Source organism: Clostridium sp. KLE 1755 (assembly GCF_000466465.2).
In the GTDB taxonomy this organism is placed as follows: Bacteria; Bacillota; Clostridia; order Lachnospirales; family Lachnospiraceae; genus Eisenbergiella; species Eisenbergiella porci.
On the sequence record NZ_KE992746.1, the window covers coordinates 1 to 57,671 of the forward strand.

Annotated in this window: 48 protein-coding genes; 5 read left to right on the forward strand and 43 right to left on the reverse strand. The window is 48.5% G+C overall.

From position 1 onward, the window contains the following. The 3 genes from HMPREF1548_RS30280 to HMPREF1548_RS21560 form a co-directional block, all read left to right on the forward strand. A partial coding sequence (locus HMPREF1548_RS30280; protein WP_207644065.1) for a hypothetical protein occupies window positions 1-182 on the forward strand: 182 nt, incomplete at its 5' end. Window positions 183-278: 96 nt separating this feature from the next. Next, a complete protein-coding gene (locus HMPREF1548_RS21555; protein WP_162162442.1) occupies window positions 279-1,115 on the forward strand; it encodes a helix-turn-helix transcriptional regulator in 837 nt (278 codons plus the stop codon). A gap of 97 nt (window positions 1,116-1,212) precedes the next feature. Further along, a complete protein-coding gene (locus tag HMPREF1548_RS21560; RefSeq protein ID WP_035323358.1) occupies window positions 1,213-3,135 on the forward strand; it encodes a DUF6020 family protein in 1,923 nt (640 codons plus the stop codon). Between the two features lie 89 nt (window positions 3,136-3,224). Here the strand turns inward: HMPREF1548_RS21560 and rfbD are convergent, their stop codons facing one another. The 3 genes from rfbD to HMPREF1548_RS30670 form a co-directional block, all read right to left on the reverse strand. Further along, window positions 3,225-4,124, reverse strand: coding sequence for a dTDP-4-dehydrorhamnose reductase (rfbD, locus tag HMPREF1548_RS21565; protein WP_502690642.1), 900 nt, complete (start codon window positions 4,122-4,124; stop codon window positions 3,225-3,227). 216 nt (window positions 4,125-4,340) lie between these two features. Beyond that, window positions 4,341-5,789 (reverse strand): alpha-L-fucosidase, encoded by a 1,449-nt coding sequence (locus tag HMPREF1548_RS21570; protein WP_021638714.1) that lies wholly within the window; start codon window positions 5,787-5,789, stop codon window positions 4,341-4,343. 19 nt (window positions 5,790-5,808) lie between these two features. Continuing rightward, window positions 5,809-5,988 carry a response regulator gene (locus tag HMPREF1548_RS30670; protein WP_021638715.1) on the reverse strand — a complete coding sequence of 60 codons (180 nt, stop codon included), beginning with the start codon at window positions 5,986-5,988 and terminating at the stop codon, window positions 5,809-5,811. A 302-nt stretch (window positions 5,989-6,290) separates the two neighbouring features. Here HMPREF1548_RS30670 and HMPREF1548_RS21580 point away from each other — a divergent pair, with 302 nt between their 5' ends. Further along, window positions 6,291-7,457 carry a DUF3048 domain-containing protein gene (locus HMPREF1548_RS21580; protein ID WP_021638717.1) on the forward strand — a complete coding sequence of 389 codons (1,167 nt, stop codon included), beginning with the start codon at window positions 6,291-6,293 and terminating at the stop codon, window positions 7,455-7,457. 337 nt (window positions 7,458-7,794) lie between these two features. On the opposite strand, the gene HMPREF1548_RS21585 is transcribed toward HMPREF1548_RS21580, so the two are convergent. The 38 genes from HMPREF1548_RS21585 to HMPREF1548_RS21775 form a co-directional block, all read right to left on the reverse strand. Next, window positions 7,795-9,489, reverse strand: a complete 1,695-nt coding sequence (locus tag HMPREF1548_RS21585) for an extracellular solute-binding protein (protein ID WP_021638718.1) — start codon at window positions 9,487-9,489, stop codon at window positions 7,795-7,797. 77 nt (window positions 9,490-9,566) lie between these two features. Beyond that, a complete protein-coding gene (locus HMPREF1548_RS21590) occupies window positions 9,567-10,487 on the reverse strand; it encodes a carbohydrate ABC transporter permease (RefSeq protein WP_021638719.1) in 921 nt (306 codons plus the stop codon). Between the two features lie 15 nt (window positions 10,488-10,502). Next, complete coding sequence (locus HMPREF1548_RS21595) at window positions 10,503-11,474, reverse strand: ABC transporter permease (RefSeq protein WP_025488423.1); 972 nt, start codon at window positions 11,472-11,474, stop codon at window positions 10,503-10,505. A gap of 346 nt (window positions 11,475-11,820) precedes the next feature. Further along, the gene (locus HMPREF1548_RS21600) at window positions 11,821-14,169 is read right to left on the reverse strand and encodes an AraC family transcriptional regulator (RefSeq protein WP_021638722.1); all 2,349 of its coding nucleotides are present in this window, start codon (window positions 14,167-14,169) and stop codon (window positions 11,821-11,823) included. A 331-nt stretch (window positions 14,170-14,500) separates the two neighbouring features. After that, complete coding sequence (gene leuA, locus HMPREF1548_RS21610) at window positions 14,501-16,177, reverse strand: 2-isopropylmalate synthase (protein WP_021638724.1); 1,677 nt, start codon at window positions 16,175-16,177, stop codon at window positions 14,501-14,503. A gap of 173 nt (window positions 16,178-16,350) precedes the next feature. Further along, on the reverse strand, window positions 16,351-16,698 hold the full coding sequence (locus HMPREF1548_RS21615; protein WP_021638725.1) for an HPr family phosphocarrier protein: 348 nt from the start codon (window positions 16,696-16,698) through the stop codon (window positions 16,351-16,353). A gap of 42 nt (window positions 16,699-16,740) precedes the next feature. Next, a complete protein-coding gene (gene glmM / locus HMPREF1548_RS21620) occupies window positions 16,741-18,090 on the reverse strand; it encodes a phosphoglucosamine mutase (protein WP_021638726.1) in 1,350 nt (449 codons plus the stop codon). 111 nt (window positions 18,091-18,201) lie between these two features. Further along, window positions 18,202-19,518, reverse strand: coding sequence for a CdaR family protein (locus tag HMPREF1548_RS21625; protein ID WP_021638727.1), 1,317 nt, complete (start codon window positions 19,516-19,518; stop codon window positions 18,202-18,204). Further along, entirely contained in the window at window positions 19,502-20,371 is an 870-nt protein-coding gene (gene cdaA / locus HMPREF1548_RS21630) for a diadenylate cyclase CdaA (RefSeq protein ID WP_021638728.1), read from the reverse strand. The genes HMPREF1548_RS21625 and cdaA overlap by 17 nt, the downstream gene beginning before the upstream one ends. A gap of 15 nt (window positions 20,372-20,386) precedes the next feature. Next, window positions 20,387-21,367 carry a hypothetical protein gene (locus HMPREF1548_RS21635; protein ID WP_021638729.1) on the reverse strand — a complete coding sequence of 327 codons (981 nt, stop codon included), beginning with the start codon at window positions 21,365-21,367 and terminating at the stop codon, window positions 20,387-20,389. A 56-nt stretch (window positions 21,368-21,423) separates the two neighbouring features. After that, on the reverse strand, window positions 21,424-21,828 hold the full coding sequence (locus HMPREF1548_RS21640; RefSeq protein WP_021638730.1) for a hypothetical protein: 405 nt from the start codon (window positions 21,826-21,828) through the stop codon (window positions 21,424-21,426). A gap of 2 nt (window positions 21,829-21,830) precedes the next feature. Beyond that, window positions 21,831-22,559, reverse strand: coding sequence for a ComF family protein (locus HMPREF1548_RS21645; protein ID WP_021638731.1), 729 nt, complete (start codon window positions 22,557-22,559; stop codon window positions 21,831-21,833). A 9-nt stretch (window positions 22,560-22,568) separates the two neighbouring features. After that, window positions 22,569-24,818, reverse strand: coding sequence for an SF1B family DNA helicase RecD2 (gene recD2 / locus HMPREF1548_RS21650; RefSeq protein ID WP_021638732.1), 2,250 nt, complete (start codon window positions 24,816-24,818; stop codon window positions 22,569-22,571). A 95-nt stretch (window positions 24,819-24,913) separates the two neighbouring features. After that, entirely contained in the window at window positions 24,914-25,909 is a 996-nt protein-coding gene (locus HMPREF1548_RS21655) for a rod shape-determining protein (protein ID WP_025488416.1), read from the reverse strand. 433 nt (window positions 25,910-26,342) lie between these two features. Continuing rightward, the gene (gene uvrA, locus HMPREF1548_RS21660; RefSeq protein WP_276945414.1) at window positions 26,343-29,195 is read right to left on the reverse strand and encodes an excinuclease ABC subunit UvrA; all 2,853 of its coding nucleotides are present in this window, start codon (window positions 29,193-29,195) and stop codon (window positions 26,343-26,345) included. A gap of 110 nt (window positions 29,196-29,305) precedes the next feature. Then, the gene (gene uvrB, locus HMPREF1548_RS21665) at window positions 29,306-31,294 is read right to left on the reverse strand and encodes an excinuclease ABC subunit UvrB (RefSeq protein WP_025488414.1); all 1,989 of its coding nucleotides are present in this window, start codon (window positions 31,292-31,294) and stop codon (window positions 29,306-29,308) included. A 92-nt stretch (window positions 31,295-31,386) separates the two neighbouring features. After that, window positions 31,387-32,889, reverse strand: a complete 1,503-nt coding sequence (locus tag HMPREF1548_RS21670; protein WP_021638737.1) for a DUF8451 domain-containing protein — start codon at window positions 32,887-32,889, stop codon at window positions 31,387-31,389. 154 nt (window positions 32,890-33,043) lie between these two features. Next, a complete protein-coding gene (locus HMPREF1548_RS21675; RefSeq protein WP_021638738.1) occupies window positions 33,044-33,307 on the reverse strand; it encodes a hypothetical protein in 264 nt (87 codons plus the stop codon). A gap of 173 nt (window positions 33,308-33,480) precedes the next feature. Further along, entirely contained in the window at window positions 33,481-33,693 is a 213-nt protein-coding gene (locus HMPREF1548_RS21680; protein WP_021638739.1) for a hypothetical protein, read from the reverse strand. 338 nt (window positions 33,694-34,031) lie between these two features. Continuing rightward, entirely contained in the window at window positions 34,032-35,093 is a 1,062-nt protein-coding gene (locus HMPREF1548_RS21685) for a Fic family protein (protein ID WP_021638740.1), read from the reverse strand. A gap of 309 nt (window positions 35,094-35,402) precedes the next feature. Beyond that, complete coding sequence (locus tag HMPREF1548_RS21690; protein ID WP_021638741.1) at window positions 35,403-36,413, reverse strand: serine hydrolase domain-containing protein; 1,011 nt, start codon at window positions 36,411-36,413, stop codon at window positions 35,403-35,405. 159 nt (window positions 36,414-36,572) lie between these two features. Continuing rightward, window positions 36,573-37,820, reverse strand: a complete 1,248-nt coding sequence (locus HMPREF1548_RS21695; protein WP_021638742.1) for a S41 family peptidase — start codon at window positions 37,818-37,820, stop codon at window positions 36,573-36,575. Window positions 37,821-37,966: 146 nt separating this feature from the next. Then, a complete protein-coding gene (locus HMPREF1548_RS21700; protein WP_021638743.1) occupies window positions 37,967-39,193 on the reverse strand; it encodes a murein hydrolase activator EnvC family protein in 1,227 nt (408 codons plus the stop codon). Between the two features lie 39 nt (window positions 39,194-39,232). Continuing rightward, the gene (gene ftsX / locus HMPREF1548_RS21705; RefSeq protein ID WP_021638744.1) at window positions 39,233-40,132 is read right to left on the reverse strand and encodes a permease-like cell division protein FtsX; all 900 of its coding nucleotides are present in this window, start codon (window positions 40,130-40,132) and stop codon (window positions 39,233-39,235) included. Next, window positions 40,122-40,862 (reverse strand): cell division ATP-binding protein FtsE, encoded by a 741-nt coding sequence (ftsE, locus tag HMPREF1548_RS21710; protein WP_021638745.1) that lies wholly within the window; start codon window positions 40,860-40,862, stop codon window positions 40,122-40,124. The genes ftsX and ftsE overlap by 11 nt, the downstream gene beginning before the upstream one ends. A gap of 41 nt (window positions 40,863-40,903) precedes the next feature. After that, window positions 40,904-41,992 (reverse strand): PucR family transcriptional regulator, encoded by a 1,089-nt coding sequence (locus HMPREF1548_RS21715; protein ID WP_025488408.1) that lies wholly within the window; start codon window positions 41,990-41,992, stop codon window positions 40,904-40,906. 207 nt (window positions 41,993-42,199) lie between these two features. Continuing rightward, entirely contained in the window at window positions 42,200-42,877 is a 678-nt protein-coding gene (locus HMPREF1548_RS21720) for a WecB/TagA/CpsF family glycosyltransferase (RefSeq protein WP_157065725.1), read from the reverse strand. A 326-nt stretch (window positions 42,878-43,203) separates the two neighbouring features. Further along, the gene (locus HMPREF1548_RS21725; RefSeq protein WP_021638749.1) at window positions 43,204-44,130 is read right to left on the reverse strand and encodes a type II CAAX endopeptidase family protein; all 927 of its coding nucleotides are present in this window, start codon (window positions 44,128-44,130) and stop codon (window positions 43,204-43,206) included. A gap of 9 nt (window positions 44,131-44,139) precedes the next feature. After that, complete coding sequence (locus tag HMPREF1548_RS21730; RefSeq protein ID WP_035323362.1) at window positions 44,140-44,979, reverse strand: CvfB family protein; 840 nt, start codon at window positions 44,977-44,979, stop codon at window positions 44,140-44,142. An 8-nt stretch (window positions 44,980-44,987) separates the two neighbouring features. Then, on the reverse strand, window positions 44,988-45,701 hold the full coding sequence (locus HMPREF1548_RS21735) for an acyl-[acyl-carrier-protein] thioesterase (protein WP_021638751.1): 714 nt from the start codon (window positions 45,699-45,701) through the stop codon (window positions 44,988-44,990). A gap of 116 nt (window positions 45,702-45,817) precedes the next feature. Continuing rightward, window positions 45,818-46,546 carry a phosphotransferase family protein gene (locus tag HMPREF1548_RS21740; protein ID WP_035323365.1) on the reverse strand — a complete coding sequence of 243 codons (729 nt, stop codon included), beginning with the start codon at window positions 46,544-46,546 and terminating at the stop codon, window positions 45,818-45,820. Between the two features lie 407 nt (window positions 46,547-46,953). Beyond that, window positions 46,954-47,763 (reverse strand): MBL fold metallo-hydrolase, encoded by an 810-nt coding sequence (locus tag HMPREF1548_RS21745; protein ID WP_021638755.1) that lies wholly within the window; start codon window positions 47,761-47,763, stop codon window positions 46,954-46,956. Between the two features lie 5 nt (window positions 47,764-47,768). After that, complete coding sequence (locus HMPREF1548_RS21750) at window positions 47,769-48,653, reverse strand: carbohydrate ABC transporter permease (RefSeq protein WP_021638756.1); 885 nt, start codon at window positions 48,651-48,653, stop codon at window positions 47,769-47,771. Window positions 48,654-48,663: 10 nt separating this feature from the next. Continuing rightward, a complete protein-coding gene (locus tag HMPREF1548_RS21755; protein WP_021638757.1) occupies window positions 48,664-49,581 on the reverse strand; it encodes an ABC transporter permease in 918 nt (305 codons plus the stop codon). A gap of 15 nt (window positions 49,582-49,596) precedes the next feature. After that, window positions 49,597-51,327 (reverse strand): extracellular solute-binding protein, encoded by a 1,731-nt coding sequence (locus HMPREF1548_RS21760; RefSeq protein ID WP_021638758.1) that lies wholly within the window; start codon window positions 51,325-51,327, stop codon window positions 49,597-49,599. Window positions 51,328-51,486: 159 nt separating this feature from the next. Beyond that, a complete protein-coding gene (locus HMPREF1548_RS21765; RefSeq protein WP_021638759.1) occupies window positions 51,487-52,959 on the reverse strand; it encodes a response regulator transcription factor in 1,473 nt (490 codons plus the stop codon). Beyond that, the gene (locus tag HMPREF1548_RS21770) at window positions 52,956-54,314 is read right to left on the reverse strand and encodes a sensor histidine kinase (protein ID WP_021638760.1); all 1,359 of its coding nucleotides are present in this window, start codon (window positions 54,312-54,314) and stop codon (window positions 52,956-52,958) included. The genes HMPREF1548_RS21765 and HMPREF1548_RS21770 overlap by 4 nt, the downstream gene beginning before the upstream one ends. Further along, window positions 54,311-55,183 carry a histidinol-phosphatase gene (locus HMPREF1548_RS21775; protein ID WP_021638761.1) on the reverse strand — a complete coding sequence of 291 codons (873 nt, stop codon included), beginning with the start codon at window positions 55,181-55,183 and terminating at the stop codon, window positions 54,311-54,313. The genes HMPREF1548_RS21770 and HMPREF1548_RS21775 overlap by 4 nt, the downstream gene beginning before the upstream one ends. 177 nt (window positions 55,184-55,360) lie before the next feature. Here HMPREF1548_RS21775 and HMPREF1548_RS21780 point away from each other — a divergent pair, with 177 nt between their 5' ends. Further along, on the forward strand, window positions 55,361-55,708 hold the full coding sequence (locus tag HMPREF1548_RS21780) for a helix-turn-helix domain-containing protein (protein ID WP_021638763.1): 348 nt from the start codon (window positions 55,361-55,363) through the stop codon (window positions 55,706-55,708). A gap of 130 nt (window positions 55,709-55,838) precedes the next feature. On the opposite strand, the gene prfH is transcribed toward HMPREF1548_RS21780, so the two are convergent. Both prfH and HMPREF1548_RS21790 read right to left on the reverse strand, forming a co-directional pair. After that, a complete protein-coding gene (gene prfH / locus HMPREF1548_RS21785) occupies window positions 55,839-56,432 on the reverse strand; it encodes a peptide chain release factor H (RefSeq protein WP_021638764.1) in 594 nt (197 codons plus the stop codon). Then, window positions 56,429-57,547 carry an RtcB family protein gene (locus HMPREF1548_RS21790; protein WP_198168669.1) on the reverse strand — a complete coding sequence of 373 codons (1,119 nt, stop codon included), beginning with the start codon at window positions 57,545-57,547 and terminating at the stop codon, window positions 56,429-56,431. The genes prfH and HMPREF1548_RS21790 overlap by 4 nt, the downstream gene beginning before the upstream one ends. Window positions 57,548-57,671 lie beyond the last annotated feature (124 nt).

The following is a 57,671-nucleotide window of genomic DNA, read 5'->3' on the forward strand; positions in this document are numbered from 1 at the left end:
CCCGCCGCCACAGGGCGCCAAGTTCCTTCTCAATAGCCCAGCAGAATAAAGCAATCGATAGTAATATGGAAAAAAGTTCCTTTAGCGAAAGTGTACCTTGGTCTTTAATTTTTTATCATTTGCTTTTTTGTCCTTATTTTTTTGTCTTTTATCTTTTTAACCTTACGGACTGTGTAATGTAGTGGGTCTTTGAGGTGAGTATCGGTTTTCCGGGTGACTTCCCGGGAAACCGATACTCACCTCAAAGATATCCCCCACCAAAAGGAGGTTTTATGGTTATGGGGAAGTCTTTGTCGGATCGTGTGTTGGCGACGCCTTCTGCTTATGCGAGGCAGCATTATCTTTATGTGCAGGAGATCGGGACGCTGACGAGTATGGAGCCGCATATCAGCTCCAGGGAAAATATCAGTTCTTATCTTTTTCTGACGGTAATTCAGGGGGAAGGATATCTGACTTACCGGGGGAAGAAGCATTTTATACGGGCGGGGGATTGTGTGTATATCAACTGCCGGAACCAGTATGCCCACGAAAGTACGGCGGAGCACCCGTGGACTTTGATGTGGGTGCATTTTAACGGGAATGGGGCGGATGATTTTTATAAGGCTTATCAGGAACAGGATCGGGGGTCGATTTTTCATCCGGCCAATGCCGCGGCCTTTACGGATAGTTTAACCGACCTTTTCGGTTTGATGCAGGAGAAGCCTTCTTTGATGGAGCTGAGCGCACATAAATATCTTACGGATTTGATTACGCTTTGTTTTCTGGAAAACAGGGCTGAGGCCGGGGAGGGAAGGGAGCTTTCTCCGAAGCTGATGCAGGTGAGAAAATACCTGGAGGAGCATTATCAGGAAAAAATATCGCTGGAGGAGCTGTCGGGGCTTTTTTTTATTAGTAAATACCATCTTTCCAGGGAATATAAGAAGAAGTATGGGATTACGATTGGGAGTGATTTGACAGGGCGGCGGATTTCCCATGCCAAGTCACTGCTTCGTTTTTCGGACAGCTCTATTGAAGAAATTGCGTTGTTGTGCGGGTTTGCGGACGCGGGGTATTTTATTAAGGTGTTTAAAAAGGCGGAAAATATGACGCCGTTGGAATATCGCCGGAAATGGTAGGCAGGGGAAAGGAATTCGTGGTAAAATAGTTGCAGCCGTGAGGGCACAGGGCGGCGGGATTTCAAAGGCATGGTTAGGATTCGGGAAAGGATTGTGTATGAATAGTGTGAAAGAAAGGCTTCCTTTTTTGCTGGAGGGTTATCTGGCTGCTTTTGCTTTGGCGAATATTGGGGGAATTGCGACTACGAATATAATAACTCTGGTTCTTTTTCTGTTGTGTTTCCAGTTTTTCAAGTATGCCGCCGGCAGGGAAAGGGAGTGCGCGCTTTCTGAGGATGGGAAGAAGCTGGTTCATGGGCGCAGCGCGGGGAAGCGGCGGACAGCGGCGTTGGTCCTGGGTATTTTTTATACGTTCTGTTATGTTGCTGCGGCACATGGGGAACTGACCGGGACATTGGAAAACGGGCTGTTCCGGCTGATTTATCTGGGTCTGACGGCGGCGGGGCTGTTTTTGCTGTTTTTCAGGGGCTGCGGGTTTTTGTTTTTGCTGCTGGAGAAGCGTTCGGAGCGGATCCGGAGAATTGTGGAGGGAAATGCGAAGAAAGCCGGGACGGGGCAGGCGGACGGAGTGAAAAATTCAGGGCAGCCGTTCTGGCTGATTTTCCTGCTTCTGCTGGCATGCTGGTTTCCCTGGTTCCTTTATGATTTTCCCGGGGTCATGACGCCCGACAGCTTAAGCCAGTTCAGCCAGGCGGGCGGGCTTATCGGGTACAGCAATCATCATCCTTTTGTGCATACGCTGCTGATTCAGCTGTTTACCTCCCTGGGGAATGCGGTATTTCATGATGTGTATGCGGGGATTGCATGTTATACGGTTTTTCAGATGATTGCCATGGCTCTGATCGTTACTTACGGGCTGCAGGTTCTGTTCCGGCGCGGCGCGGGGAAAAAGCTGTGCTTCTGTTTCCTGCTTTTTTATGCCCTGGTGCCTTATAACGGGATTTTTGCGGTGACCATGTGGAAGGATATTCTTTTTTCCGGGCTGTTTCTTCTGTTCGTACTGAGCGTTTACCAGCTGCTGCCGCTCTGCTGTGAGGGGCGCAGGTTTGGAGAGAGGCCCGGGCTGCTTGTTTTGTTCGGCATAAGCGGCGTCCTGGTGTGCCTGATGCGCTCTAACGGGCTGTATGCCTTTGTGTTTTCCATGCCTTTTCTGGTATATGCTTTCCGAAGGCATTGGAAGATAATCTTACCTTTGCAGGTTTTGGTACTGGCTGTTGTGTTCCTGGTAAAAGGGCCTGTCATGGAGGCCTTTGATGTGGCGCAGCCCGCGTTTTCCGAATCGCTCTCTATTCCGGCCCAGCAGATAGCGCGGGTGGTTTATGAAGGAAGGGAGCTGTCCGGGGAACAGAAGGAGCTGCTGGGAAAAACCGTGGAGTATTCGGCAATTGCGGATTATTATCAGCCGGAGCTTTCCGATCCGGTGAAGGCGCTGATCCAGTATGGGCATCCGGAATATCTGGAGGCGCATAAGGGCGAGTATCTCAGGCTCTGGGTGCAGCTGGGGCTTAAATATCCGCTGGATTACTGGAATGCTTTTGTGGATCAGACGAAGGGCTACTGGTTCCCGGATGCGCCGGGCCTTCTTACTAATGAAGGGATTTCCCCCAATGAACTGGGCCTGTCCTGGCAGCCTGTGCTGCGCGGTCAGGCTGTGACGAAAATTGTGGAGATCCTTTCCAAGCTGTATACTATTTTCCCGCTCTACGGACTGCTTTACAGCATCGGCGCATTTACCTGGGCGGCTGTGTTCCTGTTTGCCAACTGTCTGTTAAATGGGAAAAAGGAGAATTGGATTCTGTACCTGCCGTTCTTTGCCATCCTTCTTACGCTGTGCGCCGCAACACCGGTGGCGTCCGACGTAAGATATGCCTATTCGCTCATTCTGTCCATGCCGCTGCTGATACATGCGGGGCTTGAGATCGCCGGCCCCCTACCGGGAGCCAATGCCAAAAAAGCGGACCGAAAAGAAAACAGCAGGAAAAAATCTCCGTTCCAAAAAATCTCCGTTCCAAAGAAATAAGTAATTACAGACATCTGAAAATCACGAAATGAAAGAAGCTGCAGTACTGTTTGCGAGTACCGCAGCTTCCCTCATATCCTTTATATCTTTTACAGCGTCTTAATATATTCCGCAATCGCATCATGCCAGTCCGCAAACATAAAGTCCGTGGTCAGCTTGAACATCCTGTTCTCCAGTACGGAATAAGCCGGCCTGGGCGCGGCCGCGCCGTATTCCTCGGTGGTAATCGCCTTTACCTGCGTTGCCTTACCTGCCAGCCGGAATACCTCCTTTGCAAACTCAGCCCAGCTGCAGGAGCCTTCACAGGTTGCGTGGAAGGTTCCGTAATTTTCCGTAAACAGCAGCGCATTAATGGCCTTGGTCAGCTCAGCCGCGCTGGTGGGGGAACCGAACTGATCCCCTACCACCGTTACCATATCATGATCTTCGGAAAGCCGGAGCATGGTCTTGGCAAAATTCTTGCCATCGCCGTACAGCCAGGCCGTCCTCAGAATAAAATACCTGTCCGCAAAATCCTTCACAAAATTCTCGCCTGCCAGCTTGGTGGAACCGTAAGCGCCATGGGGATTGGTGGCATCCGTCTCCACATAGGGCTTTGTCGCTTTTCCGTCAAATACATAGTCCGTGGAAATATGCATCAGCTTTGCGCCGGTCTCCCTTGCCGCAATGGCCAGGTTCCTGGGGCCGATGGCATTGATTTTAAAAGCCTTGTCATATTCCGTTTCACAGGCATCCACGCCCGTATGGGCCGCGCAGTTGATGATTGCATAGGGCTTTACTTCCCTTGCCAGCTCCATTACCTTATCAATATTAGTAATGTCCAGCTCTCCCACATCCGTGTTCACAAAGCTGATATCTGCCGCATCTTTAAAAAAAAGGTTAACAGCCCGTCCCAGCTGTCCGTTGCATCCGGTTACAATTATTTTCTTCATCGAAAACCTCCAAATTCTCCGCGGACAGAAGCCGTTTTCCTGAAAGTACGGGAAAATCTGCCTGCGTGGTTACATTTTTTCTTATTATATCACCAAGGCCGCGATTTTACCACAGGGTTGTTTTCAGGAATGTTTTCAGTAAAATTTTCCGGCATGTTTTCAGGAAAGCATGGGACAGGCGGTCAGACGCGGCGGATCCCCAATCCGGACGATTGAACTATCACGGTCAGGCCAGAATATATAACGCCGGAATGCCCCATCAGAATCCGCTCTTTAATAAACGCCCGTAAATGCCAGGACAGGCGCCACCCGCGCGTCCGTGATCACAAGCTTAAGCCCCTTCGTTGCCGCCCCATGCAGCGGCACAATCCGCTTATATCCCACGGTCGTCCCTTTTTCGATCTGCTTCCAGCAGCCCTGTCCATCCAGGCAGTATACTTCAAACTGCTCCACGCGCTGGCTGAACCGGATCGCCTCCTGCACCACCAGATAATTAAGGCGGCGCTCCTCTGCCCAGGTAAACTCCACCTCCAGCTCACGCAGGCCATCCGGATTGCCGAACCAGGTTTCCTCACCCTTCTTAAGAAGAACGCTTCCGTCCTTCCCATCCCGGTCTCTCTCCGGCTTTACGGTAAGTACCGCTTCCTCCGCCAGATTCCTGCCAAAGGACTCCCGGATGAAATCCCCCAGCATAAACAGGCTCCTTCGGTCCTCCTCCCGGATCAGTCCGTCCGTATCCGGAGGGATGTTCAGCAGCAGCGTACAGTTACCGCCCACGGATTTTAAATAGATTTCCTTCAGGTTTTCAAAGGATCTCACCTTATCGTTTTCTTCCTCATGATAAAACCAGCCGGGGCGGATGGATACATCCACCTCCGCAGGATACCAGATCAGATTCTTTTTATTCTTCAGGACAGCTCTGCTGCCCAGATCCATATCCGTGCTGACCAGCTTTTTCTGCCGGAATTCCTCACTGTCCTCCTGCTGGCTTTCGGAGGCTACCTTCTCCGCATCCGCCAGCTCTGCGGCCACCACGCTCCATTCGCTTGGCCTGGTGTCCCCGGCCTCATTGCCGCACCATCTTACGTCCGGCCCGCAGCCGAAAATATTGGCTTCCGGCTGCAGCCGGCGCACCACCTCATAATAGCGTTCCCAGTCATACACCTGTTTTTTGCCGTTCTGCCCCTCTCCGCAGGCGCCGTCCAGCCAAACGGTAAATACTTCCCCGTAATTGGTAAGAAGCTCCGTAAGCTGATTTACATAATAGTCATCATAGGGCTTACCCGTACCATAGGTTTCCTGGTTTCTGTCCCAGGGAGACAAATAAACGCCGAATTTCAGCCCCGCTTCCCGGCAGGCGTCGGAAAGCTCCCTTACGATGTCACCTTTTCCCCCTTTATAGGGAGAATTTTTAATGCTGTGCTCCGTATATGCACTGGGCCACAGGCAGAAGCCGTCATGATGCTTACAGGTGAGAATCAGGCCCGTCATTCCTCCCCTGACCGCCGTTTCCACCCACTGCCCTGCATCCAGCTTCTCCGGATTGAAAATGGCGGGGGATTCCTCCCCGTTCCCCCATTCCCTTCCCGTAAAGGTATTGACCGTAAAATGAATGAAGCCGAAATATTCCAGCTCCTGATGTGCAATCTGCCTCGGCGCGGGCACCACGCGGGTAAGCCTCACATCCTCCCCATAACCGGGGTACAGCTCTTTCGTGTCCATCTTTTTTCCTCCTCCTTTTTCAAATCCATTCCGGCGGATAACAATACGGATAACAATTCAGGAAACATTCCGATACCTGAACCGTAATCCCATTGTCCGCCTCCCCCACCACTTCCATTTCATAATCGGCCCACCTGATAGAATTTTTCAGGCCCAGCCTTACAAGCAGTTCATCCTCCGCAAATAATACCCTATACATTTTTCCTCTTTTCTTTGTACAAAATTGCTATCAACCCTTTATTTTTTTACCCATCCTTGTAAAGTATACCAAAAATGGAAATCCTTGAGAAGGCACATTTCCGTACGAAAAAGGCAGGCCAGTCAATTCCTTAATTTTCATTAAAGCATAGTGACAAGCCCTCCCTTTTTGACTATAATGGCAATTAGGGTTTATGAGTTTACACCGGCCCTCTTTTACAGAGGTCCGGGCAGAAAACGGCGCCTTCACGCAGGGCGCCGTTCTTTACCTGAGAAAAATCGTGAGGAAAGTGAGGATTTACAATGAAAAAACTGAGCGTATTACTCCTGGCAGGCATCTCCTGCGCCGCGCTCCTTTTTGGCTGCGGGAAGAAGGAAGAATCGCCTGCGGAAGAAACGACTTCAGCCGCGGTTCAGGAAACACCGGAAAGCGTCCCCGTGGAAACAGAAAGCGAAACGGCAACGCAAGAAGCCAATGAGGAAGTTCCTCCCGAAGAAGGAATGGTGAGAAGCACGCTGACAAATGAATGGATTTCAGGAGACATTGCAGACCAGCGTCCCATTGCAGTGATGGTTCCCAATGATTCTACAGCGCTGCCCCATTACAGCCTTTCCAGGGCGGACATCCTGTACGAATGTCCCGTAGAAGCCAGGATCACCCGTCTTATGGCTGTTTTCAAGGATTGGGACCGGGACGACATGGATCGGATCGGCAATGTAAGAAGCTGCCGTGATTATTTTGTATATTGGTCTTTTGAATGGGATGCCGTTTATTTCCATTTTGGCGGTCCTTTTTATATTGCGCCTGTCATTGAGCAGAAGAGCACCAACAACGTCACCGGCGCCAATTACGGCGGCACCGGGAAAAAGGGCGTATACGGCAATGCCTATTACCGTACCTCCGACAGGAAGGCTCCCCAGAATGCTTACCTGAGCGCCAAAGGGGCAAATGAGGCCATGGACAAGCTGGGAATCTCCAAAACCTACCGGGAAGATTATTACAAACCGGATCACTTTAAGTTTGCTCCCGAATCCAGCCCCAACACCCTGGAGCAATACCAGAATTCATTTTCTGCAAGCAAGATTGATATGGCAAAGACCTACACCGTTTCCAAAACTTCTTTCGAATACAATGCAGAAGACGGGCTTTACTACCGCTTCGAATACGGCAAGCCCCATGTGGATGCCAGATTCGATAACAAGCAGCTGGCCTTCAAAAATGTCTTGATCCAGTTCGCTTATCAGGAAGTAAGGGATGAGAACGGTTATCTTTCCTTCCAGGTACATGACACCAAACGTGACGGCTATTATTTCACCAACGGCAGAGGCATCCATGTCAACTGGAAAAAGACGGCGGATTACGAACCGACAAAGTTCTATGATGACAACGGCAATGAAATTGAGCTGAACACCGGAAAGACCATGATTTGTATTGTAAAAGACGGAGATACCTTTGGCTACGACGAATAAAACTGTCCTGCCATGCAGCAAAGGCAGCGGCGGACCCGCCCTGCGGTTCCGCCTTACTCCAATCAAAGACCCCGCTGCAAGCAACGGGGTATCAAACTTGCAGCGCTGCAGAGCAGCGGGGTATTTGACCCTCGCGGCAGTCGCCAAATATCCATGCAAGCATGGCTACTTGGCTCGTTGCTTGCGGGAATAAAAAGTGCCGCTTCAGAAATTTCTGAAGCGGCATTCTTTTATCTTACCGCGCCTGCAGGCGCGTTCTGTATCAAAAGCCGGACTCTGTACTTATATTACAGGTAATTTATTATAAGTAATTTCGCAGCTTATACCTCGCAGCGGATTAGTGGAATTCTCCGGCATCATATGCCGCTTTCTTCTCATCCAGGATTTCCTGATAGCCTGCATCCAGGTACTGCTGGCTCATCTGCTCATACATGGATTCGAAATCTTCCTCTGTGGCTGCCTTGGTAACAATCTGTACATAGGATTCTTTCCACAGCTCAGCAAGGTCGGAGGAGTACTCAGCCAGTGTTTCAATCGGTACTGTGAAGCAGGTATCCGGTGTACGGTATTCATCATATTTGTCATTGTAGGAAAGGATATCTTCAATGAGGTATTCATAGCCTACGGGGGCATTTACGTAGATGATGGATTTTCTCCATTCTTCTTCGGTTGCATACTGCTTGTTGGCATTTACCATGCACCAGTAGTCGCCGTTGTCGTTATTGGACAGCTTCTCTTCTCCTGTGTAGCCGGTAGGAACCTTAACGCCTTCTTCATTTACTTCGTAGTTCTTGCCTTCAAAGCCGTTCTGCAGGGTATCGATTACGTCTTCCTGGCTCATCCATTCGATATACATCCAGGCTGCAATTCTTTCTTCGTCGGTAGCGTCTGCATTAATACCATAAATCATGCCGAAAGGCCAGTATTTACGTCCCTGGGGCTTGTCGCCTGCGGGTACTTCTGCAGCAGGGTCAAGAATCACGATTTCAGCATCCGGGTTCTGCTCAAGCAGCGGATCGATTACGTTTTCCTGGGTTCCTGCATTGATGTAGCATGCATAGGTTGCTGCCTTGCCTGCAACAAAGTTGGATTTGGACTGGTTTCCGTCGGTATCCAGATAGAAGTCAGGGTCAACCAGACCGTTCTGGTACTGATAATTCAGGTTTTTCAGATAAGCCTTGGTAGGCTCCCAGGTAAAGGAAGCAACTGCCAGGTCGGAGTTAAGAGCTCTGCCTTCTTCGTCATACGGCCAGCCTCTGAAGTTGTAGTCAAAGTTGAAGGATTTTGCAAGCAGCGGGGCGGATGCATAGCCATAGCCGGCTTCCTTGAATTTCATCAGCATGTCGTTGTATTCGTCAAGGTTGGTGGGCATATCGATTCCCAGCGCGTCCATCCAGTCCTTACGTACCAGAGTACCCCAGTTGGAGGATACCAGCTCTGTCCTGTTGCCCATAACTACCATCAGCTTGCCGTCGATTACGCCGTAGTCCTGGATGGTTTCTCCCATGGTTCCCCAGAAGGTGGGAGCGTAATAAGCGATTTCATCCGCATTCAGTTCCTGGTATGCGCCCTGGGAATAGTATGCCAGGATATTGGGATAATCATAGTGGAAAATAAAAGTGGGAGCGCTTCCTGCGGACAGAAGCTGTGTAAAGTCCTGTACCTCGGTAGAGCGGCCGATGGAAACAAATTCTACGTTTACATTATATTTGTCGCCGAAATTTTCCTGAATCCATTTGGTCCAGTAGTTGTCCGTGGGATTCCAGCCTTCCCAGCCTCTTTCATATACGGGAACCTGGAGTGTTACAGTCTCCGGGAATCCGGCGGAATAATCCGTAAATTCTCCGGCGGCTGCCGTATCGCCTGCCTCTGTGGACTCCGCTGCCGCTTCCGTGGACGCTTCAGCCTTGGATTCAGCGGGCTGTGACGGTGTTGAAGCGGTCTCATTAGAGCTGCCGCATCCTGCAAGGGTGCCGATTGCCATTGCGGAAATCAGACCAGCAGTAACGATTTTCTGTAAAGCTTTTTTCATTTTACTACCTCCTAAATTGTTTTACATTCATCCGCTTTCGCGGGAACTGCCATAGTTAATGGGTGCATTAGAGTGCATTATCCCTTTACCGCGCCGATCATGGTGCCCTGTACGAAATACTTCTGTACAAAAGGATAGACACAGATAATAGGAATTGTTGCAAATACGATACAGGCTGCCTTCAGTATTTCCGGATCCGTTATGGTGGACATATTCACATCATTGACGGAGCCCTGGATACTTTCCGTAGCGGCCACAATCAGATAGTACAGCTTCAGCTGCAGGGGCCTTAAGGACACATTCTGTTTGATATAAAACATCGCGTCACTGTATGTATTCCAGCGCCCTACCGCATAAAACAGGGTCAGGGTTGCCAGAATCGGTTTGGACAGCGGGATAATAATTTTCCCAAGAATCGTATAATGATTCGCGCCGTCGATAACTGCCGATTCCACCAGGCTGTCCGGGATACTGGATTCCAGCGAGTTCTTCATAATGACCAGGTTATACGCGCTGAAGGCCAGCGGCAGAACCAGCGCGGACATTTTCTCCAGCATTCCCAGCTTGTTAATCAATATGTAGTCAGGAATCATCCCGCCTGCAAAATACATGGTAAAGATGAAGAAAAAGTTGATGATTCTTCTGCCCCGCAGCTCCTTTCTGGAAAGAGGATACGCGGCGCACAGGGTGATTACCATACCTAACAGGGTGAAAAGGACCGTCATGATAACCGTTACAAAAAAGGATACAATAAAGGAATTATCATGAAAAACCTTAACGTATGCTTCCATAGTAAAGCCTTTGGGAAGCAGGAAAACCTTTTTGGCAATGACAAAGCTCTCCGAGCTGAGCGATTTGGCAATGACATGGATATACGGAAGCACGCAGCTGAGGCTGACAACCGCCACAAATGTATAGATAAGAATGTTGGCAATCAGGGTGCAGACCCTTGATTTATTCCATGTTTTTTTTCTTTTTACTTTTAACTGTTCCGCCATTTTTTCAACTCCTCCTTATACCAGGCCGTTCTCGCCCATTCGTTTCGCAATGAAATCCGAGGCAAGAACCAGCAACAGTCCGATTACCGACTGGAACAGCCCTAAAGCTGTAGACTGACTGAACTTCATATCCTGGATACCCCATTGATATACCAGTACCGGAATGGTTGTGGTATATTCCGTAGCCGCGTAATTCATCAGCGCCATGATACGTTCAAAGGAACCTCCCATAATCTTGCCCAGCTGCATAATCAGAAGGACAACAATGGTACTCCGGATACAGGGAAGCGTTACATGCAGCATCTGCTGCCATCTGTTTGCCCCGTCCACCCTGGCCGCTTCGTACAGCTCCGGATTTACCGAGGTGATGGAGGCCAGATAAATGATGGTTCCCCATCCCATGGACTGCCAGGCCCCTACTATAATGTAAGTGACAAGCCAGCTTGCGTTTTCCTGGAGGAAGTTGACCGGCGTGCCTCCCAGGCCCTGAATCAGCGCGTTTACCACACCTGTATTTACGGAAAGGAGCTGGTAAGCAAGGCCGCCGATGATAACCCATGAAAGGAAGTGAGGCAGATATAATAATGTCTGCGTAACCTTTTTAAATTTCAGGCTCCTGATTTCATTCAGCAGCAAGGCCAGGATAATCGGCATCGGGAAGCTTACCACCAAATCCAGTACATTTAACAGAAGCGTGTTCCTCAGTGACTTTAAGAAGTTTCTGTGATGGAACACCTTGGAGAATATCTCCAGCCCGACCCATTCACCTCCGAAAAAGCCATCCTTTATTTTCCAGTCCTTAAAAGCGATTTGCAGCCATCCCATAGGAACATATTTGAAAATGATACAAAACGCAAGTGGTATTAACAGTAATGAATATAGCTGCCAGTCCCGTTTAAAACAGGATGCAAAGCTTCGCTGTTTCTTCCTGGCATTTTTCACTGTCATCTTATTATCAGTTGCCACTGCTTTCTTTACAGCACTCATAATAATTTCCCTTCCTTCCCTTCCGCAACGACATTTCGTCTGCCGTTTTCTTGCCCTCAGTATATCCGTCATACAAAATTTTGTAAATTATCATTTTTGATAGCCGGAATCAATTTTGAGTGTTTAAAAAAAGCCTGAAAATATGGGCTTTTCCAGAGTTTATACTTTTTTAATTTTCTTTTTATAATTACTCTGCTTTCATTTTCAGCCTGATTTATGCCTAATTTTGTGTCATTTTTAAAAGTCAAAATCAAAAACCATACAGCATTTTGTATATGAAGCAATTAAAAAAGCCATATTCCACCATCATTTTGATGAAACATGGCCTTTATCAATAAAATTCCATCTACTTTTTGTCCAGGCTTCTTACCGCATTCGGGGTTGTGCCCTCGTATTTTTTGAAAAACCGGTTCAGGCTCTGTACATTGTGGTAGCCCACCTGCTCTGCAATCTCCTGGGTTTTCAGCTCCGTTGTCTGGAGCAGCCTTTTTGCTTCCTTGATTCTCAGGCGGTTCACGTAATCCACAATACTGATATCCCCATCCTCCTTCATCACGCGGCGCATATAGGAATAGCTGATGCCCATATTGGCGGCGGCCTCCTCAAAATCAATATCTTCCTTATAATGCCCGTCCAGATAGGAGGTGATCCGGTCATACAGCTTCATATCCTCTTTCTGTTCATCGCTCTGCTCCAGATAGGTCAGTATGGTCTGAATAAATTCCTTCAGAAAGGCTTCTATCTCCTCTATGGTATCCTTTTCCGCAATTGCCGTATAAGCCTTTCTCCCATTACCCAGGAAACGGGATATCTTCACCTTTTCTTCCACAAGCGCCTTGATAATCGCCCCAATCAGCTGCTGGTAAATAAGCACCACATTATCATAGGAAATATCCTCTATGGCCACTATCTGCTCCCTGATGCGCTCCAGCTCCTGATCAATGGCATCCATTTTCTTCAGTCGCAGGTAGTTGATGATTTTATTCTCACTGTCATAGGGATAATAGTATCTCTGGCTCTCATTTATCCGGTCATTCCAGAAGATGATTTGATCCTTGCCCGCTATAATCCTGTGCTTCATCGCCGCCGTGGCCTCCGCCAGGCATTCATTCAAATCATCAATATCCGCATGCACAGAGCTGACGCCGATAGTCATCGTATAATCCAGAATTTTTTTGAGTTCCTCCTTAAAAATTCCCATGCGTCCGGTTATAAAGGACGCCACTTTACGCTGATCATAGGTTTTGATGTTCAGGACCACCGCACAGGTGGTGGAACGGAAGCGCATGGCCCTGGCCGCATATCCCTCCTGGTTCAGGTTCTTATTGAAAAGATCCTCTATTTGCAGGAAATAATACATACGCTCGTCAGAATTATATTTTCGCAGCAGATCGCTTCCCCCGTCCACGCTTGCCAGAAGCACCATGAAATGCTCATAAGGGAACAGCTTCTCCAGGTTTTCCTTTTTCTCGCTGGATTCCAGCGTCCCGGTAAGCATTTCGCGCAGGTGGAGCCTCTGGGCGTCAGAATTCCTTTTTTCCAGGATATCGTGGATCTGGCTTTCTTCGAACTTCATCTTTTCAAATACATCGTTCAGATAATATATTTCATTTCTCGGCGCTTCTTTATCCGTCATTTTACCGGCCATTTTCTCCGTCATGTTTTCCTTTACACTGTTGAAAAGCATACGGAAGGGCTTAAATATCCGGTAGGATATAAGCAGCACCAGAATCGTTTCCACTGCCACGGCCAGGATAATCATCAGTACGGCGCTGTAGGAAATTTCCTTGGCCTGCCTCATTACCTCCTCCTGATTGTAGGTTGCCACATAGGTCCAGTTGTTGAAGCTTGACCTTTTAAAAGCGCATAAATAGCGTCCGTCCGCCTCTTCATAGCCGAAATGCCCCTTTTCCAGCTTCATAGCCGAAATCCCTTCCATGATTTTACGCTCCTCATCTCCGGATGAAAACAACGCCTTATCAGGATGGCAGATCACATTATTATTTTCATCCAGGACATAGCAGATCCCCTGGGCCTGCCTGGATGGATTCAGGAAATCACTGAGCTTCGACAAATAAATATTACAGACAATCGTGCCCCCTTTGGCTGAAATCAGCGGGTTAATGGAATATACATAAGAGAGCACAGCAACCTGGTTCCGGTTGCTCTTTCCTTCCTCAGTCTCCTGAGTGGTATACAGATTCCTCGCCACCCATTTTCCAGAAAGCCCCGGCTTCTCACTGGTCTCCTCCTCAAGCCAGTCCAGGGGGGAATAGTTATCCGCCCGGCAGATCCCTTTATCTGTGGAGATTACATAATCGCTGTCCTCGCTGATATAAAAGCAGGACTGCACCATTTTTTCCGTACCGAACAGCCTGTTCAGATAGGACTGCGCTTCCCAGGCCGTTTTCACCATCTCAAAATCGGAATTCAGGATTTGATAGGAATTGATTTCCCCCAAATTCCTGTACGAGGCGCTGTTGGCAAACTGTATTACATTCCTGGAAAAGCTGTTCAGAACCATTTCCGTCGCCTTGCTGAGAGATTCCAGGTTATCTACCTTGGATACCCCAATACTTTCCTCCGAGTATTTCGATACACGATCCATGGCATAATAGGAAAACAAAGAAGTGGGAATGATCAGGACACAAAAAATCATTATGAAAATCTGCCAGAACAAAGAAAAACGTTTCATACCTTACCCCCTGCAGTACGATGCCTATTCATTACCGGCCTTTTTGTTAAAACAAAAACTGCTGTTACCATTTTAACATATGCTCCGTCTCCGAACAACCGCCAACATTGACAGCCCTGACAGCGTAGGAAAACGCTGCCAAACTGCCGCCAGCCTCATTCCTTGGGATAAAAAATACCGCCGCACTGTAAATCGGCAGCCTCTTTCCAACGGAAAAGCTGACGCATTCACAGCGCGGCGGACATTCATTGCGGCAGCCCAGCCTGGACCGCTGCAATTATAATTATCCTTCTTTTTATCCTGCTTCTTATTCTGTTTATTATTTTGTTAATTATTCTCCTAATCCCAGTCTGTTGACTGCGGAGAAAATAGCCCTCACGGAGGCTCTTGTAATATTGGAGCTTACACCCACGCCGTAGGTAACCCGGCCGCTGTCCGCATCCAGAAGATGGATATAAGCCGCTGCCTGGGAATTGGATCCGCTCTGCAGCGCATGCTCTTCGTAATCAAGCACCTTAATCCGCACGCCCAGCTCCATCTGCAGCCCCCTCTGCACGGCATCAATAGGGCCGTTGCCCACAGCGGTATACTGCTTCGTCTCCCCGTGATCCGTATACTCCACGGTCACCCTGGTATCAAACTCCGAATTCGTTTCCCCGGTCAGATCATCAATCTTCAGCCTGCGGAAATGAATGGGTTCTTTCTTATCCAGATACTCGGCACGGAAGGATTCCATGATTTCATCCGGTGATACCTCGCCCTGCTTCTCGGAAATCTTCTGAATCACATTCGCAAATTCCTTATGCATGGCCTTCGGCAGCTTAAAGCCGAAATAAGTATCCATAATGAAGGCAACGCCGCCCTTCCCGGACTGGGAATTAATGCGGACAATCGGCTCATATTCCCGTCCGATATCGGAAGGATCGATCGGCAGATAAGGTACCTGCCAAATCTGGCTGTTCCTTTCCTTCATCGCCTGTACGCCCTTATTAATGGCATCCTGGTGGGAACCTGAAAATGCGGTGAATACCAGCTTGCCTGCATAGGGGTGTCTGGCATCGATGGGCATCTTGCAGCATCTTTCATATATCTCGATAATTTCATTAATGTGCTCAATATTCAGCTGTGGATCGATTCCCTGAGAGAACATATTATAAGCGATGGTCAGCAGATCCACATTTCCGGTACGCTCTCCGTTTCCAAAAAGAGTTCCCTCCACTCTTTCCGCTCCGGCCAGAAGCGCCAGCTCCGAGCTTGCCACGCCGGTTCCCCGGTCATTGTGGGGATGTACGCTGAGCACGATAGTTTCCCTGTTTTTGAAATGCCGGTTCATCCATTCAATCTGATCCGCATAAACATTGGGTGTATTCATCTCCACGGTGGAAGGAAGATTTATGATCATAGGCTCTTCCTTCGTAGGCCCCCAGGTATCCTGGACTGCCGTACAGATTTCCAGCGCAAAATCCAGCTCCGTTCCCGTGAAGCTCTCCGGGGAATATTCAAGAATAATTTTACCCGGGAACTTTTCGGCGCGTTCCTTCACCATTTTGGTGCCCTTCACCGCGATAGCAATTATTTCTTCCCGGGAAGCATGGAATACCACGTCCCTCTGCAGGGTGGAGGTGGAATTGTAAATATGTACAACCGCCTGTTTACAGCCTTCAATGGATTCAAAGGTGCGGTCAATCAGCTCTTCCCTGCACTGGGTCAGCACCTGTACCCGCACGTCATCCGGTATCAGCTTACGGTCTACCAGCTGACGCAGAAAATCGAACTCTATCTGGCTCGCAGCCGGAAAGCCGATTTCGATCTCCTTAAAGCCCAGCTTTACCAGGTACTGGAACATCTCAATTTTTTCTTCCACAATCATGGGATCGATCAGCGCCTGGTTTCCATCCCGCAGGTCAACGCTGCACCACACCGGTGCCTTCTCAATCTCCTTCCCCGGCCATTCTCTTTCCGGGTAATCAATTACCGGATTCTTCCGGTATCTCTTATAATTCAGCATACGCTACCTCCTGTACAAAAACAGAACCGTCAGAGGCTTTCCCGTCCGGCTCCCGGTTTCTTACTGTATAATTATGCAGAAATTATGCAGCGAAACACTCAACTAATAATAGCACAAAAAATCAGCCCTCTCTGGCTACCGGAGCATTTGAGTTGGGCTGATTAACCTATCTATCATTCACCGAGACCGCTTTCGATCGCATTGACCAAAGCCTTCAAAGCCTCTTCTTCATCTTCACCCTCACAGGTAAGCTCTATCTCATCACCACACTTCACACATGCACCAAGTACGCTGAGAACACTTTTGGCATTCGCCGTACTGTCTCGGAACGTAAACGTAATCAGCGATTTAAACTGCATCGCTTCTTTACACAGGATGCCTGCCGGTCTTAGATGCAGCCCTGTAGGATTCTTTATAACAACCTTCTGGCTTACCATGAAAATACCTCCTGTTTCTTCTGCCCTGCAGGGAAAGTACTCCCTGCCTGCATTAAGTATATCATCATTCTGCTTACTTCTCAAGGGCTTTGCCCCGCGTTTTATGGCAGTTTTTACCCTTCAGCGTCAAAGCATAATATTCTGAATCAAATCTGCCAGCTTATGCGCCTCTTCCTCAATCATCCTCTGATCCTTGCCTTCAATCATCACGCGGACCTTAGGTTCCGTTCCGGAGGGCCTGATAAGCACCCTTCCCTCTCCTGCGAACTTACGGTTAAGCTCATCAATTGCCCCGGCAATTTCAGGGTATTCCATATATTTCTCTTTCTTGTGGTTGGGCACCTTCGCATTCACAAGCGCCTGCGGCATAACGGTCATCACCTTTGCCAGCTCGGAAAGAGGCTTCCCGGTATCCACCATTACCTCCAGAAGGTGCAGCGCGCTTAACAGGCCGTCCCCGGTGGTATTCTCATCCAGGAAAATCACATGGCCCGACTGCTCTCCGCCCAGGCTGGCTCCGATTTCACGCATGCGCTCCAGCACATAACGGTCGCCCACCTTAGTCTGTTCCATCTGCAGATGTTCTCTTTCTCCCATTTTAAAGAAGCCAAGATTACTCATTACGGTAGCAACAATGGTGTCCTTTTTCAGCTTGCCCTGATCTCTCATATGGGTGCCCACAATAGCCATAATCTGGTCGCCGTCGATAATTGTGCCGTTTTCGTCCACCGCAAGAAGCCTGTCGGCATCCCCGTCAAAAGCCAGGCCTACATGAGCCTTTTCGTAAACAACTCTGGCCTGCAGCTCTTCCATATGAGTGGATCCGCAGTTGGCATTGATGTTCGTTCCATCAGGCATATTGTGTATGGGAACCACATTGGCCCCCAGCTCCCTGAGTGCTTCTACGGAAGTGTAGTAGGAAGCGCCCTCCGCACAGTCAACAACAATTTTCAGCTCCGATAAATTCACCGGCACTGACTGAATCGCGTGATTGATATATTCTTCCCTGGCATCCGTCCGGTATTTGATTTTCCCTACTCTGGATCCGGTAGGCAGCTCCACTCCCTGCATCCCATTGCGGATAAGGTCCTCGATTTCATCCTCCAGACTGTCAGGCAGCTTATAGCCGTTTCCGTCAAAAAACTTGATCCCGTTAAATTCCACGGGATTATGGGACGCGGATATCACCACGCCCGCTTCCACCTTGTACTTCTTGGTAAGATACGCTACCGCCGGCGTGGGAATGACCCCTACATAAACGGCATTCGCGCCTACGCTGCAGATTCCCGCCATCAGTGCATTGGCAAGCATATCTCCTGAAATACGGGTATCGCAGCCTACCATGATGGTGGGCCTGTGTTCATTTTCCTTTGTCAGTACGGTCGCGCCTGCCTGGCCAAGCTGCATGGCAAGAAGCGGTGTCAGTTCTTCATTTGCAACGCCGCGCACGCCGTCAGTACCAAATAATCTAGCCATATTTTCCTCTCATTCTGCCTTAACAACGGCTGTAATCTAATCTATCTGTCCCCGGCTGCAGCTTCATTTATTAATCTACAGCCGCATTCTCGGAAACAGCAGGCTTCCGGCTTATTCGCCGCCCTCTCCCTCTGCTTCAGCTGTCTTCTGTATATTCAGGCGGGCCTTCGCCGGCGCTGTCTGCGTCACTCCCGGAGGCAGGGTAAACGTTACCTCCGCCTCTGCACTTCCTTCGGCCAGTTCCGTCTGATCCGTTTTCTGCATCCACGCGGCAATATCAATAGAACCCGCCAGATTATCCATATTTACCTGATCCAGATTCACCTGCAGTCCCCTGAGCCTCAGGGATACACGGCTGCCCTCGTCCAAAGTGACGGTATAGCCCTCCGGCACATTCTGAATCTGGATTCTGGAAGCAGCCACCTCTCTGGTGATATCCACAAGAGGCTCTATCTTCACAGTAACAGCTACCTTACCATTGAATTCTTCCCCATTCGTATTAGTCAGGGTTGTTCCCTCAGGAAGATAATTCCTTACATCAATCAGCCTTGTAACATCCGCCGTAGCGCCTGTCAGATCCAACTCATCCGCAGGAATAACGATTTCGGAAATATCCTTCACCACACTGCTCTTACCTGCAATCGTCACAGTTTCAGGGGCACAGCTCACTTCACCCGTAGCCACATAACCGGCCGCCGGTTCTCCTGTTGCAGACAGGCTGACAGGTACGGTTTTCGTCTCCAGTATTGTTATGGAAACCTTGGAGGTATTCACGCTTCTGGTAATGCTGCTGTCCGTTACTTCCTTGCCCTGTGCATCCAGCAGCCTGATTTTTTCCGTAATATTTATGCTGTCCGTCAAATCGCTGACATCAGCCTCTACCACCGCTTTTTTAACTTTTTCCACCACTGATTCAGGCCCTGAAATCTTCATGGCATTTCCGTCGGTTGTGGTAACCTTACCCACGATAAAACCATCCGCAGGCTCTCCTGTCTGTACTATTTCTATTACAAACTGTTTTTCCTTCTTATCTTCAACCTCCAGCTTCATGCTGTCTACGCTTCCGCTGATATCCTCTATCTGTTTGTCAATATATTTATTTACAGACAGCCTGATCGGCACTGTGTTGGTAAAGGACAGCTCTGAAAAATCAGCAGTCGCCGTAATGTCACTCACATTGATATTCTCCAGGACAGAACGGCTGGCACGGACCGTCACTGTAACCGTATCCGTATCATCAAGCACCTTGTAAAGTTTATTTTCATCTGTCAGAAGATTCGTATTCCTTGTCTCGACCCTCACATCCCGGAAAACCTTCCGTTCCACCGGGTCATTGATATTGACAGCCACAAGCCACAGCAGAATGGAAAATATCACCGCCATAATTTTCAGGCCAAGATTATTCCAAAGCTTATTTGTTTTTTTCATTCTTCGGCCATCCTTTCCAGAGCCTGTGTTCCTTCTCCTCCACCGGTTTATTCTGTATTTTCTTCAGCTGCTCCTCCAGTTCTGCAGAAGACAGGCCGCGGTAAAGCACACCGCTGTATGCCACGCTTATTTTGCCCGTTTCTTCGGAAACAATTACGGTCATGGAATCCGTTACCTCCGAGATACCCACGCCAGCTCTGTGACGCGTTCCCAAATCCTTGCTCAATGACATATTATCTGACAACGGAAGGTAACAGGTTGCGGAGGTAATCCGATCTCCGCGTACAATAACAGCACCGTCGTGAAGCGGTGTGTTGTGTTCAAAAATATTAATCAACAGCTGGCTGGTAATGATGCCGTCCACTTCGATTCCTGTTCTTTCATACTCCGTCAGGGGATCGTTCTGCTGGACAACAATGAGGGCGCCGGTTTTGACCTTGCCCATCTCCACACAGGCCTTTGCGATTTCATGGACCGTCTTATCGGAAAAAAGGCCCTGTTCTGTCTTTCCGATTTCAAAAGGCAGCAGGGATGCCAGAAATTCCTTTTTTCCCAGCTGCTCCAGCGCCTTACGCAGCTCCGGCTGCAGCACCACGACCAATGCAACCGCACCATACATAACCACATTCCTGGCTATCCACAGAATGGTATTCATCTCAAAAACGGCCGCAAGTATGATAAATACCATAATCAGCACAACGCCCTTGAAAAGCGCCCAGGCTTTTGTATTCTTTATCCATACCATGATGTGGTAAACGAGAAAGGAGATGATGAGTATCTCCACAATATCCGTTATCCTCAGAGATGGTACATGTGCAAAATATTTGTCTGCAAAGGTCTTAATCAGTTCCATATCCACCCAAACCCGCTATTTCCGCGCAGTGTCTCTCGAATGCGTATGTCTGGCATTTCTGCTGTTACGCTGCGTGGTAATCTTTTTCACTTTTTTCTCAGGCGTGGCCACCGTCATTTTGGGCACCGCCTTTACATAATAATAATACTCGTCATCCTCAAACTGCACCTTTTCCGTCCGGGAATAGTCCAGATTGAACCTGAAAAACTGTACGACAAACGCCGCAGCCATCGCTGCGATGCTTCCAAGGATTACACCTCCGATGGAAAAATTGGCGTCATAAATCAAATCCCCCACCATCAGGATTACGATATCCAGTAAAGCCCCTGCGACAATGGCAATCGTCCACGCATAATCCACGGAAAGCTTCCTGATCAGATAAACCATAATCACCGTCACCGCAAAAGCGGCAATAATAATCAGCATGGCCCTGTTTCCGAAAATGCCGTCAAAAATATCACGGAACCTCTGGATTACGGATTCTGCCTCCGAAGAACCCAGTATGGAGGCATTGACATTCATATAGGTAATCAGATAATATACGATCACCCCGCAGGCTACGGTAACTGCGGCAAAGGGATTGCCCAGCAGACCGGCCACAAGAGGAGCCGCATAAGGGATCTTAAACGCAAACAGCATGGGAGTCACGATAACAAGGACCGCGCTTCCCGGGGAAAAACGGAAGTACAAAAGAAACATCAGTAAAAATACGACCAGCGCGGCAGCCGCACATTCCAGGGATACTTCATAAAGATGAAGCGTTACAAATCCCGCCGCGACGAACAGAATAAAGTTCTTGGGCATAAAGGAGCAAATCAGAGCCACCACCAGCACCGCCGCCGCATTATCCAGCTGGCTCATGAATCCCAGCTGGCTGTTAATCATCAGCATGGAAACGAGCGCCAGGAGAAATTTCAGCACCGGCACTATATATTCCTCATATTTTACATAAAAGTTCCTGATATATTCTCTTACTACAAGTAATGATGTTGTCATAAATGTCCCTCTCAAGAATTCATGGCAGCCGCCCCGGGCAACAGGGGCCCACTCCCTTATTCCTCTTCCTCAAAGCCGTCATCCTCACCGCCCGAAAGCAGATCCAGCTCTTTGTCAAATTTAACCGTTGCTCTCAGGGCAAGGCCGTATCTTCTCTGGCTGATCACAAAGGCCGCCAGCAGATACACTCCGCAGAGCGCCAGATAGGCAAAGCCGAACTTTTTCCCAAGCCCCAGCAGATCAATGCTGTAAAAATCCGTCATCAGGCTATCCATCTCATAAACAAGATAAACAGCGAAGAGGATACAGAATGCAATAGTCACTGCAATCCAGGTCTTCAGCATCTGGAAGCCGACATAGTCACCTCTGAAATAACTGCAGACGGCCAGATTCTTCCTGCCGTCACCCGCCTCATATGCGGCCATCTTCGTCATAACCGCCACTTTATCCTTATTAATCATACCTACATTCCTCTGCCAATTGCCAGTGCTGCAAAATACACATGCTTCACACCTGCTTCCCTGCAGGCCTGTGCCACCGCGTCAATGGTGCTGCCGGTAGTGTATATGTCGTCTATAATTACAATCGTATTTAATTTTACATCATTCTGTACTATTTTAAAAGCTTTTTTCAAATTATTTTGACGCTTTGCACCCTCCAGCTCCTTCTGCGGCCTTGTATTCCGGGTTCTTTCCACGAAGCCCGTAAGAACCGGGATATCCAGCTGTTTCCCCAGTTCGGCCGCCAGCAGAGCCGCCTGGTTATATCCTCTTTTTTTCTCCCTCGCGGGGTGCAACGGCACAGGTACCAGCGCATCCGGCTTCCATGACAGTATTTCCCTCCCCAGCCGGCCGGCCATGTCCTGCCCGAGAAACACTGCATATTCCTGTCTTCCGCCGTATTTCAGGCGGTACAGGGACAGCCTTATACTACCATAGGAATACAGTGCGGCCCCTCTGTCATATATATGCCTTTTAGACCCGCAGTCATAACAATATTCGTTTTCTGCTTTCTCAAGCTGTTTTCCGCATTTCCGGCATCTTGGTTCTTTTATGTAAACCAGTTTCTCCCTGCACTCACTGCAGATATATGCGTTGGAAGGCTTTACAGGCCTGTCACACACGGGGCAGCGTCTGGGGAATGCCAGATCCAAAAGCATTTGCGGTAGTGTACTCCATACATTTTTCTTCATCAGGCTCCTTTAAGCCATGACTTCCTTAATCCTCACATCCAGGCTTGTATAGCGCCTGGCCTCACTTTCATTGGCGATCATATCCTGCACCACCTGCCTGCTTCCCAGGATCGTCACACAGCTTCTCGCCCTGGTCACGCCCGTGTAAAGAAGATTCCGGTTAAAAAGCATTCTCGGGCCGCCCAGCAGCGGCATGATAACCGCCGGATACTCGCTTCCCTGGGACTTGTGGATGGTGATGGCATACGCCAGCTCCACCTCTTCCAGCTGGGCGAAGGCATAAGAAACACGTCTTTGCTCATCAAACTCAATCGTTACAGTCTGCCCATATTCATCGATCTCCTTCAGGATTCCCATATCCCCATTGAAAATCCCCACGCCATGATCCACAGGTATCCCGTATTTACTCACGATTTCCCATTCCAGCTGATAATTGTTTTTCGTCTGCATCACCTTGTCCCCTTCCCGGAACAGCGTGCTACCGGACTGATACTCCTTCTTGGAGGCGTCCTTCGGGTTCAGATAGGCCTGCAGAATCTGATTCAGTGCCTCCACTCCCAGATTTCCCTTACGCATGGGCGTCAGCACCTGGATATCAAAAGGCCCGGACTTCACATATCTGGGAAGCTTTTCCTGAATCAGCAGAATCATATGCTTATAAATAACCTGGACATCGCTGCGTTCCAGGAAAAAGAAATCCCTGCTTTTATTATCCAGCGGAATCTCCTGGCCATTATTGATTTTATGGGCGTTGACCACGATATCGCTTTCCCCGGCCTGGCGGAAAATCTTTTTCAGCTCAACTACGGAAAAGCTACCGCTGTCTATCAAATCACGGAGCACCTGTCCCGGTCCCACAGACGGCAGCTGGTTCACATCCCCCACCAGAATCAGCCTGGTTCCCGGCGTAACTGCACGCAGAAGCGACTGGAACAAATGAATATCCACCATGGACATCTCATCCACAATGACCACATCCGCTTCCAGTGGATTTTCCTCATTTTTCTCAAAACGGGCATTCTTACCGTATCGGTTCTCCTCCTCCAGCATGGCGCCGTTGAGCTCAAGCAGACGGTGAATGGTGCGCGCTTCATAGCCGGTGGCTTCCGTCATCCGCTTTGCCGCCCTGCCGGTAGGCGCTGCCAGAAGGATATCCAGCCCCTCTGCCTCAAAATAACGGATCATAGTATTGATCGTGGTTGTTTTTCCCGTTCCCGGCCCTCCTGAAAGGATAAAAATACCATGCTTAATGCTTTCCAGAACCGCCTGCTGCTGCAGCTCCTCCAGTTCAATGCCCAGTCTGCGGGCCAGCTTTTCTATCTCCGCAAGCATCTTCTCTTCTTCAGAGGGAAGCAGCTCCCCGCCGAAAACCATGCTTACATTCAGCTCCTGCAGCATACGCGCACAGGCAAGCTCCGCATAATAAAATGAGGAGGCATACACCGATTTATTTTCTCCGTCCTGCTTCACCATGATTTTTTTATCCATGGCCAGGTTGGGAATCTGGATGCTTACATAGTCCTCCTGCAGCCCCAGAAGCGCTGCCGCTTTTGCAGTCAGCTCCTGATAGGGAAGGAAGGTATGCCCGTCCATGGCCGCCAGTTGCAGGGTATACAGAATGCCGCTCCTGATACGGAAATCCGAATCCGTGTGGATGCCTATTCTTGCCGCCAGCTCATCCGCTCTTTTAAAGCCGATGCCTTCTATGTCCTCCGCCAGGCGATAAGGATTTTCCTCCAGTACTCCATAAACCTCCATGCCATAGGTATTATATATTTTAATGGCAAGCGTATTGGAAATGCCGAATTTCTGCAGGTAAATCATGGCCTCCCGCATACCCTTCTTTTCTTCCATCAGGGTGCTGATTTCCATGGCCTTCCGTTCACTGATCCCTTTGATTTCAGCCAGCCGCTCCGGTTCCTGTTCTATGATACGGAAGGTATCCTTACCGAATTTTTTTACAATACGGGCCGCCAGAGACGGGCCGATCCCCTTGATGGCGCCGGATCCCAGATAGCGTTCGATGCTGCTTTCATCCTCAGGGGCCACAGCCTCATAGCTTTCCACCTTGAACTGGCTTCCGTATACCGCATGCTCCACATAGCCGCCTGTCAGCTCCAGATTTTCGCCCTCATCCAGGGCGCGGAAGGTGCCTACGCAGGTAACCTCTTCGCCTTCGGCCACCAGCTCAAAAACCGAATAACCGTTTCCGGTATTTCTGTATATAATATGTTCCACGTAACCTGATATTTTTTCCACCGGTAAACTCCTAACATCTCTGTTCTAATCAGACCGGGTGTCAAAAGGGCTACCCCGACGGAGTAGCCCTGAATCTATACCTTGTCAAATACTGCTTAAATTTCGTCCTTATATCCTACCAGGAATTCCACATATTTACCTGTGCCGATTGCCACTGCCGTCATGGGATCCTCTGCGGTCATGGTGTTGATTCCCGTCCTGTCGGAAATCAGCTCCTCCAGCCCGCGCAGAAGGCTGCCGCCGCCGGTAAGCACGATTCCGCGATCCGCGATATCCGCAGCCAGCTCCGGAGGAGTTCTCTCCAGCACGCTGTGGATGGCTTCCACGATCTGCAGGGTAGGCTCCCTGAGGGCTTCCTCCGTTTCCTCGGAGGAAACCTTCACTGTTTTGGGAAGGCCGGTTACCAGGTTACGTCCCCTGACATCCATAAAATCAGGTTCGGGACGCTTATAGGCAGAACCAATCTTTATCTTGATATCCTCTGCGGTTCTTTCGCCAATCAGAAGGTTATGTTTTTTACGCATATAGCGTACCAGTGACTCGTCAAAATCATCACCGGCAATCTTAATAGAGGCGCTTACTACCGTACCGCCCAGAGAAATTACAGCGATATCTGAAGTACCGCCGCCGATATCCACAATCATATTACCGCAGGGACGGGAAATATCGATGCCTGCACCAATGGCTGCCGCAATCGGCTCCTCTATAATGGAAACCTCGCGTGCACCTGCCTGATAGGTTGCATCCTCAACAGCCTTCTTCTCAACCTCTGTTACACCGCTGGGAACACAGACTGCAATCCTGGGCTTTCTGAAGGTCTTCCTGCCAAGCGCCTTCTGGATAAAATGCTTCAGCATCTTTTCAGTAACTGTATAATCGGAAATAACACCCTGGCGAAGCGGCCTTACCGCAACAATATTGCCGGGTGTACGTCCAAGCATCAGCCTGGCATCCTCGCCGATGGCCTTGATTTTATTCGTATCTCTGTCAAACGCTACTACGCTGGGCTCTTTCAGAACAACGCCCTTTCCTCTGATATACACTAAAATACTGGCGGTACCCAGGTCAATTCCAATATCTGTATACTGCATAATTTCCTCCATTCCAAATGAAGATGGCGCGGAAGACTGTCCAATAAATCCCCTGCGCTTCCTTCTGCCTCTATTATATTATGGACCATTCTTTATGAATCAAGCATATATTTTACAAATTACGTAAAATTGCGAAATATCAATGAAAAAAACCTGTCGGACGCAAGCGTAAAATATACCGTCTGTTATTATAACCTAAAAACGTTCTTATGGAAAGTCTTTTCATAAAAATTTAAAGAATACACCGCTTTACCGCATAGTTGCAGGCGGCAATACAGAATCAGGGCCTTGCAGCGCAAAATATTAACGGTAAAACGATGCATTCCTTATAATCTACTGGTTTTTTCAATCTGCCTGGTTCATTTTTCTCTGCATCCAGTTTACAACAGAATTTCTAAGCGGAATTTTTATGCAGTTTTCTGTTCTTACATAATTAATCCATCGGCGAGTGTTTCGCCTTTTCCAGCATCTTCCCTATATAATAGCCAGTATAGGAGCCTTCACAGGCCGCCACCTTCTCCGGCGTGCCTTCCGCGATCACGGTTCCGCCGCCATCTCCGCCTTCCGGCCCCATATCTATGATGTAATCCGCAGTTTTGATCACATCCAGGTTATGCTCAATAACGATTACCGTATTGCCTCCATCGGCCAGCCGGTGCAGTATTTCCACCAGCTTGTGCACATCCGCAAAATGAAGACCTGTTGTAGGTTCATCCAGAATATAGATTGTCTTTCCCGTACTCCTGCGGCTCAGCTCCGTAGCCAGCTTGATCCGCTGTGCCTCGCCGCCGGAAAGGGTTGTGGAGGGCTGTCCCAGCTTGATGTAGGAAAGGCCCACATCGTAGAGCGTTTCTATCTTTCTGCGGATACTGGGAACATTTTCGAAGAAGCCAACCGCTTCCTCCACGGTCATATCCAGCACGTCAAAAATACTTTTTCCTTTATATTTAACCTCCAGAGTCTCCCTGTTATAACGTTTGCCGCCGCAGACCTCGCAGGGTACATATACATCGGGCAGGAAATGCATTTCAATCTTGATGATTCCGTCGCCGCCGCAGGCCTCGCATCTTCCGCCCTTCACATTGAAGCTGAATCTTCCTTTCTTGTATCCCTTTGCCTTGGCATCCTGGGTGGACGCAAACAGATCACGGATCATATCAAATACGCCGGTATAGGTGGCCGGATTGGAACGGGGCGTACGGCCGATGGGGGACTGATCAATATCAATGACCTTATCCAGCTGGTCGATTCCTTCGATTCCCTTATTTTTCCCGGGTATTGTTCTGGCTCTGTTCAGGTCGCGTGCCAGTGTCTTATAAAGTATTTCATTCACCAGGGAGCTTTTTCCTGAACCGGAAACGCCGGTTACACAGGTCATGACTCCCAGGGGGAACTTCACATCAATATTCCTCAGGTTATTCTCCGCGGCGCCCTTTACCTTAATCCATCCCGCAGGCTTCCTGCGTTTTTCGGGAACCGGAATGGATAGCGCCCCGCTCAGATACTGTCCCGTGATGGATTCCGGTATATTCATCAGCTCCTCCGCCGTACCGCAGGCAACCACCTCACCGCCGTGAGAGCCTGCGCCGGGACCGATATCCACGATATAGTCCGCCGCCAGCATAGTATCCTCGTCATGCTCTACAACAAGAAGCGTATTGCCTAAATCTCGGAGATTTTTCAATGTGTTCAGAAGCTTATCGTTGTCACGCTGATGCAGTCCGATACTTGGCTCATCCAGGATATAGCATACGCCTACCAGGCCGGAGCCAATCTGGGTTGCAAGACGAATACGCTGCGCCTCGCCGCCTGACAGTGTTCCCGTAGCTCTTGACAGGGACAGGTATTCCAGTCCCACATCCACCAGGAAACCGACCCTCGCCCTGATTTCCTTCAGGATCTGTTTGCCGATAAGCTCCTGCTGTTTTGTCAGCTGCATATTATCCAGATATTCCTTCAGATTGCGGATGGACATGGAAGTAACCTCGTAAATATTCCTGTCGCATACCGTTACGGCCAGCGCTGCTTTTTTCAGTCGCATCCCCTGGCAGATATTACAGGGAGTAATGCTCATGAAAGTTTCATACTCCTGCTTCATAATATCTGACGCAGTCTCCCTGTAGCGGCGCTCCACATTCTTAATCAGCCCCTCAAAGGCCACCGGATACACGCCTTTTCCCCGCTGTCCCTGATAGAAGACCTCCACCTCACGGCCGCCGGTTCCATGAATCAGGACATCCTTTATCTTATCCGGATACTTTTCAAAAGGGGTATCCAGGCTGAAATGATATTCCTTGGCCAAAGCCTGCAGGATTGCATTGGTAAAGCTGGAAGTATCGTTGCAGGACTGCCATCCCATTACCGCAATCGCGCCTTCATTGATGCTCAGCCGTTTATCGGGAATCATCAAATCCACATCAAATTCCATCTTATAGCCCAGGCCGAAGCACTCCGGGCAGGCGCCAAAGGGGTTGTTGAAGGAAAAGCTTCTTGGCTCGATTTCATCAACGCTGATTCCGCAGTCAGGACAGGCGAAGCTCTGGCTGAAGGTCATGGTTTCCCCGTCTATGACATCCACAATAAGCAGTCCGTCCGTAAGCGCAAGCACGCTTTCAATGGAGTCCGTAAGGCGGCGTTCGATACCCTCCTTAACCACCAGACGATCCACAACGATTTCTATATTATGCTTGATATTTTTATCCAGCTTGATTTCTTCCGACAGCTCATACAGGTTTCCGTCCACTCTTACACGGACGTAGCCGCTTCTTTTGGCGCGTTCCAGCACCTTGGCATGCTCGCCCTTCCTGCCCCTTACTACGGGCGCCAGCAGCTGTATCCTGGAACCGTCGGGCAGGCCCATAATCTGATCTACCATCTGATCTACCGTCTGCTTTTTAATTTCCTTTCCGCACTTGGGGCAGTGGGGGATACCAATCCGGGCATATAAAAGACGGAAATAGTCATAAATTTCGGTTACGGTTCCCACTGTAGATCTGGGGTTTCTATTGGTGGATTTCTGGTCGATGGATATCGCCGGAGAAAGCCCTTCGATTTTTTCCACGTTGGGCTTTTCCATCTGTCCCAGGAACTGTCTTGCATAGGAAGACAGGGACTCCATATACCGTCTCTGTCCCTCCGCATAAATTGTGTCAAATGCAAGTGAAGATTTTCCCGAACCGGACAATCCGGTCAGGACTACCAGTTCATTTCTGGGTATATCCACGTCTATATTCTTCAGATTATGCTCATTCGCCCCACGGATTTTTATAAATTCACGGGGTCTCATCTTTATGCTTTCCTGTTCCATGCTCTGGTCTGTGCTCCTTTCAAAGCAGGCCGGACCCGCCGGCCCGCGCCGTATTCTTTCCTAACCATCCTGTTTCCGGACAGTTATCCTTATTCCTTCATTTTTGCCAATGTTTTCTTAAGCTCTACCATCTTGTCACGCAATTCTGCGGCAGCTTCGAAATTCAAATCCGCAGCGGCCTGCTTCATCTTCTTCTGGATATCTCCAATCAGCTTCTCCAGCTCCTTCTCGTCCATGGATTCAGGATCCTTTTCAAATCGTACCTCTTCCTTGGCGATTACCTTCGATATACTGATCAAATCACGCACGCTCTTTTTAATGGTCTGCGGCGTAATTCCGTGTTCTTCGTTATATTTCTGCTGGATTTCCCTACGCCTGTTAGTTTCGCTGATGGCGGCATTCATGGAATCCGTCATGTTATCCGCATACATGATAACATGCCCTTCCGCATTTCTGGCCGCACGGCCAATCGTCTGTATCAATGAAGTCTCTGAACGCAGGAAGCCCTCTTTATCGGCGTCCAGGATGGCTACAAGGGAAATCTCCGGGATATCCAGGCCTTCTCTGAGCAGGTTGATACCCACAAGGACGTCGAATACATCCAGCCGCATATCCCGGATGATTTCCGCCCGTTCCAGCGTATCAATGTCGGAATGCAGGTACTTCACCCTGATTCCCACCTCACGCATATAATCGGTTAAATCCTCTGCCATACGCTTTGTCAGCGTAGTCACCAGCACCTTGTTGTGTTTATCCGTTTCCTTTCTGATTTCACCGATCAGGTCATCGATCTGTCCTTCCACAGGGCGCACAATAACCTCCGGATCAAGCAGTCCGGTAGGACGGATAATCTGCTCCGTACGCAGCAGCTCATGCGCCTCTTCATAAGCGGAAGGCGTTGCGGACACAAAAAGCAGCTGATCAATATGTGATTCAAACTCTTCAAAATTCAGCGGCCGGTTATCCAGCGCGGAGGGCAGTCGGAAGCCGTAATCAACAAGCGTCATCTTCCTGGAACGGTCGCCCGCGAACATTCCTCTGATCTGGGGAATGGTAATATGGGACTCATCTATCATAATCAGGAAATCATCCCCGAAAAAGTCAAGGAGCGTCATAGGCGGTTCACCGGGCTGCGTGCCGTTCAGATGTCTGGAATAGTTTTCAATACCGGAGCAGAACCCGGTCTCACGCAGCATCTCAATATCAAAGTTAGTCCTTTCAGAAATACGCTGTGCCTCCAGGAGCTTGTCTTCTCCCTTAAAATACCGGATACGTTCTTCCAGCTCCTGTTCAATATTGTCACAGGCTATATTTATCTTTCCCTGGGAAACCACATAATGGGAGGCGGGGAAAATAGCGATATGCTCCAGTGTAGCATGCAGCTTCCCGCTCAGCGGATCCACCTGGGCAATCCGATCAATCTCGTCCCCGAAAAATTCCACCCTTATCAGGTAATCGCCGCCCTGCGCCGGATAAATCTCCACGCTGTCCCCGCGGACACGGAAGCAGCCGCGGCTTAAATCCATATCATTTCTGTCATATTGTATATCTATCAGTTCCCGCAGAACCGCATCCCTGTCCTTCACCATGCCGGGGCGCAATGAAACAATCATGTCCTTGTATTCATCCGGGCTTCCCAGACCGTAAATACAGGACACACTGGCCACCACAATGACATCCTTGCGCTCCGCCAGCGATGCGGTAGCTGACAGGCGCAGCTTGTCTATCTCATCGTTGATGGAGGAATCCTTAGCAATGTAGGTATCTGAGGAAGGGACGTAGGCTTCCGGCTGGTAGTAGTCGTAGTAGGAGACAAAATACTCCACCGCGTTGTTTGGGAAAAATTCTTTGAATTCTCCATATAACTGGCCTGCTAATGTCTTGTTATGGGCAATGATCAAGGTTGGCTTATTCAGGGCCTGGATGACATTGGCCATGGTAAAGGTCTTACCGGAGCCGGTAACACCAAGTAATGTCTGAAACTGATTGCCTTCCTGAAAACCTTTCACCAGTTCGGCGATGGCGTGGGGCTGATCACCGGTTGGTTTATATTCTGATACTAATTCAAAATGATCCATATTTATCTCCATATTGTGCAAATCTATTACACTAAGTTTAAAGGATATTAACGCATTTTATTGCAAAAAAAGCATTCTAAAACGCATTTATTTTATAATACAATCCAGCGACCAGACTTTTTGCTGCCCTCATGTTTAATCTGTCCAGATTCAACCATCTTTTTTATAGTTCTTTTCACACTGGATAATGAAACTCCTATTATTTCTGCCATTTGAGGTTGACTGATATTTGAATTCATTACTAAAATATCAATTATTCTTTTTTCAAGCAAAGTTTTCTCATACCCAATTGAATTTATCGGTTCATTTATCGGTTCATTTATCGGTTCATTTTGGATTTTTGAACCGTTATTTCCCTGTGATAATTGCTTCTGAACGAATGGCAATATTAAAATCGTTCTATCCGGATTATACTGCTCTTCAATCACTGGCGTTTCCCAGCCCTGTGATTTCCAAACATCAAAAATATCTGGCACCCCACTACCAGCACGCTCACCGATTCCAATGATATTAAACATCTTCATCAGCGCCTTATTTCTAGGATCAGATATTCCACCTTTCAGCATCTGGTTTTTTCCGGTTCGGATATATCCCGGATTCTCCATAATCACATGCTCAGCATCTTTCCGAATCACAATGCCACGTGGCACAAAAAAGTCTGTATTAGTCAAGCAGTTGGCAAGTGCCTCTCGCATTGCCTTATGCACTGGTGTATCATCAATTCTGGTAATTCCATCCAACTTGAACGGAATCTTTAGATCTTTTGTGATTTTGCTGTTCACACGAAAAAAGAAGTCGAATAAATTTCCTGTCCAATCACCAGAGCTTGACTGCAGACGATCGGTCCATCTGATTGTTGGATCAAGCATTTCTCTATAATCCAAAAAGTATTCCGGATACTCGTAAAGAATCTTATACTCCTCGCCAAACATCAAAAGGCCTGCCCCGGTTGGACGAATCCGTTTATCGGTACGTGATTGTCTGGCAGCCCCAATCTGCTCTAAATACTCTGCATCCGAAAGTTTTTCCCACACATGATTTGGGCGCAGCGCTGCATGTCTGCTACGATAGGCATGTATGGTATCCAAATTCAAATCACTGATTTCCAACTCATCCAACACCTTCATATCCGATGTTTCTTCTGTCTGATCTCGAATCATGGCACGCACTTCACCTGGAGTGCAATGATAATCACCCTCTCCATTTCGTCGGAATGTTCCGCCAAATAAATTGTCATTCAGGTAAACCGGTTTTTCCTCACGTGTTGCCTGTGGCACATGAATAGCCATAACAACATCGTCATGAATCTCATATGCTTTTACATCCTCATCGGTAAGCAGGTTAATACTGACCTTCTTTCTATCATTGATTACATTCCAGAAATCCTTTTTCAATTTTTCAATATCTTTTAAACCGGTTGTTGCAAAACTACCATCCTCACGCTCAATTACACCAAGCAGAATTACCCCGCCATAACAGTTTGCCATGGCAGAGTACGTATCCCATAAGCTATTTGGCAAACCGCCTCTTGCTTTTTTTGCCTCCAGGCGATTATTTTCCCGATAATCATCGAAGAGTCTTATATCAAAATCCATCTATCTTCACCTGCCTCTCTTCTATTTTTTCAACAAATAATTCTCTCATTTTCACTGTTCCCAAATTCATCTAACAATTCCTTCGATAGATTTTTCAACAGTTTTTTTCGTACATCTAACCTCTGATTAAATTCGCTACATGCGTGTAGCGAATTCATATTGCGCTCCACATACGTTCCGTGTCCGTTTTATAGTCAAAATCATTATCAAATATTGTAATTCGCAACAATTGCTCTATCTTAGTTTTTAACTTTTCTATTGTAATAACATGCGGCTGCGCTTTTGTTATTCCTGTTTCAATAATCTTTACATATGCTTCTTCTATATCTTTTGCATGCTGTACGGCTTCTATTTCATCTGTATAATGTTTAAATATTTCCTCAATTTTACACTCAAATAAACATCCATATATTTCCATGCACTCTAACAACAAGCGATAGTTACTTTCCTCTCCCTAGATTGTCATGGCACACTCAGTTGCATCTCCCCGACACTCGCATTTAATCTGCGGTAACTCTCCTTCCAGAATAGGTGTATTAAAGATAACGCCAATCCCAAATTACCCATATATATCCCATTTATGCCCTTTTATCAAAATTTTTCTGGTTCTTCAATTTTTCCAAATCTAAGTCCATACGAGATATTAAAGGTAAATAATATAACTTCATAGCAGGAGACAAAATACTCCACCGCGTTATTTGGAAAAAACTCTTTGAATTCTCCATATAGCTGGCCTGCTAATGTTTTGTTATTGGCTATGATCAAGGTTGGTTTATATTCTGAAACTATTTCAAAATGATCCATAAAAGTCCTCTTTTATGAATACATTAGTTATTCTCTTCTTCATAATCAGTAATATTCTTCTTACGTAAACCTCATTATATCAGAATATAAAAACAAAGTACAGAGAAACATCGAATGTTTGTTCTATACTTTGTTTTTATTTCATCAACATATTTACAACAGCTTTTTTAATTCTGCCTCTGTATCAGTAAAGTGATATAGTTCATACTCTTCATGAACAGAAGGTCTACTAATAGTAATAGGTGTAATTTTACCCTATCCAAGATAATACTAATTCAATTATCATCTATTTCTTTGTTCCATTTGGCCGAAAGCTTCCATAGCTGGACGAAACCCTATCATTCCATAGCGTCCTTCCGCACATAAAAGGTTCTGCGCCCAGTTCCGCATTTCACAATGACCTCCTCATCGGTAAGTCGTTTCAATGCTCCCAGCACAGCAGAACGGCTTCCGCTGGGACAATCAGCAATCACTTCTGCGCCGGTAAACTTACCAATTTTTCCGGTCACATAGGCTTTTACCACATCATAGACCGTGCTTCGATTACTGTCGGATACCCAACCTACTCTGGCTTCAAACTCAGTATAGCAGGCAAGAATCATCTGAAGCATATACTTAATGAATGGCGTGGGATCATTCTGTTCCTCATGCCATCCTGCATCAATGCATTCCAGTACACCGTAATAGACATCTTTGGTTTCCTCTATCTTCTTTTCAACACTGATATACTTACCCACCTCATAGCCATTTTGATAGAGAAGTAACAAGGTGAGCAGTCGGCTCATTCTTCCATTTCCATCATTAAATGGATGGATGCACAGAAAGTCGCAGATAAAAGTCGGAATCAAAATCAGAGGGTCTATGACCTCCATGGCCAATGTCTGACGATAGCTTTCACAGATGGCCCCAATCGCTGGTTCTGTTTCATAAGGGGCCAGCGGAGTAAAGCGTGTCACTACAGTTCCGTCTGGTTTTGTCTCATTAATATAGTTCTGTGTGTTCTTAAATTGACCGCCATATGACAAGCCGGCATGTTTTAATAAATCACGATGCAGCTGCAGGATATAGGCCGGCTTGACTGGAATATAGTTATGGCTCTCATGGATGGTATTCAGTACATCCCGATATCCAACAATTTCACTCTCATCCCGGTTTTTTGGCATGGTCTTGTCATCCATTAACTGTCTGATTCGCGTGCTTGTGGTGACAATGCCTTCAATTTTATTGGAGCTTTCGGTACTTTGTATCCGTGCAATTTTAACCAGGCGTTCCAACTCCACAGGCTTCTGCCGCACATATAGTTCCTGTTTTCCTTTATATTCATGTATTTTTGCAACATAAATAAGAATTTCGCTATCCCACATCCGGTCTGCCAGTTTCATATAATCAAATGTTCTCATATCCGTACCCGGCTTTGACAGAATCTTTTCGTCCAGCCTTTTACCCTTTCGTCCATATTATAGTTTAATATGGACGAAATATTCAATAGGTAGATGAAAAAATAAATGGACAGGCTCAGTTATGCAAGAGTCCCCCTCATATAGCTTTCATTAACAAGACAGCCCAGAAAGCAATGGCACAAGAGCAATACCAATCGAGACTTTTTTCTTCTCTGACAACAGTTCAGTACGCCGGGAATATTGGTGCAAAACCAATCATTAAGCCGGCCTATAAGACCGTTTTTGCACCATCCTGAAACCCTTACAATACTACTTATAAAATTTCTTTCTGATCTTTCTCATTTCTTTCCAGACATTATCCCCATAATTACTTACCAAAACAGAAATCATGCCATTATTAGGATTATATTCAGAAAGAAAACTCACACCAGGGTCACAGCCCTGAAAGTAAACAAAATCTTTGCCACATGGATTGTCAATAATCCATATCCCATAGCCATAATAGCCTTCTTCGGCATCAATACCGTCCCCGCTTTGCTTAGTAAACATTTTTGAGAGAAGCTCCTTTGAAATAAGTTTTCCGCTCAATAAATTCGTCCAAAAGCTAAGGATATCTTTTACCGTGATAAACGCTCCCCCTGCGCCTGTTCCATTTACATCAACAGAAAAAATATTGGTACGGTAATCATCTGTGTCAGCACAATAAATATAATTATTTGCACATTTTGCCGGTAATCTGTCCAGTGCATAGTAACCCGTTCCGCTCATACCGCATACATCAAAGATATTTGTCTGCAGATATTTGTCAAAATACATTCCCGTTACTTTTTCGATTATTGACGCAAGCAGCACAAACCCTGAATTATTATATTGGAATTTTTCACCCTTCGGATACATCATAGGCTTCTCTATAAACAACGGGAGCAGGTCATTATTATGTCTGATTTTGTAATTAGGAAAATCAACCCATAAATCCTCGTATTCGTCCATAATGCTTTCATCAAAATAATCTGGGACTCCCGAAGTATGATTTAATAATTGTTCTACTGTCACATCTGCATCTATATCGTGCAAATCAATATCCAGCAGTTTTCCTAATGTATCATCAAAACTCAGTTTCCCTTGTTCAATTAACTGCAAAATGGCTACCGCAACAAAGACTTTTCCTGCTGATGCGCTTGCAAATTTTGTTTCCATCGTATTTGGAATTTCATTGGCCAAATCAGCAAAGCCTGATACATTTTCTATTATCACCTTACCATCTTGGACAACGTATATATTCCCTCTGAAATTACTGTCAATTATTTCTTTTATATCCATAATCCACCTCGCTGAAACTCTTGATTTTATCAATCCTGTTCTTTCGAAGCCTTCGAATAACCGCTTCGTCCTCAACTTCAATTCTTCTATTCAATATTTATATAAAAACAGAGCTATGATACCGTACCCATTGTATCACAGCCCTGCACGGCCAACAGTTTACTGCCCATCCCCCAGCTTCCCGTTCATTACTTCAATCGCCTTATTCAGCTGGTTATCCACACCGTCATTATAATAAGCTTCCCCGTCAAACTTCTCCTCAATATCCGGTGCAATACCAATTTTATGGATATTGTTCCCATTCGGGGTATAATAGTTGCTCACGGTAAGCTTTACAGCCGATCCGTCAGAAAGGGAAATAATCCGCTGCACAATACCCTTTCCAAAGGTCGTTGTGCCCACCAGCGTTCCGATTCCATAATCCTTAATCGCCCCGGCCAGGATCTCCGAAGCACTGGCGCTGCCGCTGTCCACAAGGACTACCAGCGGCTCCTTTATCTGGTTTGTTCCATCGCAGGTATATTCCGTCCTTTTCCCGTTCTTGTCTTCCGTATATACAATCAGGCCTTTGGGAAGGATCTCGCGGGCGATATCGCAGACCGTGTTCAGATTTCCGCCCGGGTTTCCTCTCAGGTCAAGAATCAGCCCCTTCATTCCCGAACCGCGGCATACTGCCAGGGCTTCCGTAAACTGATCCAGGGTTACCGTGTCAAACTCGGTAATCTGGATATATCCGATGTTGTTGTCCAGCATCTTCTGGTTAACAGTAGGGCTTTCCACCTTTCTGCGCACAACGTCAATTTCCAGATAATCCGACTCACCCTCTCTGATAATGGTCAGATGCACCGTAGTGCCTTCCTCACCCTTTACCTTGCTGACTACCTGCGTCAGCTCCAGTCCCTGGACCTCTTCCCCATCCACCTTATAGAGAAGATCTCCTGCCCGCAGCCCGCTTTCCTGGGCGGGCGTACCTTCGATAATCCCCGTCAGGCGGGGCAGGCTGGTGTCCGCGTCAATGCCGATATAAGCGCCGATGCCATAATAGATACCCTCAGTTTTGTCCTGCAGCTCTTTCAGTTCCTCAGCTGAATAATAAACGGAGTAGGGATCTCCCAGGGCTTTAACCAGCCCATCGTACACGCCTTTTTCCAGTGTCTGTTCGTCCACGCTTTCCAGATAATACTTTCCTATGGTATCCTCCAGCAGCTTCAGCTTATCCATAGTCCGCTGATTGGCAACAGTATCGCTGCCTGTGTTTTCCGCCGCGCTCTGTGACGCTGCCTCCTGCGCTCTTGACGCCTGAAGCAGATTCCAGGCGGAACGCCCCATGAAAACACCGCTTAAAATCAGCGCTGCCGCCAGTACTCCTGTAACTATCCCTCCCAAGAAGCTTTTCTTATTACTCATCGTTAACCTCGATTCCTGCGGCTGTCAGGCCGTTTTACTAAATGTTTATCCGTCAGTGGCTCCGGAAAATAAAAACCGGGCTGCAAGCTTTATCCGCTGCCCCCGCCCGGTTCCAAAGTTTACGTCCTGTTCTAGTATATAGTAAACTATTTTAAATAATTCCAGGGGTTTACATATTCCCCGTTCAATCTCACACTGAAATGCAGATGAGGTCCGGTGGAACGTCCCGTGGAGCCTACCGCTGCGATCTGCTGCCCTTTGGTCACCGTCTGCCCCTGGGAGACATTCAGTGAAGAAGCATGCATGTAAATTGTATAAAGCCCGTCTCCATGGTTGAGCATGACGTAATTTCCCATAGAGCTGTTATATGCGGCGCCCACCACGGTTCCGTCATAGGCCGCCAGTATCGGCGTACCGCTGGCCGCTGCAAAATCCACACCGTTATGGAACTTCTTCACACCAAGCGTCGGATGGATTCTGTAGCCGTATTCATCTGAAATCCTCTTATAAGAAGTAAGCGGGAACTGGAACATGCCTCCGTCATAGGTCACCTTCGGCTTATTTAATTCCTCCAGCTGCTTTCTTTCCGCCGCTGCCGCCGCTTCCAAAGCGGCGATTGTGGAATTCTGCGCCGCAATATCCGCTTCATATTCCTTGATGGCAGCCTCTTTATTGCTGATATCGCCCTGAAAAGCAGTAATCTGCTGTTCCTTCTGGCTGATCAGCGTTTCCAGGCCGGCTTCTTCCTTTTCCACCTCAGCCTTGGCCTGCTCCAGCACCTCCTGCTCCTCCTCCAGCGCCTTTTTACATGTTTCCACCAGTTCACGGTTCTTCTGGTACTCTTCCAGCTGCCGCTGGTCATATTCATTCATCTGCTCCATGTAATTGGCATTGTTGAGAAATTCCCCGAAGCTCTTTGAAGCCAGCAGCATCTCAATATAGTTACTGCTTCCCCGTTCATAGGAATACTGGATGCGCACCTTCATGGCCGCATACTGCTGCTCCTCCCGCTCAATGGCTTCCTCCAGCTGCTTCTGGGTCTCCCTGATTTCCTCTTCCTTTTCAGAAATCATGGACTTCAGCTCATTGATTTTAGACTGAATCTGTGCAAGATTGCCATCCAGCTGCTTTACATATGCCTCCAGGTCATTTTTGGAGCTCTCCAGGCTGTCTACCATGGCCTGTATATCCGACATTGTGGACTGAAGCTGTTTTTTCTGCTCCTGTGCCTCCGTTATCGCAGATTCCTTTTCCTTAATGCTCTGCTCCAGTTCGCTGGAGGTTGCCGCTTCGCTTCCTATTTCCGGAAAAAACCAGGAAAAAAGAAGCACAAGGCAGAGCAAAAGACTGATATCTCTTCTGTTCTTTATCATATTCTCCACCGCACCGCACAGACAAACCGCTTCGTCTTATCAGACACGCAGATGCTTGCGGACCGTAATGAAACTTCCCATGAAACCGATGCCCACACCAACGATTACTATGACCGGGGCCAATGTTGTAAAAATTGTATTTACAGGCAGGAAATGCAGCAGATTAGACAGTACGGAAAATTTGGTCCCTATATAATCCACAACCTTATTGTATAACACATAAATCGTTCCCAGAGGGAATGCGGATCCGAGGATACCGATCAGGATACCCTCAATTACGAAGGGCGCCCTTACAAAGAAATCCGTCGCTCCGATATATTTCATAATGCTGATTTCTTCCTTTCTGACAGAAATACCAATGGTAACGGTATTGCTGATCAGGAAAACAGAAACAAGCAGCAGGATCAGGATAATGCCCGCCGACACATATGCCACAAGTGCATTCACACCCGTCAGGGTGGTTGCCGCAAGCTCCGACTGGTTAACCGTCTTGATCTCCGGTATGGTGTTCAGATAATCCACCAGCGCCGCCTGCTCCGCGATATCCTTCATATAGATCGCGTAGCTGGCTGAATTCTCAAGGGGGTTATCCGGGAAGCCGTCAGAAAATTCCTCAGGAATCCAGTTCGCCCTGTAATAATCCCAGGCTTCATCCGCAGAGGTAAATTCCACCTTGGACACCTCTTCCCGCGCCTCTATCTTATCCCCGATTTCCTTCATCTGCTCTTCCGTGGTACCCGGCTGGAAGAAAATCGTAACCGACACGCCTTCCTCCGCCGTTTTCACAATACTCTGGAAGTTGGCAATCACCGCATAAAACAATCCGAAAAGAAACAGGCAGGCGCTGATAGTCGCCACTGAAGCGAGAGAAAACCATTTATTACGGAAAATATTGATAATACCCTGTTTCAGCGTATAAAAAAATGTACTAATTCTCATCGATATAACCACCTTTTTCTTCGTCGCTCACGATGACGCCTTTCTTCATCGTAACAACCCGCTTACGCATTTCATTTACGATTTCACGGTTGTGGGTTACTACCAGTATTGTGGTTCCCCCTTCGTTGATTTTCTCCAGAAGCTTCATGATTTCCCAGGAGTTCTTGGGATCCAGGTTTCCGGTAGGTTCGTCGGCAAGCAGGATGGGCGGCCTGTTGATCAGAGCCCTGGCCAGGGCCACTCTCTGCTGCTCCCCGCCGGAAAGCTGCTTCGGCTTTGCTTTATATTTCCCCGCAAGCCCCACGGTCGCCAGAATTGCCGGGACATTCCGTTTGATTTCCTTTGTGGGTACCTGGATAATCCGCTGTGCGAACGCCACGTTCTCGTAGACATTCCTGTCCTTGAGCAGACGGAAATCCTGGAATACGATCCCCAGGTTCCTTCTGTACCTTGGTATCTGGCGCGGCTTCAAATCCGCCACGCTCTGTCCGTTCACCAGAATGGTGCCGGAGGTGGGCGTCAGTTCCCGCAGCAGAAGCTTGATGAGGGTGGACTTTCCGGAACCGCTGTCACCCACGATAAAAACAAACTCTCCCTTTTTTACCCGCAGGTTCACTCCGTTCAAAGCAGGAGCGCCCGTCGAATAGCTCTTGCTTACCCTGTCAAGAACTATGACGGAGCCGTCATCCTTAATTCTCCTTTTTGTCTTCCTCGTACCAAAAAGTCCCAAAACCTACACCTCGCTATCCCGGCGGCCTAAAAAACGGCAGCCTAATATTCAAACGTTTCCATGTACTTCATATATTTTACAACCATCAACGCGATCTTAAAGGTAATGGCATCCTCAAACACACGCAAATCAAGACCGGTGCTCTTCTGCAGCTTATCCAGGCGGTATACAAGCGTATTCCTGTGGATAAACAGCTGACGGCTTGTCTCTGATACATTCAGGCTGTTTTCAAAAAATTTATTGATTGTGGTAAGCGTCTCTTCATCGAAATCATCCGGGCTTTTCCCGCCGAAAATTTCCTTGATAAACATCTTGCAAAGAGGAATGGGAAGCTGGTAAATCAGCCTTCCGATACCCAATTCATTGTATGCGATAATGTTTCGTTCGTCAAAGAAAATTTTTCCCACATCCAGCGCCATTTTGGCTTCCTTGTAGGAGCGGCTCACCTCTTTGATTTCCTTTACTATGGTTCCGTAGGCGATACGCACGCCCGCAATTCCTTCTTTTTCCAGAAAATCGTCAATGGTCCTGGCCGCGCGTTCGATTTCCTTGCCGGCGTCAGCCTCCACCAGTTCCTTTACAACGATTACATTATTTTCATCCACTGCCGTGATGAAATCCTTGTTATTGCTGCCAAAGCTGCCGCGCATCAGTTCCAGGACATTGCTGTCCCTGCTGTTCTCCGATTCGATGATCAGCGCGACTCTGGACACGTCCGTGGGAATATGAAGCTTCTTCGCCCTGCTGTAAATGTCCACCAGAAGCAGATTGTCCAGGAGCAGGTTCTTAATGAAATTATCCTTGTCAAACCGTTCCTTGTAAGCTACCAGAAGGCTCTGAATCTGGAAAGCAACCATCTTCCCGATCATGTAAACGTCCTCGCCGGAGCCTCCGATCACAAGGATATATTCCAGCTGCGCTTCATCAAAAATTTTGAAAAACTGGTAACCCTGCACTTCCTGGCTGTCTGCGGGGGATCTGGAAAAATCCTGTGCAGCACCCAGACAATTGCTCATTTCCTCGGATGTTGTTGCGATCATTTTGCCGTCCACGTCAACGACACACAGGTCAACCCGTGCGATGCTGCGCAGCCCGTCAATTGTCGTCTGTAATACCTGATTTGATATCATATTCTTACCCCACTCCTTCTCTATGCAATTTCCACAAACGTTATGGCCGCCGGAAAATTGCCTATTGTAACACCCTTTTTCCATTTTAATTGAAAACCACAAAAAGATCCATAGGAAACTCAAAAAATTTATGCACTTTTGAGCTTTTTTTTCATTTATCCTATTTTTTACCTTCTGGGCAACCTAAACAAAAAAAGACAGGCTCATTCACCCGTCCCTTTTCTTATTGTATTCATTCACATTATGTGCAAAAGCCCGGTATACCAGCTTGCGCTTCAGCCGCGCGAACAGGGAGGGATTCTGCACCCAGGTCACCGCTCCAAAGGGGAGGGAAACCCACAGCTCCGCATTAACAAAATGTGCATAGTCATGCATCAGATAAAGATCCTCCGGCCACGGCATTCTGGATATCACCACATCCGGCGCCAGGTCGTTAAGTGCATTAACAAGTCTTTCCGGCTGGTTTCCAAAATCTTCATAGGCGCCGCAGCCCCGGATCAGGAGATTATCCTGATATTCGGAAATGATTTCCCCAAGCACCTCCAGATTGTCATGGGTATCCGCCAGAAGATACACACTGTTGCGGTTCCTTCCGAATTTCTTCAGAAGCTCCCGCAGATAAACCTTTTCGTCAATCTCGCGGATTCTGTTCCTTCCGGCTATCCCTGCTGCCTCAAGCACATCCGGTTCCGTACAAATCGTCATATCAACAGCTTCCAGGCACTCCCTCAGCTGTTCATCCTTGGATGCCTGCGCCAGGTTGGAACTGGAAATATACGCAATCGTATTAAGCGCCCCGTTGTGCAGGAAGCTGTCTGTATTGCGCAGCGCTTCGCGCGCCCCGTAATCATATAATTTAATTCCTAATATCGTATATTTCTGCATACCTTCACCCTGACAAAAAATGCCTGTCCCCGACATGATATTCTGCAACACCTGCAGTATATCTGCTTCCTTCGTCGGCTTCCCCAAAAAAGCCCACAGGAATAAGACCGGCACCTTCTGCGCACAGACCCCCCAGCCATTATCGTTCCGCCGGCACGGCCGTCCTGCAACAGCTGTCCGGCAGGCGGCCTTTCGGTCCGCACATAACCTACGCCCTATTATAACAGATAATATCCAGGCGCGCAACGCGCCTGTCTTATGCGGGCGTTTTATAGAAAAACTCAGTACCCGTAAAGGGACTGAACAGGTACAGGATTCGTTACAGCTTACCCCCGGCTGAGAAAAACGTTCAGCAGCATGTAGGCCAGGCAGACCACAATACCTATTACCAGCGGCACGCTGACCAGCCTGCCCTTTTTCTTTCCGCTTTTCCGCTCCTGCAAAAGCCACGCCGCATATTCATCCCGTCCCTGGTTCCTGCACAGCCATACGAGCACGCAGGCTGCCAGCGCCGTACATACTACGGCAATAACCAGGTATATGCCGATTAACGGAAGCATATCCTCGGCGGTAACCGCCGCCTGCGTCTGCTGCAGCCATACCTCAGGCATAAAATGCTGGTAAAAATACATCAGCAGCACCGACTGGGCATTGAATATCACATGCATCAGAACGGAGGACCACAGGCTTCCCGTAGCTTCAACAAGCACGGCCATGGCAACGCCCAGGGCAAACGCGTAGGGCGCCTGGTTAAAATTCATATGCATCAGCCCGAAAAGCAGGGAAGACAGAAGGACCGCTCCCGTTACGTTCCCGCTTTTCAGATAACCTCTGTATACTACGCCTCGGAAACAGAACTCTTCACAGAACGGCCCGAACAGCGCCATCATGAAAAAGGTCAGCCAGAAGGGAAGGTTCATCACCTCACTGCTGATGGAAGTGACGGCATTGTCCACAAAAAGCATGCTGATCGCATTTAAAAGCGTCGTCAGCGGCTGCATCAGAAAGGTATAGAGGATAATCATCAGCACTGAAGATATTTTCAGCTTATGAAATCCCAGCACCCGGTTCGGTTTTTCTTTGGAAGCAAGCAGGGCAATCACCGCGGGTACCGCCAGTATCAGCTCGCTTACCAGGAGATTGACGGCCATCCCCATCTGATACACATTCTGCAGCGCTATCAGAACCCCGACCACCGCCAGATGCAGCATTATCACACCCAGGAAATACCAGTTTACTTTCTTGTAATTCATGCCCTGCTCCTATTTTATCTTTCTGATGGATTTTTCCGTAATCTCAATGCGGCCGTTTTTCAGCAGATGGCCCACCGCTCTTTTGAATTCATTCTTGCTCATATTGGTCTCTCTTTTAATGACCTCCGGCGAAGCCTTGTCGTTGAAGGGAAGCACGCCGTCAAAGCTTTCAATCAGCCTCATGACCTTATCCGCATCCGTTTCTATGATGAGATAGGCTTTATCGCGCACGCTCAGATCCAGCTTTCCGTCCTCATGTACAGCGATAACCCTGGCCTCCACCGTATCTCCCACCTTTAATTCCCCGTACATTTCCCTGGGGGGGATCAGGGCGGAATACTGATTATCCACCGCGACAAACGCACCGAACTGACGGCTGATTTCATAGAGATGGCCGCTCACACGGTCATCCTTATGGTATGGACTGTCCGTTTTCAGATAATGATAAATTTTCATGGTTGCGCACAGACGGCCGCTCTTATCCACATACAGCGCCGCAGGAAAGCTTTCCCCTTCCTGGACGCGTCTCGTCTGTTCCTTGAACGGCAGAAAAAGGTCCTTTTCCAGGCCCCAGTCCAGAAAAGCGCCCAGCTTTCCCGTCTGAGCCACGGTCAGCACCGCCACCTCGCCAAGGCAAAGGCTAGGCTTTGTGGTTGTGGAAATCAGGCGGTCCCTGGAATCCCTGTATACAAATACGGTAATCCGGTCCCCCAACCCGCAGCCCTCCGGCACCTGTTTCCCGGGAAGCAGGACCTTGTCCTCCCTGTTGTCCTCCGGAGCCAGGTAAACACCGAAATCCACCTTTTTTACAACCGTCAGCTCCTGCATTTTTCCTAATTCAATCTGCATAATTTTCCTCACTGCTTCTGTTTTCTGAACTCCACAACCGCATAGGGCTGTCCTGCCCCGTCACACAGGGATACCTTCAGCGTATCCTCCTGTTCAAACACCTCAGGCACAATACAGTCATGGAGCAGCGCGGATTTTCTGTATTCCGCACGCATCTGCCCGATGGAAAACCCTTCCGGCAGATAGTCCTGGGCCATATAAATATACTGCCCGTTATTTACATGATGATTACTGTCCAGATGCTGTTTTCCTACCGTAAAGGAGGGCATTTTCCTGCCCTCTCCCTCCAGGCTTATCTTGCGCGGCTCATAATCCATGGGAAGCTTTGGCTCCGGCACATAGGCCTTCACCATTTCCTCCGTGGGACGCGCAGGGCGCCCGGCCTTCAGATCCATCAGGCTCCAGATAGAGTTTGCCCTGATAATGCGCTCCCCTTTATCGTCCTCCATAAAAAAGTTACGAAAGCCCATGAAGCCTCTGAATTCATAGGGATATGTGCCAATGGTTATATTGTCACATAATTTCGGGTATCTGTCTATCACAATCTGCCAGTAGGACATCACCCACACAAGACTGCGTTCCTCCAGATAATCAATTCCCACGCCAAGCTGCTCCGAATGGAACGTGGAGCAGTCCTGAAAATAATCTACAATAGACGCTATGCTCAGCTTCCGCTCCGGGTCCAGCTCGCTGTATCTGACTTTGCTTTGAAATGTATACACTTAAATCTTCCTCCTCCGGAAACCGCTGTATGCGGCTATCCGGTTTTCCGGTCTGAAATTTTATTATAACTCAGGATGCCGCGAGATTCAATGTCTGTTGTTCTGGGGAAATGAAGTTAAACCTCTTTACGGGCAGGGGGAGTCTCATATTTCCGGCATTCCCTGATTATACAAAGATAACCTTCTATCTCCTGATAATCCAGCTGCATTTTCTCCAGATAAAGAGCAGCCAGCCTTCGGCGGATGGAAAAGGATTCCTCCGTACTTTGTACCTCCTGAGGCAAATCTCCCTGCGCCAGCAGGAAAAAGGTTCTTGCGGCGTCATATTCCCGGGGGCCGTAACAAACATTCATAAAATCGATGACCCTCCAGGAGCCGTCGCCGCCCACCAGGACATTTCCCGGATGGTAATCGCCATGGCAAAGATAATCGGCATCTGGCAGACCTTCGCTCCTTTCGTACAGCGCCTCTTTATCCGGTGTTTTTCTCCCAATGCAGGAAAGCAGGAACTGCTTATAGGACATCCCCTGCCTGGTCCGGCAGCTTATTATCCGCTTATGCAGAAGCGCAAACCTTTCCATCAGGCCGTCAACGCTTTCCCCTGCTGCTAATTTATCCAGCGCGGATTCGCCGCAGATCTTTTCATAGATAATTCCTACCCTGCTGTCCAGCATGGCTAATTTATGTGCCTTCGGCACAGGGAGCCGCATTTCTTCCATCAGGCAGGCATTGTCATATTCCCTTTTTACCGCATCCACAGGGCAGCCCGGTATAAACAGCTTGCACACCGTACCATCACCGCAGTCAAAGACCTCCGCAGTTGCGCCTCTTCCTATCAGCTTCATTTGCTCCTCCTTATGTAAACCGGGTGACAATGGCATGTAAACCGGGTGATAACAGGAAACTCTTTGATTAAACAAGTCGGCGGATATCATATTCCGCAGGCCCGGAATAGCCGTCCTTTGCCCAGACGGCGGCCAGGATCGTTAAGAACCAATCTGTTTATACCAGCCAAAGGCCGAACGCCGGAGTATTTGTCAGTTGGTTATTATACATCATAACAAAAAATAATTTATTAGCAATATAATAATCCAATAAAATCCTCCTCCGGACCGGCAAATATCATTTACACAGCAAAAAACAGCGGAATAACCGCCGTTTTTTGTATACAGAATCAGTCTTTTCAACCGGAATACCTGCTTTTTACCCATTTCCCTTCAAAGCCTGAAGTTCCGATATACGCTTATCTTACTCACTGCAAAGAAATTGTCATACCATCATAAGCGATCGCTCCGTCCGTTCCCCAATACCGGCGCAGCTCCTCCTCCGCTCTTCCCGGATCTCCAAGAACCCGCAGTCCATGATGAATAAATACAAGCGTACGGATATTTTTTCCTGCAGCCTTCAGGAAACGGCACACCTGCGGGATCTGATGGTGGCCGGTTTCCATGAACATAAGGTCACAGTAATCCGGGACGGTATCCGCAAGATCCTCAAGGCTGGTATCCCCGGAATAAAAAATACTTTTCCCGGCAAGCCCGATGCGGAAGGAAAAGGAAAGGTACGGCGCAGGCGGCGCATAAGGCAGATGATGGTTGTGGACGGCCTCTAACGTAAATGCCTCCTCCTCCCCGCTCCACAGCAGTCCGTCTCTGACAGCATGAGCCTGATGGCCATAGCCGCAGCAAAAGCCGTCTTCCGTATTGTTAAGAAGCGCCATCATCCCTTCATAGGAATCCAGACAGGGCAGGTAGGTATGGATGACAGGGGAAACCGGCAGCTTTTGCTTTACAACGGAAAGCTTACGTATCGTCCAAAGAAGATTGGGCAGGCCGCCGATATGATCCATATGGCAGTGGGAAATAAACACAGCCCTTGTTTTGAGCAGATCAAGGCCCATGAGATGGGCGGTATAAGAACAGGTCTCCCCCGCATCTAAAAAGAAGAGGCTGTCAGGAAGTTCTATAGCCAGGCTGGTATGGTGGCGGCCGGGAAAAGGCTCGGTACCGGAGCAGCTTCCCAGGATATGGATTTTGGCGGAAGGCTGTTTTTCCTCATTCATTTTACTCACTCCTTTACGGCTCCCACCACCATGCCTGTAACGAAATAACGCTGCAGGAACGGATAAAGAAGCAGAATCGGCACCATGGATACGATAACCTTGGCGGAATTGAAGGTCAGGCTGGAAACGGCAAGCATTTCCTGTACCTCCTCGGCCGTCATGGATGCCATCATATCTGTATTCAGTGAGGAGGACAGGGACTGGATATAGGTCTGCAGAGGCAGCCTGTTCATGGAATTGATGTAAATTTTTCCGTCAAAGTAGGAATTCCAGTGGCTAACCACGGCAAACAGCCCGATGGTAGCCAGGGGCGCCTTGGACAGGGGCAGGAATATTTTCCCCAGCACCACCCAGGGGCCGGCCCCGTCCACATAAGCGGATTCCTCCAGGGATTGCGGAATGGCCTTGAAAAAATTCATCAGAATAATAACATTGAATACCGGCACCGCGCCCGGGAGCACCAGCGCCCAGAAGGTATCCATCATGTGCAGCTTATTGATGACCATAAAGGTGGGAACCAGGCCTCCGCTGAAAAGCATGGTAAATACCACGATCCACATATAGATTTTTTTACTCCGAAACTGGGACGGCGCCTTGGACAGAGGATAGGCCATAAGTATGGAAAGCACCATATTCAGGGCTACGCCGATGAGCACCCGTTCCAGCGATACGCCGAAGGAGGTCCAGAACTGGGTTTCCTCCAGCATGTTCTGATAGGAGGCAAGCGTGAAATTCACAGGCCACAGCTTCACCAGCCCCATCGCCGCGCTCGTCCTGTCACTGAAGGAAATGGCAATGGTGTTCAGTATGGGGACGAGGCAGATGATCCCGCAGAAAAGCAGGAAAAAATAAATCAGGACATCGGAAAACTTAAGTTTCTTTTTCTTCATACCTCGCCTCCTAAAACACACGATAACCCACAAATTTATCCGCCAGCTTATAGGACACCACCAGCAGGACAAAGCTTATCAGGGATTTGAACAGGCCCACCGCGGTTCCGTTGCTGTACTGCAGATCCACCAGGCCCATACGGTAAACATAGGTGTCAATGATGTCGCCGGTCTGATAAACAAGGGGCGAATAGAGGTTGAATACCTGATCAAAACCGCCGCTGAGGATTTTCCCCATATTCAAAGTGGTCATGAGCACAATGGTAGGTACGATGCCGGGCAGGGTGATGTACAGTATCTTTTTCAGGCGGTTCGCGCCGTCCATGCCGGCGGCTTCATAAAGGGTGGGATCGATGTTAGTCATTGCCGCCACATAAACGATGGCGCTGTAGCCGAACTCCTTCCACACCTCTCCGCCGATAAGGATTTTGCGGAACCATTGATTGCTGATCATGAACATTTCCGGCTCCCTGCCGAACAGCCCCGCCAGCTGGTTGATAATCCCGGTATAGGAAAAAAGGTTACTGAACATGACCGCCAGGATTACCCACGATAAAAAGTGGGGCAGGTAAACGGTCGTCTGAATAATCCTCTTAAATTTCAGGTTCCGGCATTCATTTAAAAGCAGTGCGAACACAATGGCTGCCAGCGTCACCAGAACAAGCTTGGAGACAGAAATGACCACCGTATTTTTCAGCACATTCCAGAAGGTGGGCAGCCGGAACAGACGCTGGAAATTTTTCAGTCCCACAAAATCGGAGCCAAGAAGCCCTTTAATAGGCACATAGTTCTGAAAAGCCATAATAAGACCGCCCATGGGGACAATATGGAACAGAAGGAGGAACAGCATGCCCGGCGCAAGCATGAGATGATAGGGGAGCTGGGAGCGGCTTGTATGCGCCGCTCCGTTTTTTTTAACTTTTGCCATGATTCTACCCCCGTTTTATCTGCCCAGAACCTGTTTGACTTCCTCAAGCAGCGTATCGCCGCCGATATTCTTCCACTGGGTCACAAAATCATCGAAATAATCCACGCTCTTTTCACCGATGATGATGCTCAGATACATTTCCTGCTCCAGGGTATCCAGCTCTGCCTGCAGGGATGCGCTGGAATCCGTGGTATAGTAATACGCCGCCTCATGAGAGTTCATTTCACTACCGGAAAGAAGGTTGCTTCCCACATAGCGGTAGTAATAGGACTTGAAGGAAAGCTCGGTTTTATCGGAACCGTCCGCATACTGTGTGGCGAGCACCACCTGATCCTTATCATACTGGGTCATGCCCTCGTACTCCGTATAGCTTCCCGTTTCAATATTTTCTTTAACCGCCTTACCCAGCTTCTCAATAATATCAAAATAATCATAGGTAACGGAGCCCTGAGGGAACACGGCGCGGCGTCCGTTGCTGGAGGATGCGATTCCTGCAGCATTGAAGATTTCATTTGCTTTTTCATCAAAGCCGCGGTACAGATCGTTACCGATACCGATTATTTTTACAGCCCTGGCCGGATCCGCACATTTGGAGCTGATACAGAGCATGGATGAAGTAGGTTCGGGAAGGACATAATTGTATTTTCCGCTGCCATCCAGAGGAGCGGCCACAGCCACCAGCTCAATGTCCGGGTTATTGGTAAATGCATCCGTATAGTTGGCATGGACCGCGCCGAAGTATGCGCCGCTCTGGCCGGAGGTGAATACGGCCTCCGTCTCCCCGCTGCCGATCCGGGTGGCAAACTGCCTGTCGATCAGCCCCTTTTTATACCAGTCCTGAAGCAGCGTAAGAACCTCCTTCATCCGTTCATCGGTAGAGCCATAATAAATTTCCCCGTTTTCATCCTCCATCCAGTAATTCGGATAAACACCGAAGGCATAAAAAATGGGTTCCAGGCCGAAGGCATGATTGTATCTGGCAACCGGTTTGGTGGCGTCCACGGTAAGGCCGGTGGTATCATCAACGCCGTTGCCGTCCGGATCCTCTTCCACAAAGGCGGTGAGCACCTTTTCCAGGTCCTCCATGGTTTTGGGCACTTCCAGTCCCAGATTGTCCAGCCAGTCCTTACGCAGCCACAGCACATCCTGCTGCCCGTCCAGGTTGCCGGCAGGAATCGCCATCAGGCGTCCGTCTATGGTAACCGGCTCCAGGTTACGGCCGCCGTAGGAAGCGTCAATTCCTTTGATGGTGTCGGAAATGTTCTCCTCATAGATATCTGTCAGATCTGCCAGCAGCCCGTTCTGCGCCAGCTGGAGAAAGGTACGGTAATCATTGCAGTAAAAAATATCGGGCAGATTTCCGGATGCAATATTTAAAGACAGCTTGTTGTTGTACTCAGAGCCTTCCGCCTGCCAGGCCAATTTCATATCCACCTGATAGTTGTCCCGAATATAGTCCAGCACCACATTGTCATCCGGTGTCTGTCCCTCCGGCAGGGTGACGCTCGGATAAGAGGATTTTGAAAAAGTAAAGGTAATCATATCCTCATTCGCATTTTCTCCGGCTGCAGGGGTTTCCCCGGTTGCGGCATTTTCCCCGGCTGCGGCGCTCTGTGAGGCGGCAGTCTGTGTTTCCCTGTCCGGGGCGCTCCCCACAGCAGGCTTTTCTGTGCCGCCACACCCGCACAACAGGATTGTAAAGGTGGTTCCCAGGGCAATCAGACGGTTTACAGCTTTGTTCTTCATAACGATACCTCCTTGTATTTTCTGGCCTCATTATAGCCTGAATACTGTTCCCTCCTGAACTGCCAAAACCGGCATGCCAGAGTAAATTTCCGGTATCTTTCACAGCTGTCCGTTTACTCCATATCTGTTGTTTTTCTTTTGACTCCGGAGCATCCCTTGCTATACCCTCCTGCCGTACAGCTGCTTATACTCTGTCGGCGTGTACCCCGTATACTTCTTAAATACCTTTGTAAAATACTTGGGATTATTCCCGTAACCCACCGCGGCCGCCGCGCTTTCGCTGCCTGCCGCGGTTGATTCCAGCAGCTGCTTTGCCGCTTCCACCCGGGTACGGTTCAGATAAGCTGTAAATTTACAACCTGTCCTCTGGGCGAAACGCTTGCTCACATAATCTTCATTCAGAAACACCAGCTGTCCTGCAATCCATTTCAGATTCAGCCCCTCCTCCGCATAATGGGTACGGACATACTCAATGATAATATCCGTAAAATCCCTGTATTCCTCTTCCTGCAGCGTATCCGTATCTGCAGGGAGGCAGGCGGCTTCAGGAAATTCCTTTTCCGGCCGGGAATGCAGGCCCATTTTCTCCCGCCGGAACCAGTTCCGTCCCAGCGTATAATAAAAACCGTCATAAACCCCGTATTCCCTTTCCATAAATCCCATCAGCCCTCTCAGATTTACCGGACAGCAGATTCTTTTTTCCGGATGGATGCCCAGCGTGCGGGTAATGTATTCCGCCAACGTTTCCTTCAGTTCCTCCATCAGTCCTGAAGGTACAGCCGCTCCGCCGGTATGGCTGCCGGTATCTTCTGTGCCGTTTCCGGCATACGCCCCCATCCCGCTTCTGCCTCCTGCTATTCCGCCCTCTGCGATTCTTCCTTCTTTGTTTCTTACATCTCCCCCCATGCGGCTTCCCATTTCTTTTTCATTCTCTCTTCCCGGCCCGTTTTTCCCTCCTTCCCGCTGCAGGACATAAAAGCCGCCGACCGCCTGTCCTATGCGCACAGCCACAGGAATAAAGCTGAGCCGCCCGGCGGCGCAGCCCTGGAAAATATCCATCAGCCCTCTTCCCACAGCAGGCAGGGGCACCTGGGAAAAACCCGCCCACAACAGGATATCCCGTTCCATCAGCATGGGAAAATCCGCATCCCGGAAAAAAGAGGTGAAATCCTCCTGAAGGCAGGTCAGTATGGTCTGCCGAAGCAGCGCCGTACGGATCCCCTCCTTGTGCACGGCGGTTTCCAGATTGGCATTTTTTATTTCCAGCTCCCGCAGTGCGCTTTGTATGGCGCGTCGGATATCCTCCTCACTGCAGGGCTTGAGCAGAAACTGCTTTACGCCTTCCTTCATCGCCTGCTTTGCCAGTTCAAACTCCCCATAGCCGGACAGAATAATAAATTCCGGGTACGGATCAGACTCCCGCACCCTGCGAACCAGCTCCAGCCCGTCCATAACCGGCATTTTAATATCCGTGATAATAATATCCGGCCGCACCTCCTCCACGGCCTTCAGCGCCTCAAAGGCATTCAGACAGACACGGCAGAGCACGGCGCCGCAGGACTCCCAGTCCACCTGCCGTCTGATTGCCTCAGCCACCAGCTTTTCGTCATCCACTAAAATAACCTTTTTCATAACTTCCCCCAAATATCAGAGGCAGAAAGCAGCGCCGGCTCATTGTTTTCCCGGAGAGTATATCTCAGCAGCCTTCCCAGCGCCTCCGTAATCTGCGAAATCGTCTCCTGATGATTTTCCCTGGCCTTCCAGTTAATTGTCTGCAGGGTATTGAACAGGAAATGGGGATTGATCTGATTTTGCAGCACCTTCAGCTGGTTTTCACGGATGAGCATCTGCTTCACATAATTGTCCTGGATCAGCCGGTCCACATGGCCGACCATATCCTCAAACCGGTCACAAACCTGCTCCAGTTCATCCTGCTGTCCCTTCCCGCGTCTGGACTCAGCCCTGAAATCCCCTTCCTGCACGCTCTTCATGCGCCCGGTTAAGTAAGTAAAACGCCTCGTAATCAGTCCTGTCAGCTTTTCACAATAGAAAACCGACAGTCCCACCACCGCCGCCACCACACCCCAGAACACAACTTTCAGGAAACGCATCATGCCGAACAAATCATCATATAAAATGAGGAACACATAACTCCAGCCATAATCCGTCCCGTCAAGCCAGGAGGCAAAGTATTTTTTCCCATTTAACGTAACGCTCCTGTAATCCCTGTTCCCTCGCTGCACAAGCTCCCGTGAGGGCAGCGCGGCAATATCGGAATACAGCAACTTTTCCCCGTCCATTACCGCCAGACCCGGCGAATATCTTACATTGCTGTTGTTTTTCAGGAGCCCTTCAATGCTCCCTTCCAGATCATATTCAATGACAAGCAGCGCCAGATCCTCAAAGGTATGATAACGCAAATCTCTGACACTCCTTAATCCGTAAATCCGATTTGCAGGATACCCTTTCACATACCAGGTAATTTCGCTGCTGATTTCCGCCAGGCTTTTCCGCATTTCCTCCAGCCTGCTCCTGTCGTAGGAACGTCTGCTGCTTCCCACATAGTACCACTCATCATCCACAAAAATGGAAATGGACACAATATTCCGGCTAATCCGCAGCTGATCCTGGAGCACCTCGTACAGGGCGCGCAGCTGCCGGATATAGTCCATGCTCACCTCCCAGCTGCGCACGTTTGGCTTCCCCGGTGAAAGTGCGGACTGCACCGTAGCGTCCGTTATAATTTCCACGCTGGTATCATCCGCCTCCTGCAGCTCCATTTCTATATGCCGGATGATCATATTCAGGTTCTGTACGGTAATGTTGTACATGTTTTTTTCATATTCCCGAAAAATAAATGACGCCAGAACCATGATGATTACACTGGAAAAAATTGCTCCCGGAATGCAGATGAGCAGAATCTTATTCTTAAGCCCCTGCTTTTTCCACCATTCCGTTTGCCGTTCCCACCCCTTCCTCCATTTCATATCCTTTCCCCATTTTGACCGTCCTGTTTCCTTCCCCAGCCTGTCACAATATTCAGCTTCAGCGCCTTCGCATCCAGCCAGGCCAGATCCATAAATTCATCATATAGCTTTTCAGGAGAATGGCAGTCGGAACCGATGAGTACGGGAACGCCGGCCCCTGCCGCCCGTTCCCAGAATCTCCGGTGTGGATACTGCAGACGCAGGCCATCCTCAAATTCATCCACTCCCCTACGGTAGCCATTGGCATTGTACTCCAGCAAACAGCCTTCCTTTACCGCCGCATCTATTATTATGTCGCAGGCGCGCTCACAGTTGCCATCCCAGGCAAAGGGATTGATGAACATATAATCCGGATGGGCAACACAGCAGAAATATCCGGTTTTCATCCCCTCCGCCAGGCTTTCTGCATAATCCGGATATTGCTCTGTGCCCGACAGTCCCCCTGCATAGCACAGCTGCCCCAACCGGTCCAGATACATATGCTGGCCCATCAGCAGATAATCACAGCCTCCGGCAGTGAGCAGTTCTTCATAAAAATTCTCTTTCCCCCGGATATACTCCCCTTCAAAGCCGCAGAGAATTTCCATCCGTTCCTTATACCGCTCTTTTTCCCTGTGAACATCTGTAATATACTCCCCTATCTCCTCATAGGGCATACGGTAGCCGAAGGGATTTCCCGGAAACGGCAGATGGTCGGAAAAACCCAGCGTTTCCAGCCCCTTTCTGAAGGCTTCCTGCGCATAATCCTCCGCCGTGCCGCCCGCATGCCTGCAATATGCGGTGTGTGTATGGTAATTTACCGGATAATTTTCCGGCCAGTCTGCCAGATGCTTTTCGGGATAATTGCCCGAACCATCAAATTTTTCCACATCATTTTCCCCCTTTTCCTCTCCATCTCACTACTGTTTTGCCGCAAAATACCTTAAATCATTTTTCATTGTACATCATATCATAACTATATATTTTTGCAAGGGTATATATGGCATATCTTATCTTACTAATTACAGGAATACACTCTATGCTTTTTATATAAGGAGGTGCATTTTATGAATGAAAAAGTAATGATACAGGTTCATGAAAACATAAAAAAATACAGAAAGCTCAACAATATGACCCAGGAAAAGCTGGCTGCGGCCCTGGAAATGGATCCCCAGTACTACGCCCAGCTGGAGCGGGGAGAACGGAATTTCTCCCTGGAAAAGATTGTGAAAATCTGTTCTGTCCTGCATGTGAACGTGGAGGACATTGTGGACATCACACCGGTTGAAAATTCCGGAAAGGAATCCCCGGCCCGGAAGCTGGAACGGCTGCTGCCTCTGATGGACACCCTGTCGGAAAAACAGATGCTGGTGCTGGAAAAATTCATTAAGGAAATCCTGCCTTACCTGAAATAGAATTTATAAAAAACAGGATAATAATGAAACACACAGGAATCATGTAATCTGTGTGACAGATAAAAATTTTTCAAAAAAGCCCGGTGGATTTAGTCCACCGGGTTAACTGCTTCTACCTATAGGCCGGAAATTATTTCTCCATTAACGAAAATTCCATTCCTGTATACACCCTCACCGGATTTCCCCTGACTATCCGGCTGTGCTCCCTCCAGGCCTGGTTTTTCTGCTCTGCCGCCCTTTGCCGCTTCAAATCCGCCAGCCTGGCGTCTATTTTCTCCATTGCCCGCTGCTTATTCCGGTACTGGCTCCTTTCTTCCGTGGAAACTGCCGTAATCCCAGTAGGAATATGAACTATTCTTATGCCGGTTTCCACCTTATTTACATTTTGCCCGCCATTTCCGCCGCAGTGGAATTTTTCAATACGATAGTCCCCGTCTTCCCGGATGTCCTTTCGTTCGGGAATTATGCTGATATCGATAAACCAGTTCTTCCTTTTATGGCCGGGCCGGAAAGGGCTCTGGCAAATCCATTGCACCGTCCCCTCCAGAAAAGCCAGGGAGCTGTCCGCGCTAAAGGTAATGGACTCATAGCAGCCCTTCCCTTTCCCCTTCTTTCCGGATATTTTTACTATCTGAGGAAATTCCTTCTGCAGCGCTTCAAAAATCCTGCCCGCCGCCAGCTCACATTCCTCCGGCCCCTGACCCGCGCTTATCTGAAATATCATCTTTTATCACCTGCCTTAAAATTATATACCGGCTTCAGTATCTTCTCTATTTCTGCCGTATCCCGAATTTTTTCCCGGATATCCTCTATGGAACGGTATGCAAAGGGCGCTTCATCCAGGGTGTCCGCCGCAATGCAGCTGCTGTAAATCCCTTTCATCTCCTTCCGGTAGGCCGCAACCGTATACCTCTCTTTTACCTCGTCCCGGCGGATTTTTCTTCCCGAGCCATGAGGCGCTGAAAAATTCCACTCTGGATTTCCTTTCCCGGTTCCCAGGATTATGCCGTCCCTCATATTGACAGGTATGACTATCTGTTCGCCCCTTCGCGCGGAGATAGCCCCTTTTCTCAGAATACGCATTCCCTCCGAAGCATTAAAATAATTGTGGACGGAGGAACGGGCTTCCTGAGCCTTCAGCTTCATTCCCTTCATAATTTCCTCCGCCATAATCTCCCTGTTCAGCTGCGCGTAACGCTGTACCGTAAGCAGGTCATGCAGGTAATCCTCCATAAGCTCACCCTCCAGCCAGGTAAGAGGATAGGGTGTTTCTATCCCACGTTCCTTTAAAAGCGCCGCCCCGGCTTTCACATAATAGTCGGTCACTTCCTTTCCCAGGTGCCGGCTCCCGGAATGGAGCACCACATAGAGATTTCCTTCCTCATCCCTGTCAACTTCAATAAAATGGTTGCCACCGCCCAGCGTCCCCAGGCTCAATACCGCCTTTTCCCGGCTCACATGCTTAAAGCAGCGAAGCTCCTGCAGTTCAAAGACCTCCGCCCGGTGATGGGACTTCTGCCTTATTTTAAAGCCGGACGGAATTCTTTCACGTATCACCTTATCCAGCTTCTGAAGCTCCATCCGTTTTTCCCGGAGCTGTATACATACAATGCCGCAGCCGATGTCAATGCCCAGCAGCTGCGGAATGATTCTTCTGCCGACCGTCATGGTAAGTCCTATCGGCCCTGCCTGACCGGGATGTACATCCGGCATAATTCTCACTATGCAGCCGTCGCTCACCTCATTATTGCATATCATCTCGATCTGCGCCTTTGCGTAGTCCTCCGCATCGTCTGCAAAAATCTCCGCCTGCGCATATTTTCCTGTTATCTTTTCCATATATTTTTCTGTCTCCATACTTCCGTTTTCTGATTTTGGGCGCAAAAAAAGCACCTCAACAAGAGGTGCCGGATTGCCTTACTATATATGAACCGTCTAATCTTCTATATACGAACCGTCTATA

Bases quoted from the DNA above. Each gene is read 5' to 3' on its own strand.
- HMPREF1548_RS21555 (WP_162162442.1), top strand. From the start codon at position 279: ATGGGGAAGTCTTTGTCGGATCGTGTGTTGGCGACGCCTTCTGCTTAT.
- HMPREF1548_RS21560 (WP_035323358.1), top strand. From the start codon at position 1,213: ATGAATAGTGTGAAAGAAAGGCTTCCTTTTTTGCTGGAGGGTTATCTG.
- HMPREF1548_RS21570 (WP_021638714.1), bottom strand. From the start codon at position 5,789: ATGGACACGAAAGAGCTGTACCCCGGTTATGGGGAGGATGTGAGGCTT.
- HMPREF1548_RS30670 (WP_021638715.1), bottom strand. From the start codon at position 5,988: ATGTATAGGGTATTATTTGCGGAGGATGAACTGCTTGTAAGGCTGGGC.
- HMPREF1548_RS21580 (WP_021638717.1), top strand. From the start codon at position 6,291: ATGAAAAAACTGAGCGTATTACTCCTGGCAGGCATCTCCTGCGCCGCG.
- HMPREF1548_RS21585 (WP_021638718.1), bottom strand. From the start codon at position 9,489: ATGAAAAAAGCTTTACAGAAAATCGTTACTGCTGGTCTGATTTCCGCA.
- HMPREF1548_RS21590 (WP_021638719.1), bottom strand. From the start codon at position 10,487: ATGGCGGAACAGTTAAAAGTAAAAAGAAAAAAAACATGGAATAAATCA.
- HMPREF1548_RS21595 (WP_025488423.1), bottom strand. From the start codon at position 11,474: ATGAGTGCTGTAAAGAAAGCAGTGGCAACTGATAATAAGATGACAGTG.
- HMPREF1548_RS21600 (WP_021638722.1), bottom strand. From the start codon at position 14,169: ATGAAACGTTTTTCTTTGTTCTGGCAGATTTTCATAATGATTTTTTGT.
- leuA (WP_021638724.1), bottom strand. From the start codon at position 16,177: ATGCTGAATTATAAGAGATACCGGAAGAATCCGGTAATTGATTACCCG.
- glmM (WP_021638726.1), bottom strand. From the start codon at position 18,090: ATGGCTAGATTATTTGGTACTGACGGCGTGCGCGGCGTTGCAAATGAA.
- HMPREF1548_RS21625 (WP_021638727.1), bottom strand. From the start codon at position 19,518: ATGAAAAAAACAAATAAGCTTTGGAATAATCTTGGCCTGAAAATTATG.
- cdaA (WP_021638728.1), bottom strand. From the start codon at position 20,371: ATGGAACTGATTAAGACCTTTGCAGACAAATATTTTGCACATGTACCA.
- HMPREF1548_RS21635 (WP_021638729.1), bottom strand. From the start codon at position 21,367: ATGACAACATCATTACTTGTAGTAAGAGAATATATCAGGAACTTTTAT.
- HMPREF1548_RS21640 (WP_021638730.1), bottom strand. From the start codon at position 21,828: ATGATTAATAAGGATAAAGTGGCGGTTATGACGAAGATGGCCGCATAT.
- HMPREF1548_RS21645 (WP_021638731.1), bottom strand. From the start codon at position 22,559: ATGAAGAAAAATGTATGGAGTACACTACCGCAAATGCTTTTGGATCTG.
- HMPREF1548_RS21655 (WP_025488416.1), bottom strand. From the start codon at position 25,909: ATGCAGTATACAGATATTGGAATTGACCTGGGTACCGCCAGTATTTTA.
- uvrA (WP_276945414.1), bottom strand. From the start codon at position 29,195: ATGAGACCCCGTGAATTTATAAAAATCCGTGGGGCGAATGAGCATAAT.
- uvrB (WP_025488414.1), bottom strand. From the start codon at position 31,294: ATGGATCATTTTGAATTAGTATCAGAATATAAACCAACCGGTGATCAG.
- HMPREF1548_RS21670 (WP_021638737.1), bottom strand. From the start codon at position 32,889: ATGGATTTTGATATAAGACTCTTCGATGATTATCGGGAAAATAATCGC.
- HMPREF1548_RS21675 (WP_021638738.1), bottom strand. From the start codon at position 33,307: ATGGAAATATATGGATGTTTATTTGAGTGTAAAATTGAGGAAATATTT.
- HMPREF1548_RS21680 (WP_021638739.1), bottom strand. From the start codon at position 33,693: ATGGATCATTTTGAAATAGTTTCAGAATATAAACCAACCTTGATCATA.
- HMPREF1548_RS21685 (WP_021638740.1), bottom strand. From the start codon at position 35,093: ATGAGAACATTTGATTATATGAAACTGGCAGACCGGATGTGGGATAGC.
- HMPREF1548_RS21690 (WP_021638741.1), bottom strand. From the start codon at position 36,413: ATGGATATAAAAGAAATAATTGACAGTAATTTCAGAGGGAATATATAC.
- HMPREF1548_RS21695 (WP_021638742.1), bottom strand. From the start codon at position 37,820: ATGAGTAATAAGAAAAGCTTCTTGGGAGGGATAGTTACAGGAGTACTG.
- HMPREF1548_RS21700 (WP_021638743.1), bottom strand. From the start codon at position 39,193: ATGATAAAGAACAGAAGAGATATCAGTCTTTTGCTCTGCCTTGTGCTT.
- ftsX (WP_021638744.1), bottom strand. From the start codon at position 40,132: ATGAGAATTAGTACATTTTTTTATACGCTGAAACAGGGTATTATCAAT.
- HMPREF1548_RS21715 (WP_025488408.1), bottom strand. From the start codon at position 41,992: ATGATATCAAATCAGGTATTACAGACGACAATTGACGGGCTGCGCAGC.
- HMPREF1548_RS21720 (WP_157065725.1), bottom strand. From the start codon at position 42,877: ATGCAGAAATATACGATATTAGGAATTAAATTATATGATTACGGGGCG.
- HMPREF1548_RS21725 (WP_021638749.1), bottom strand. From the start codon at position 44,130: ATGAATTACAAGAAAGTAAACTGGTATTTCCTGGGTGTGATAATGCTG.
- HMPREF1548_RS21730 (WP_035323362.1), bottom strand. From the start codon at position 44,979: ATGCAGATTGAATTAGGAAAAATGCAGGAGCTGACGGTTGTAAAAAAG.
- HMPREF1548_RS21740 (WP_035323365.1), bottom strand. From the start codon at position 46,546: ATGAAGCTGATAGGAAGAGGCGCAACTGCGGAGGTCTTTGACTGCGGT.
- HMPREF1548_RS21745 (WP_021638755.1), bottom strand. From the start codon at position 47,763: ATGAATGAGGAAAAACAGCCTTCCGCCAAAATCCATATCCTGGGAAGC.
- HMPREF1548_RS21750 (WP_021638756.1), bottom strand. From the start codon at position 48,653: ATGAAGAAAAAGAAACTTAAGTTTTCCGATGTCCTGATTTATTTTTTC.
- HMPREF1548_RS21755 (WP_021638757.1), bottom strand. From the start codon at position 49,581: ATGGCAAAAGTTAAAAAAAACGGAGCGGCGCATACAAGCCGCTCCCAG.
- HMPREF1548_RS21760 (WP_021638758.1), bottom strand. From the start codon at position 51,327: ATGAAGAACAAAGCTGTAAACCGTCTGATTGCCCTGGGAACCACCTTT.
- HMPREF1548_RS21765 (WP_021638759.1), bottom strand. From the start codon at position 52,959: ATGAAAAAGGTTATTTTAGTGGATGACGAAAAGCTGGTGGCTGAGGCA.
- HMPREF1548_RS21770 (WP_021638760.1), bottom strand. From the start codon at position 54,314: ATGAAATGGAGGAAGGGGTGGGAACGGCAAACGGAATGGTGGAAAAAG.
- HMPREF1548_RS21780 (WP_021638763.1), top strand. From the start codon at position 55,361: ATGAATGAAAAAGTAATGATACAGGTTCATGAAAACATAAAAAAATAC.
- prfH (WP_021638764.1), bottom strand. From the start codon at position 56,432: ATGATATTTCAGATAAGCGCGGGTCAGGGGCCGGAGGAATGTGAGCTG.
- HMPREF1548_RS21790 (WP_198168669.1), bottom strand. From the start codon at position 57,547: ATGGAAAAGATAACAGGAAAATATGCGCAGGCGGAGATTTTTGCAGAC.